Source organism: Pseudomonas sp. SR18 (assembly GCF_023701505.1).
GTDB lineage: Bacteria > Pseudomonadota > Gammaproteobacteria > Pseudomonadales > Pseudomonadaceae > Aquipseudomonas > Aquipseudomonas cyclaminis.
Genome location: NZ_JAMQAU010000008.1, coordinates 1 through 57,119, shown reverse-complemented (window position 1 = coordinate 57,119; position 57,119 = coordinate 1). Strand labels below are relative to the sequence as shown.

Genomic DNA, 57,119 nt, shown 5'->3' with positions numbered 1-57,119 from the left:
TTGAGCAAGCGCTGGCGTTCGATGGCTGTTTTATCTACCTCGACGCCCAGGACACTTTGGTGATCTGGCACGCGCTGCCTGCAACAACCCGCGCTGCGGACAGGGTCCTCAGCCGGATGCTGACACTGGCCAGCCTGCAAGCCCTGGACACGGGCTCAACCCGCTGATCAACGTTGCTCAAGCTCTGGCAACTCCAGGGTTTCACGCTTGGCCTCATCATCGAGCTCGCGCAAGGTCCGGTAGATCAACGCGACGGCTTGCAAGGTTTCGCGCGGAATGTTCTCGCCCAGTTTCTTCGTATAAAGCGTGCGAGCGAGCCAAACACACTGGATCACTGGCACGTCGGCCGCCTTGGCGCGGTGGATCAGTTTGCGAGCGTTGGCGTCAGTACCCTTGTCCACCAGCAAGGGCAACGGTGTTTTGCCGGGGCGGTAGTAAAGCGCTACGGCAAAGTGCGTCGGGTTGACCACCAGCATATCGGCCTCCTCCAGCTTGGGCAGCTTGACCTTCGGTTCCTCTTGGGCCAATTGGTACGCCAACGAGCGGCGCTGCCCTTTCACATGGGGGTCGCCCTCCATATCCTTATACTCTTTGACGACCTCGACCTGAGTCATGCGCATGCGCTTGGCAAAAAAGTGCTTCTGCAATATCAGGTCGATCAGAGCCAGCACCAGCAGCAACCCCAGGCACGCGTGCAGCAGGTGACGGAACAGTGCAATCAGCGCCAGAAGGTAACTTTGCAGATCGCTATTGGCCAGGTTGATCAACGTTCCCAACGAAGGCCAGACCACCACGTACACAATCAATCCCAGGAGAAACGCTTTGGCGATGCTCATCAATAGGTTCATCAGCGACTGGGCTGAGAACATCTGCTTGATTTGGCTGAGGGGGTTCAGGCGGTTGAAATCGAGCTTCAGGGTCTGCGGAGCAAACAGTATCCCGAACTGCATCCAACTGCTGATCAGCTTCACGATGATCGCAACACCGGCCATCAGCAGGGCGAACGAGAAAAACACCACCAGGCCTTCGGCCAACACTTCCTCCAGCGCTCGCACGAAAGGCTGATTCAGGCGGGACATCGGTAACATCATCAGTTGCTGGAACCGTTGCAAACTGGTCTGGGCGGTGAACAACGCGATTTCGCTGATGGCGGTGAGCACCAGCAACTTGCCCACATCCTGGCTTTGAGCAACCTGGCCTTTCTTGCGTTGGTCACGCAGCTTCTTGGCAGATGCCGGGTGTTTTTTCTCGCCGGAATCACTCATGGTATCGCCGCCTTGAACAGCAGGCCCAGCGAGTGCTTGAGGTCGCCCAACTGGCTCATGCGCCCGACGATCAAGTCCTGTAGCAGCGCAAAGTACAACAGCAGGATTCCGATACCCGCCAGGCTCTTGACCGGTGGCGCCAGCGAACTCACCTGCAACTGCTGACTGTAGACCCCCAGCAACGCGATGCCGAATTCCAGCAACAGCAGCACTGCAATGAACGGTGCGGCATAGAGCATCATGTGCGTGAAGGTATCCGCGAGCAGGTCGACAAATACGCTCATGCCATTCGCCGCCGGCAGCGGAAACCACACCGTGGGGGGCCAGATCAGGTAAGTGTCCCAGATCACCTGAGTCAGGGAGCCCAACCCCAGGCTGACGATCAACAGAAAAATCGCCAACTGCTTGAACAAATGCCCGATGGGCGTCGCATCCGGCCCCAGCGAAGGGTTGAGCTGGCCGCCGGCCAAGGCGCCGCGCTGGTTATCGAGCAGTGCGCCTACCGACTCGAACATCCAGAACGGCATAGAAAGCAAAACGCCCAACAAAAACCCCAGGGCCACTTCCTTGAGCACCAGGCCACCGAGCATGAGCCCTGAGTAGTCGTGGCCCTCCAATGCCGCATGAATACCCGGTGCAGGCATCAGCGCCATGACCATCACGATGGTGTGCCGTGGCATGCCACGGATATGCTGAAAACAGAACGCGACCACCAGAAAGGCGCAGGGGTAAATACGCGCCATGCCAATGATCAGGCTGGGCAGGAACTCCAGATACAGCAGCACAGGCAAAACCTCAATTCAGGGCCGAGCGACCGATCATCTCGAACGTCAGGTTGATCAGTTGAATCAACTCCACACCAATCCAGCGGCCGGTCATGATCAACGTGATACCCACGGCCACCAGCTTGATACCAAAGGGCAGCGTCTGGTCCTGTATCTGCATCAGCGCCTGCACCAGCGACGTCAGCACGCCCACCACCACCGCCACAATCAGCGGCGGTGCCGACAGCACCACCACCAGCAACATGCCTTGCTTGAACAGTACGATCGGTTCCATACGCCCCTCAGAGATAGGAAAGGAACAGGCTGTCGAGCAACCGCGACCAGCCAGACACCAACACGAACAAGAGCAACTTGAGCGGCAGGGAGATGGTCATGGGCGAGACCATCTGCATCCCCAGCGCCAGCAGCAGGTTGGAGACGATCAGGTCGATCACGATGAAGGGGATATAGATGAGAAAGCCGATCTCGAACCCCGCCTGCAGTTGCGACAGCACGAAGGCCGGTATCAACAGGATCAGGTCCTCGCGCTGCACCTCTTGCGCCATCTGCGCAGGCCACAGGCGCGCGGTATTTTCCAGCAAATGGGTCAGTACGTCCGGGTCGACGTTGCGCAGCATGAATGCACGCAGCGGTTTGATTGCCTCATTCCCGGTCTGCAGAAACGTCTGTACGTTAGTCATGTCCAGGGGCGAAGCCTTGACGCTCTCGGCGATCTCGTACCCCACCGGGGCCATGATAAACAGCGTGGCCGCCAACGCGATCCCGTTGATGGCCATGCTTGGCGGCACCTGCTGCACACCGATGGCGTTGCGGGTAATCATCAGCACAATGACAATCTTCAAGAACGATGTGCAGATGATCAACAGCATGGGCATCAACGACAATGCCCCAAGGAACATCGCTAGAATGAGGGGATCTATCCCCTGCAGTGTCATCGACCGACCATCACGCGAGACAACTGCAAGCCCAGGCGCCCGTCGACTTCCACCAACTGACCCTGGCCAATAGGGCGATCCCCATAGTAAAGGCCGGCCATTCCTGGGGCATATCCGGCAATCCCCAGCACCGCGCCGGGGGCGAGGTTACGCAACTCACCCAGAGTAAGGTTCAACGTCCCGCAGCGTACGTTCAGCCCGATGCTCAACTCATCGAACGGCTCGTTGCCGAACACATCCACTATGGGCTCATCCTCCTCATGCCCTGAGAAGGGGGGTATTGAAAATTCCTCGTCCACAGACGTGTCCTCGATAGAAGTAAGGGTCAGACGCAGCTGCCCGGTGTCGTCATCAATGCAGCCATGCAGCCGCTGTCTGCCAACCTGTAAATGGCCATTGCCGTGGGCTTGAAACAAGCACTGCTCAAAGATCAGCACGTCGCCAGACCGCAGGCTGCGTGCCTGCGCAATGGGTAATTGCAAACGTCCCAGGATCACGGCAATTGGCAGTTGAAAAGCTCCAGGCATCGGAGCGCCCATGGCGCGCCAAGGCCCCGCATCACACAACGCCAGGAAACTTTCAGCCGACAACCACATATAGCCCGTGACACGCGACGCCCCCAGGGTCACGCTGAGCCGGCAACCAAACCCGGTGGGGCGCTCTGTCTCCAGCAAGCGCACATAGCCCAGCAGGGCCAGCACCTGAGGGCTGAGATGATGTTGAAACAGCGCCCAGAACCAGGACTCTGCATCGTTGCCAGCCTCGGCCAGCGTCACCGGGCACTCACCCAGCAAGCTCAATAACGGCCCCGCCTCAGCGAGCGCCAGCACCCCGCATACGGTTTCCAGGCACACGGCTTTGACCCCGGCAGGCGCGCGCCCTGGTTCGAGACACAACTCACCGCCCTGCCCCGCCACGTGGAACGGCAGGCGCAAGCCGCGCCCCAATCGACGGCGTGCGGCAACCGTATCGCCGTTGACCAAAGGCAATATCAACTGCGGCATCATCATGCCGACCCGGCGTTGGGTATAAACAGGCTGACCGGCTGCCCCAGCGCGGCGGCAAATCGACCTTCGCACTGTTGGCGCGTGCCCCTGAGCCAACGCGCTGTGGCGTCATCTTCCGCTTCCAGATCAATGCTCCAGGCGTTCTGCTCACGGCGTACGCTGGCGTTGATCCGTCCCAGCCGCGGCAAATACAACACCGCCTGAAGCGGCCACTGCGCGCTGCCCATCACGCGAGGTGCCAGTTGCTCCGCAAGCGCCTCAATCATGGAAGTCGTCATCGACTCTTTCATGCCCGACAAGCCACCCCGCGTCCCGGTACCTTCATCGTTATCGCCGAACAACTGGGCAAACAGCCGCCCTTGCTCCCACGGCACCACGACGCCAGCACCAGGCTCATGTCCCTCTCTAGGCTCGCGCTGTCGTGGGCGTTCGGTGGGTTTGGTTGAAACCTGGGTCATGTCGACTCCTGGAGCAGTAAAAGAGATAACTCCTGCAGTTTTTCCACCTGACGCAGACACTCGGTAACCTGTTTCTGAGTACTGTCGACGCGGGCTTCCTTTTCTTCCTGCTGCCCCCGTAGCGTTTCCAGCTGACCTTGGTCGCGCCGAGTCGTGGCAGACAATGAGCGCTCCTGCGCCCCCCAGGATTTGAGCGCCTGCAGGGTCAATACCTGGCCTTGATGCTGACTGAGCAATTGGGCGCTTTGCCGGGCCTCTTCCTCCCGGGTTTGCTCAAGGGCGGCCTGGGCCTGCTGGATATGTGCGAGCAAGGCTTTCTGAGCCCGCTTCGCTTCACGCAGCGCGCGCTCGGCCCGGTCCGCCCGATGCCGGCGCAGGCGTCGCAAGGTCTCGACTTCATCCAGCAGCACATTCGAATAGGTTGATTCAGAAAGGGACATAGGCAGTCAGCTCCTTGAGCTGGTCCAGCGTAGCCGCGAGTGGCGCCGGCTCACGCAAGTCTTGGCGCAGGAAATCGTCCACGGCCTGACGACTGTCCACGGCCAGGTCGGTCAGGGCATCGCTGCCGGGCTGGTACTCACCCAGCTTGAGCATCAACTCGATCTGCTGGTACGCCGACAACAGGCGCCGCAACGCCGTCCCGGCACGGATGTCGTCGGGCTCGGCGACATTGCTCAAAATCCGCGACAGACTCGCGAGGACATCGACCGCCGGGTAGTGCCCGCGCTCGGCCAGCTTGCGGGACAGCACGATATGCCCATCGAGCAGCGAACGAACCTCATCGGCCACGGGGTCGTTCATGGAGTCCTGTTCGATCAGCACCGTGTAGATAGCGGTGATCACGCCTTCACGGGTCAGGCCGGCGCGCTCGACCAGCCGTGGCAACAGGCTGTACACCGACGGAGGTAAACCACCGCGCCCCAAGGGTTCGCCGGCGGCCAGGCCGATTTCGCGCTGAGCCCGGGCGAAACGCGTCAGGGAATCGATCAGCAGCAACACCCGCTTTCCCTTGCGTCGAAAACCTTCCGCCAATGCGGTTGCCGTAAAGGCCGCACGGGCGCGCTCCATGCTGGAGCGATCGGACGTGGCACACACCAGTACCGCTTTGGAGCGCAGCTGCTCATCCAGTTCGTGGTCGAGAAACTCACGCAGCTCCCGGCCCCGCTCGCCGATCAGGCCGAATACAATCACATCGCACTCGACATTACGGGCGATCTCGGCCAACAAGGTGGTCTTGCCGCAACCGGCCCCCGCGAACAACCCCACACGCTGGCCTTCGCCGAGCGTCAGCAGGCCGTCGATCGAGCGCACACCCGTGGCCAGCGCGCGGTTGATCCTCGGCCGGTCGGTGGGCAAGGGCGCTTCACATAACACCGGGCTTGCATCAGGCGCATCAGCCTCGGCAAATGCACTGGGGCCATCCCCCGTAATCGGCCGTCCAAAACCATCCAGCACCTGGCCCAGCAGCGCGTCACTGACCTGCACGCAATGCGGCACACCCAGGCGCTCCACGCCGGCGCCCACGCGCACACCTTCCAGGTTGCCCAGGGCACTGAGCACCGCATCCTGCTGATCAAAACCGATGATCTCGGCCAGCATGTATTCGCCTGGCTTTTTTTCTACCTGGCACAAGTCACCGATACGCGCCTGAGGCAACCGGCATTGCAGCAGCATGCCGTTGACGCGCTGGATACGACCGCGCATCTTCACCGGCGAAAACCTCACCAGCGATTGTGTCTGGCGCTGCTGCCATGCATCGAGGCGCGCTTGCAGGTCCGTACTCACCAGCGCACCTCATAGCGCTGTGCGCCATCGAAAATCACTTTGCTGTTATCGATCAAGACCAGGCGCAAGCCATCCAATTCGTCCCCCACAAACAGCCGACCGCCGTCTTCAAGCACCACATGACCGTTCGGCCCGCCAACGATCTGCACAATCCTGAACGGCGGTGCGCTGTCGCGTACCCGGACACGGCTGATCACCGGAACGTCACTGTCAAACTGCTCGCCAAAGCGGCTGAGCATGCGCGCCACCAAGTCCACATCCTCTTGGGAAACATCCCCATTGAGGGCAACCTGGCCATTGATCACCTGCAAGCTGACGCGATGATCCAACTCGCGCTCGTTGAGCATCTTCAGCAACTGCTGGCACACTTCGAACGGCGAACCCAGCTCGCTTTTCTTGACCTCAGGAGGCATCAGCGAAGCCTGGGCCTCGCGCTCCCCCGTAGAGGCCATGCCCACCGCCATGATGATGATCGTCACCACCAACACCAGGCTGAGCAGGCGCTTTTGCTGGGAGTGAGAGATGGACGACAACGTGAGTGTTCGCACAGGGTCGACGCTCGGGCGCGATGATGTCGGTACTGCCGCCGGAGCTGGCGCTGGTGCCTGGGGCCAGGGATGATCAGCCAGGGCGACACACAGCCGAACCGTGCCCACCAGAAACGGTACGCCGACTTCCAGCCTCGCAATCTGGGCCAGCACCTGTCCATCAGCGCCGCGCAGCAGACCGGCTTCGGCTTGTACCGACCAGTTCGAGTCGATAAACCGCAACCGCGCATGCTGCTCGGCGATCCCAGAATCATTGAGCACCAAATCTGCATCTGAATGGGCACCAATACTCCATTCGTCGCCAAACAACGGCAACGCAGCGCCTTGGTGTAAACCGTCCAGCACACGTAGCTCAAACATCATCGAGCCCTACCTGACACTGACCATGGATGGGCACTCACGCCACGGCACCCCGCATCAGTTCGTCCTGGCCGAAGTCGAAACGTCCGAGTACTTTCACCTTCGAGGTGCTTCCCAGTTCAGCAAAGGACAGCACCGGAACATGGTTGAACTCCTCCAGCAGCAGGGTACGTAGAGGGCTGCGCAAGTCTTGCGCTACCAACATCACGCTTTTGGTTTTTGGACGTAAGGTAAAAGCCTGGTTGAGCAGGCTGACCAGCGCTGCACTGCTCTCATCGTCAAGCGCAAAAAACACCCCGGTCTGAGTCTGGCGCAGTGCCTCGCGCAAGGTGTTTTCGCTCTGCGGTGACAACAACCACACGTGCAGGCCATCAGCTTCACTGTACTGGTGAAATATCTGGGACTTGAGGGCAATACGGGCATAGCCGGCCAATGCCTCCGGCTCACGTTCATGCTGGCCATATTCGATCAGCGACTCGACGATCAGCCGCACTGCGCGCAGCGGCACGCCTTCACCGGCCAGTCGTTGCAATACCGCTGAAAACCGCGAAAGCGGCATGATGCGTTGTAACTCTTGCACCAGTTCGGGCTGGTTGTGCTCCAGCCAACTGAGGATCGACTTGCTCTCCTGAATACCCAGGAACTGCGGTCCACTGAGCATCATCGCTTGCTTCATGCGTTCAATAATCAAGGTCGTTGCACTGAAGCGCTCCAACTGCGGATCATCCAGCACCGGATCATCAGGCCTCACCCAGACCCATTCCTGCTCATCACGCTCGGCCAGCCCTTGCAGGGCGTCTTCCAGCTCAACAGTCAGCGCCTTGCGCTCTACCGCCACGCGGCTGACGACAGAGGCTTTGATCATCGGCACTTCATGCACGCAAAACCGCATTTCATCGTCGGCCAGCGAATCATCCAGCTCGACCTCGAATGGCGGCAACGTGAGCCCGATGTTAGCGACAAGCGCATTGCGTGCCTGGCGGATGCCGTGAATCAAGTCCGTCACTTGCGGCGTCCCTCGCAGTGCAGGGGGGAACTTCAACAAGTAAGGCCGCGACGGATCAAAGCCACGCAGGTCTTCACTGCCGTTCTCTTCAGGGCGTACCGCTTCGGCTGCCTGGGCTTCGGGCTGCGCTTGTTGCTGCCGCTTGCGCGCGAGGTAATAACCCAGAGCCCCGGTCATAATCGAGATAAAGATAAACACCAGTGTGGGCATGCCCGGCACTATCGCGAACGCCAGCATTCCGACCGAAGCAATCATCCAGCTCTTGGGCTCGCTGGTCATTTGCCGGGCAATTTCGGCGCCCATATTGCTGACGCCCTTGCGGCCGTCCGGTGCGACGCGAGTAATGATCATGCCCGCCGTCAGCGAGATCAGCAGCGCAGGAATCTGCGCAATCAGGCCATCACCGATGGTCAGTACGGAATACAGCGAGATCGACTCGGCAGCGCTCAAGCCGTGCTGGAACATTCCCGTGGAGAAGCCGCCCAGCAGATTGACCAGCACAATGATCAAACCGGCGATGGCGTCGCCCTTGACGAACTTCATCGCCCCGTCCATGGCTCCGAACAATTGGCTTTCACGGGACAACTGCTCGCGCTTGTCCCGCGCTTGCCCGCCGTCAATCAGCCCGGCGCGCAGGTCACTGTCGATAGACATTTGCTTACCGGGCATCGCATCCAGGCTGAACCGCGCCGCGACTTCGGCGACCCGTTCCGAGCCTTTGGTGATGACCAGAAAATTGACCAGTGTCAGGATCAGGAAGATCACCATCCCCACCGCCAGATTGCCCCCGACCACAAAGTTGCCGAAGGCCTCGACGATCTCACCGGCGTCCTGTTCCAGCAGGATCAAGCGGGTGGTAGCGATCGACAGCGCCAGACGAAACATCGTGGTCAACAGCAAAATCGACGGGAACGACGAGAACGCCAACGGCCCCGGCAAATACAGCGCCAGCACGATCAACAGGCACGAGATACAAATATTCAGTGCAATAAGGATATCCACCAGCCAGGTGGGCAAAGGCACGATAAAAATAAACACGATGGCCATGACCACCACGGCGCCCAGCACCTCCGCACGCCGTGCCACCTTGAGCAGCACGTTATTGATGACCGCCAGTGCGGTCACGCCCGGTCCCTCGAAAAGCCAGCCACGTAGGCAGAGCCCCGTTCGATACGAGCAAACTCATCCATCACCAGCAAAAAGTTGTGCAGGGCCTCCTGACGCCCACGCTGATCACTCCACAACGCGATAGGGAACTGTTGGAACAACGGGTACAGCGCATTGAGCAACGCTAGAGAAACCGATGGCTTGTCACCGGCCAACTCCTGCACCAGGCTCTGGATCTCCGCAGGGGCGATGCCGCTGCCGGCATAACCCAGCAGGCGCTGCAGCAGGCTGACCGAGTCCTGCTCGATACTCATGCGCTGAATCAGCATCTGGCATGCCCCGAGCACCGCACTCAACTGCCCGCAGCTTTGCAGGCCCAGTAACAACGTACGCAACTGCGCCGTGGGTACCGACGGCGTGTGTGCCGCAATATCGTCCGCCAAGGCCTTGCGCATCACCATGAGCCCTGCGGCGAAACGGTCGCCACCGTACACGCCCAGCAAGGCCTGCATCATGCGAGCCAGGGACTGGCGCTGCACCACACTCGCGTAGTAGAGCGCCCGCACCGCCTGACACTCCTGCGGATCACCACTGGCCGCATGCAGCGTCATGGCGATGTTGAGCCCGGCCTGGATCTCGCCCTTGTAGCGAACCTCCAACTTGGCCAGCGCGTCTCGGGCCAGCCCGGCTTCGGTCTCGCGCAATTCACCTTCGGCCTGGGTCAGGACATGCTTGAGCACCACGTACGTGCAAGCAGGATCACGGCCAGTCAGCTCCACTATTGTGTCAACGCTGGGCCGTTGCAGCAGTTGCATCCTGATCCGACGCGCAACAGCGGAAAGGCTTGCGTCAGCGGGCAGGCTTAGCAGGCTGTAGAGCCGCTTGAACTGCTCGATGGGCGGCACGCGCACCTCAAACGTACGCTCGCCCAACGGTTGGTTGTTACGCATTGCTTCCTGGCTGAACACGTTGGCCAGTTCATCGATGCCCGTCGTAGCCGACAGCGTCTGGGGTGCGATCCCAGTGCTGGGACCCAACTGATCCGGATACTGGCTCTTTTGCACTTCAGGGGTGATTTCGACGTTCATGGGCGTGCCGACATAAGAAGAGTGTGTGCTTGTGTGGCAAGAAACCCCGAGACGGTTCCACTTTTATTCACACCCTGAACTTTTGAAAAAACCGGCACAAAACACCCATGGCTTTTTGCAAAAAACTGCGCAACCAGCATCAGATAAAATATTTTTATTCATATATTTCATCTACTTACATAGATCTTCCGTTTGGCACAGCCAGTGCTACAGGGCTTTGCGTCGAAAGCATTTCGACCCGTTCACCCTGAGGAAAAAACCATGAATCTTCCCATTGAAGCTTTAGCTCACCTCGTTGGCAGCTCGCCTCAATTCATGCATCACCTGACAGACGAACAGCAGAAAAAACTCCGACGCTTCATTCACAAACGCGTACTCAACCCGGAAGATGCGGATGACCTTCTGCAACTGACTTACCTGGAAGCATGGCGCAACCGCGAGCGCTTCTGCGGTAACGCATCGCTCAGCACCTGGATGTGTGGCATCGCACAGAACCTGATCCGCAATCATTTCAGGCGCATGTATGCCAAACCTGTGCATTGCGAATTTGATGAGTCGTTGTGGCATGGCCAGGCAGAAAACAACAACCTGGATTGGGAATTTGAGGTCAACCGCCGCCTGGAGAACACCCTGAGCGCCATCGACCATCTGCCAACGGAAATGCGCAAGACGCTATATGCATCGCTGGAAACCGACGGCAGCTACCAGGACACCGCCGACGTATTGGACATTCCTATCGGAACAGTCCGCTCACGCTTGTCGCGCGCGCGCGAACAGCTCAAGCGCGCCACCCAAAACCCGTTTCAACCGTAAGACTGGCTGACAGGCCAAACGTTGGGCGGCAGGGATATCTGCCCAACCGGACTCCACCTGTTTCCAGCCGGCGCCCCCAATGTTGCCAGGCCCCCACCACTGTCCAGACATCACGAAAGCAGAGGCTGGCAGTCACGCAACACCCTCAGTTTCGTTAAACAATTGAAAGCGTAGAAAAAATCTTCACAAAAATGCTTGACGCATTTGCGTTCTACGCGAATAATGCGCGCCACTTGGCTACGTAGCTCAGTTGGTTAGAGCATAGCATTCATAATGCTGGGGTCCGGGGTTCAAGTCCCTGCGTAGCCACCAAGTACCGATTCATAGATGTCTACAGCAGTCTGTGAATCACCTCAAGAAGCCCGCCTAGTGCGGGCTTTCTTGTGTCTGGAGTTTCATCCAGATCCGCCTCTCACATTACGCATGCTCTCTGAAAGCCTCGATTAAGCACGCGGCAAACGGGTGATTAACCCGTTGCGCGTAAGGCCTGCGAAAGAAGCAGTTGAATCAACTGACGGCGTTGATACGGCCGATCAGGGAGCCGGCTTCAAAGTAATCACCCGCCTGTTTGGCAATCTGAAGTTCACCCGCACAGGGGGCCAGAATCGATGTTTCCATCTTCATCGCTTCGACCACCGCGATCACTTGCCCGGCACTGACCGATTCGCCATCGTCGACGACCCAGGTGTGCAGGTTGCCTGCTACCGGCGTCAGTACCGCGTGCGGATCAACCGCCTCGCGTGTGATTGTGCTTTCGCTGGCGGGACCGGCGGCATTGAGGCTGACACCGCGCAACAGGGCCGCAGGCAGGCCTAGCTCATGGCGCTTGCCGTCGATCTCGACAAAGGTACGCAGCACGTCAGGGTCGGCTGACATGGCGTTGCGCGGCGCGATAGTGATCTGTTCGGCGAAGTCGGTTTCGATCCAGCGGGTGTGCACGGCGAAGCGATCGGCACCGGTGAAGTCGGCATGATCCATCACGGCCCGGTGGAAAGGCAGTACCGATGCGATGCCCTCGATGTTGAATTCAGCCAGTGCCCGGCGTGCACGGGCGATAGCCTGTTCGCGGGTGGCGCCGCTGACGATCAGTTTGGCCATCATCGAATCGAAGGTGCTGGGCACGCGTGAACCGCTGGTCACGCCGCTGTCCAGGCGCACGCCCGGGCCCGAGGGCGGCAGGAACTCGGAAATTTGCCCCGGTGTCGGCAAGAAGCCCTTGCCCGCATCTTCGGCGTTGATACGAAACTCAAAGCTATGGCCACGTGGGGTTGGCGTCTCGCTGAACGACAAAGGGAAACCGTCGGCGATGCGCAGTTGCTCGATCACCAGATCGACGCCGGTGGTTTCTTCGGTCACCGGGTGCTCGACTTGCAAGCGCGTGTTGACCTCAAGAAACGACAAGGTGCCATCCTGACTGAGCAGGAACTCCACCGTGCCGGCGCCGACGTAGCCGGCCTTGGCGCAGATATCGTGGGCGGACTGATGAATGCGCTGGCGCTGCGCATCGCTGATAAAAGGCGCGGGCGCCTCTTCCACCAGCTTCTGGTTGCGTCGTTGCAGCGAGCAGTCACGCGTGCCGACGACCACCACCTTGCCGTGTTTGTCGCCCAGAATCTGCGCTTCGATGTGCCGAGGGCGGTCGAGGAACTGCTCGACGAAACACTCACCGCGACCAAAGGCGGCTTCGGCTTCTCGCACGGCCGAGGCAAACAGCTCGGCGACCTCATCCGGGCGCCACGCGACTTTCATGCCGCGCCCCCCGCCGCCGAAGGCCGCCTTGATGGCAATCGGCAGGCCATACTGCTCGGCAAAGGCCAGCACTTGGGCGGCGCTTTCAACAGGTCCGGGTGTACCCGCAACCAGAGGTGCGCCGACCTGCTGGGCCAGTTTCCGCGCTTCGACCTTGTCCCCCAGCACGTCGATGGTCTCTGGGTTGGGACCCACCCAGATCAAGCCAGCGGCGATCACTGCGCGAGCAAAGTCGGCGCGCTCCGACAAAAAACCATAACCCGGGTGCACGGCATCGGCGCCGCTGCGTTTGGCGATGGCCAGGAGTTTTTCGATATCCAGGTAGGTCTCTGCCGGGCGTTGGCCATTCAGCGAAAACGCTTCGTCCGCCTGGCGCACATGCAGGGCGTCGATGTCCGCGTCGGCATACACCGCGACAGACTGCACACCGTAGTCGCGACAGGCGCGGGCGATGCGGACGGCGATTTCACCACGGTTGGCGATCAATAATTTTTTCATGGAGTTGTCTTCGCATCGGCAGTTGAAGAAGAGGCGTCTGTGCTGGGTCGGATTTCGTGGAATCCGCCCAGGGGGTTGAAGCGAATCTGCGCGTTGATCGGTATCTGCCCCGCCAGGTCCAAGTGGTGTGTCGCCACTGCGGCGATCACCGGGTAGCCACCGGTCAACGGATGGTCGGCCAAAAACAGCACGGGCTGGCCGCTGGCTGGCACTTGGATAGCGCCGACGGAGGTGCCTTCGCTGGGCAGTTCCTGAGGGTTGCTGCGCGTCAGCGGCGCATCACCGGCCAGGCGAATGCCTACCCGGTTGGACTGTGAGGTCACGCGCCAGAGCTGGCTGCTCAAGCGCTGGATCGCGTCTTCGGTAAACCAATCGGTGCGCGGCCCCATGACCACATCAAGGGTAACGATATGGGTCGCCGTCGGCAGCTCAAAGGCCGGGGCTTCGGTCAGCGATACGCTGGTGCCCGTGGTCAGGGTGGTGAAGCCCAGACGATCACCAGCGGCAAGTGCCGCAGGGCCGACCTGGGCCAACGTGTCCGTGGACAAACTGCCGAGCACCGGCGTGACCTCAAAACCGCCACGAATGGCCAGGTAGCTGCGCAGGCCCGCCAGCGGTGCGCCCAGACTGACACGGTCACCCACGTCCAGTTCGATGGGTTGATAGTTGCTGGCCGGCCATTGCAGGCCACTGGCGTTGGTGATGGTGACCGGCGTGTGCGCACCGGTGATCGCTATCACCGCACGGCCATGGCTAACGAAGCTCAAGCCGCCAAGTACCGACTCTACGCAAGCCATGTCCGAGCGATTGCCCACCGCGCGGTTGGCGGCGCGCAGGGCGCCGAGGTCGAGCGCACCAGAGCGGGAGACGCCTTGACCGGTTTGGCCGGGCCGTCCCATATCCTGCAAGACGCTGTGTAACCCAGGATGGATGATTTCCAGATAAGCACCGCTGGGGGCGGCGGGACGCAGTGCCGCAGCGGGGGTTGGCAGGCCGTTGGCCGGGAGCGGGCCGGCGTCGGTAAAGCGCACTTTATAACCAGGGCGCAGCAGGGCCGGCTCCGTGCGGTTCAGGTCCCACATCTGCAGGGGCGTGACACCGATGATCTGCCAGCCGCCAGGACTGGCTTGCGGATAGACGCCACTGAAATCCCCAGCCAGCGCCACGGCACCCGCCGGTATGCGGGTGCGAGGGGTTTGTCGGCGCGGCACCTGGAAACCGGCGCCGCCCGTGAGGTAGGCAAACCCCGGCGCGAACCCACAAAAGGCCACGCTGTAGTCATGGGCGGTGTGGCGCTGTATCACTTCGTTACGGCTGATGCCGAGCAGCGTGGCGACCTCGCCGAGGTCTTCGCCGTTGTAATGCACGGGAATTTCCACGCGGCGCTGTTCGCCCTCGCGGCGCTGGCTCAGGTCCCGGCCGGCGATACGATCGACCAGCGCCTGACGCTCGATGGCGCTGGGGCGAAACTGGATCAGCAGCGTCCGCGCAGCAGGCACAATTTCTTCCACGCCCGCAATAGGCTCCGCCATCAGGGCGTCGAACAAAGCCAAGGTCTCGTCGAGATCGTTCAATTCGACGAGCAGGGTGTCCAGGTTGACCGGTAGAAAACGCACGGGAGACTCCTAGACGTGATAGGTGCTGTCAGGCACATCGGTAATGAACATGTGGCCAGGGGCGTGGGTGATCGCGAAGGGCACGCCCGACGCCGCCACCGCCGCCTGGGGCGTCACACCGCAGGCCCAGAACACCGGGACTTCGCCGGGCTCGATGCGCACGGCATCGCCGAAATCGGGTCGACTCAGGTCTTGGATGCCCAGCAGCGCGGGCTCTCCGATATGCACCGGAGCGCCGTGGACCGACGGATAACGCCCGGAGATGCCACTGGCCTCGGCCACACGATCGGCCGGGATCGGGCGCATGGACACAACCATTTCACCCTGCAAACGTCCCGCCGGACGGCAAGCGCGGTTGGTCCGGTACATCGGTACGTTGCAGCCATCGGCGATATGCCGCACTTCGATGCCGGCTTCTTGCAAGGCGGTTTCAAAGGTAAAGCTGCAGCCAATCAAAAACGCCACCATATCGTCGTGCTCGGCCCAAGCCTGGGTGGCATCGCTGACTTCCTCGACCAGCTTGCCGTCCCGCCAGATGCGATACAGGGGGATGTCGGTACGCAGGTCCGCGCCTTCAGCCAACAGTGTTCGCGGGCTGCCCGCGTCGCTGACGTCGAGAATCGGGCAGGCTTTCGGGTTGCGCTGGGCGTACAGCAGAAAGTCGTAGGCCCATTCGCGCGGCAAGGCGATCAGGTTGGCCTGGGTCATGCCCGGCGCGATGCCGGCCGTGGGGGTGACCAGCCCGCCACGGTAGGTTTGACGTGCGTCCTGGGCAGCGGCAATGGCCGCTCGGCGGGCGCGGGCGAGCGTATTCATGGACGACCTCCGGCAAACGGTTGCAGCGACAGGTTGGCCTGCTCCAGCACTCGGCGCAATTCGCGAGCCATCTCTACGGCGGCAGGGCTGTCGCCGTGGACACAGATCGAGTCGGCCTGGATACGGGTGAGCGTGCCGTCGATGGCTTCGAGGGTGCCGTCTTGCACCAGGCGCAACATGCGTTGAGCCACAAGCTGCGGATCGTGCAGCACGGCGCCCGGTTCGCGTCGCGAAACCAGGGTGCCTTGCGGCGTATAGGCACGGTCGGCGAAGGCCTCGGCGACACACTGCAAGCCCTCGTTACGTGCCCACTCAATCAGCTCGGAGCCAGCCAACGCCACCAGGATCAGCGTGGGATCAATGGCACGGATGGCGGCGATCACCGCCAGCGCCTGGCGACGGTCGTGGGCAATGGTGTTGTACAACGCGCCATGGGGTTTCACGTAACGCACCGAGGTGCCGGCAGCCTTGGCCAAGCCTTGCAGCGCACCGATCTGGTAGATCACGTCGGCGGTGAGTTCATCGCTGGCCAGGTCCATGTTCCGTCGACCGAAACCCACCTTGTCCGGGTAGGCAACGTGGGCGCCAATGGCGACATTTCTTGCGGCGGCGGCTTTGAGTGTCCGCAGGATTCCGGCAGGGTCGCCGGCGTGGAAACCACAGGCGACGTTAGCGCTGGTTACCACATCGAGCATGGCGTCGTCGTCGCCCATGCTCCAGGCGCCGAAGCTTTCGCCGAGGTCGCTGTTGATATCTATCGTTGGCATTCACGTAACTCCTTTTTCGTTATCCGGCTCAGGCGACGCTGAGGATGGCAAAGATCGGCACAACGGATTTGATCGCCATGTACCAGGTCAGCAGGCAGGTCAGAGCGCCCAGGACCAAGAGCCAGCGTGGGTAATGGTAACCGCCCATGAGGTCGGATCGGCGCCAGCCGACGTAGATAAAGATGCTCAGGCCGATGGGCAGTATCAGACCGTTGAACCCGCCGGCAAACAGCAGCAGTGCGGCAGGCGCGGTGCCCAACAGAACAAAGATCAGCAGCGATACGGCGATGAACACAGTGGTGGCACGGTTGCGACTCTGCTCGGTGATGTCCGGCTTGAATACGGTGATAAAGGAAATGGACGTGTACGCGGCGCCGATCACACTGGTGATGCTGGCGGCCCAGAGGATGAGGCCGAAGATCCGCAGGCCGATCTGTCCCGCGGCTGCCTGGAAGGCTTGTGCAGCCGGATTGGCGCCCTGCCCCGAGGTGTCGATGACGACACCGCTGGCAACAACGCCAAGGATGGCGAGAAACAGGATATAGCGCATAAGGCCGGTGACCAGGATGCCGCTCAGGGCCGCCTTGGTCACAGCCTGGAGGTTTTCGACGCCGGTAGCACCGCGATCCAGCAGTTTATGAGCCCCCGCATAGGTGATGTAGCCACCGACCGTGCCTCCAACAATGGTGGTAATGGTGGCAAAGTTGATCTGGTCCGGAAGGACGGTCTGGTAGAGGGCTTCACCCAGAGGCGGGTTGGAGGCGAAGGCCACGAACAGCGTCAAGCCAATCATCACCACGCCCAGCACGACGATCAGCCGATCGACGGCCAACCCGGCGCGGTGAGAGAGGAAGATGCCGATAGCCAGCAGGGCGCTCAGGCCACCGCCCCACTTTGCATCAAGCCCCATCAGCGCATTCAGACCCAGCCCGGCACCGGCGATGTTGCCGACGTTGAATACCAGCCCACCGAAAATCACCAGCACCGCCAGCAGGTAACCGCTGCCTGGAATCGCTTTGTTGGCCACGTCTGCGGCACGCATTCGAGTCAGTGAAACGATACGCCAGACGTTAAGTTGAACCACGAAGTCGATCAGAATCGACGCCAGGATACCGAACGCAAATGCCGCCCCCATCTTGGCCGTGAACGTGGCGGTCTGGGTGATGAATCCAGGGCCGATGGCAGACGTCGCCATCATGAAAATCGCGGCGATCAACGAAGCGCGCCGCGCTTTTGTGAACGCTTGAGGGGTCTGTGTCACGGCATCATTCCTACAGTGAGAGATAGTTTGACTGAGCAATGAGCATGCCAAGACCCAGGCAAACACCCTGAAATGTAGATGCATCAAGGCATTCTTGTTGAACAATTCACATCCTATAGTTGAGCGATTGGCACCAAATTGTTACCTCATACCGCGCATGTGCTACTTAATGACGCATACGACGCGCGTCATCCTTGTGCCACTCACCCGCTCTGATGGAATAATGGAGCGGTTTTCTCACCTAGGATTTTTTATGAACGACGCCTCTTCCGCCCTGCCAAGATCACTGGGAGAAACCATCACCCAGGAAATTCGCAGGATGCTGGTCGAAGGCGAGCTCGTGCCCGGCCAACGCCTTTCAGAAGCGGCACTGGCCGAGAACCTGGATATTTCGCGCAACACGTTGAGAGAGGCCTTCCGGGTCCTGACGCGTGAAGGGTTGCTCAAACACGAACCCAACCGCGGCGTCACGGTGGCGGAACCGGACATGGGGTCGATCATCGACATCTACCGGGTGCGCCGCTTCATCGAGTGCAAGGCGATCGCACAGGGTTACCCCCAGCATCCAGGCACGCTGCACATGCGCGAGGCGGTCGAATTGGGCGTGCGTGCGCGCGAAGCGAAAGACTGGGGCGCGGTCGGCACGGCCAACATGATGTTCCACACCGCTATCGTCGAACTGGCCGACAGCCCGCGCCTGCTGGTGTTCTACGGTCAGATCTCGGCTGAATTGCGGCTGGCGTTCGGGCTGCTCAACGACCCTCAGTTCTTGCATTTGCCGTTTCTCAATATGAACGCTTCGATACTGCAGTGCGTTGAGGAGGGCCGGCCAGACGAGGCGACTGTCATGCTGGATGCCTACCTTGTGCAATCGGAGCGAACGGTGTTGGCCGCCTACGAACGCAGCCTGAGGCGATAGTCACCCAGCGCCCTATCAAATGAGACAACTTCTCATTAGTATGCCTGCTATTCGCGCAACGCAGCAGTAAGGTATCGGGGCCATGGAGACAGGGACGCCAGGGGATCAGGAAAAACTCAGCGCCGTTTTTATCGGGCAGCGCAGTGCGTTAATCCGTATGCTGTCGCGCGTCGTCGGCTGTTCGAACCAGGCGGAGGACCTGGCCCAGGAAACCTACCTGAAGGTAGCCAAGGCGCTGTACGCCCGCCCCATCGAACACTTGAAGCCGTTTCTTTATCAAACCGCGCAGTACCTGGCCTTTGACCATTTGCGCAGTGTGCGCAGCAAAAGGCGCTATGAGTGCCATTTGGCCGAAAGCCTGGTGGTCGAAGTGCCCACGACGGCACCCGGGCCGGAGAGTCAGGCTCAGGGCCAGCAGCAACTGCGGCAGTTTCAACAGGTGCTCGCTACCTTGCCCAAACGCCAGCAACAAATCCTGGTTTTACATCGACTGCACGACCTGTCCCAAGGCGAGATCGCCCAGCGCCTGCAGGTATCGTTGAGCACGGTGGAAAAGGACCTGCGCCAAGCCCTCACCGCCTGCGTCAAGCAAACGACCTACCATGATTGATCGCCCCGACATTCCCGATGCCGTACGTGAGCAGGCAGCCGACTGGTTCGCGCTGCGCGATGAGACAGCGCGCAACCTCATCACCCGCCAGCGCTTTGAGCAGTGGCGCACGGCCGATCCCCGGCACGCCAGCGCGTATGCGGAACTGGATACGATGTGGGAAAACCGCGCCTTCGAACAGGCCTTGAAAGACCTCGCCGTCGGCCTCGAATTACCCCCGCCCCCGCTAATCGCCAAGCCTCCCAGGATGCCAACCGCCCCATGAGCATCGAGACCGCCGAGGCCAGCGTGACCGTGGTCGGCACGCAATTGAGCGTCAGCCAGCGCAACTCGGGGGTCACCGTCGCCGTGCGCCAGGGCCAAGTGCGCTTCGCCGACCGCAAGGGCGAACAGAGCCTGTTGCACGCGGGCAACTGGCAACAGTTGCGCGATGGACAGTTGCAACCGCTGTCACTGGAAGGCAGTGAACGGCAGATGGCCTGGATCAACGGGCGGCTGTCGTTCCAGAACGCGCCACTGGTGCAGGTACTCGAAGAGATCCGGCGCTATTACCCGGCGCCGATCCTGTTATTCAACGATGCCGCCGCCAGTGAGCGCGTCAGCGGGAATTACCAGTTGGATGACCCCGTGGCGATCGTAAAGGCATTGAGTAAAGTCACGTCCACCCAGGTCCAGCGCCTGCCCGGTGGCATCCTGGTTATCCGCTGACACAGAGCCCCGACACCGTCGAAAAAAGTTTTACGGCTTTCGAAGGTTCAACCCGTCAAGAACTTTGCCTTTGCAAATCATTCCTATTTCTAACGGGGCTCACATGCACTTTCCAGCATTCAATCCGACCCATGCCCGCAGCGTCCTGGCGCTCGCCATTTGCCTGGCGTGCAGCCACGCGGTTGCCGTGGAACCGGCGGGCCAGCTGGCCACTCGCGAAGCGGCGGACACCCGCAGTTTTGCCATCGCCGGCCAGTCGCTGGTCAATGCCCTGGATCAATTGAGTGTGCAGAGCGGGCTGCAAATTGCCTACACGGCTGACCTGGCCCAGGGCGTCGAATCGCCCGGTGTCAACGGCCGCATGACCGCCCTGGAGGCGCTGGCCCAACTGCTCGAAGGCACGCCGCTGAGCTTCGAGCGAAACGGTCCCAACGCGGTGATGCTAACCCGCACCGAACAGCCCGGCGCAGCCTTGCAACTGGGCACCACCACGGTGATCAGCAACCAACTGGGCACCGTCACCGAAGGGACCGGTTCCTACACACCTGGGACCATCGCCACGGCCACGCGCCTGGTGCTCACACCCCGTGAAACGCCGCAGTCCATCAGCGTCGTCACGCGCCAGCACATGGACGACTTCGCCCTCGACAGCGTCGACGACGTGATGCGCCACACGCCCGGCATTACCGTCTCGGCCTACGACACCGACCGCAGCAACTACTACTCGCGCGGTTTCTCGATCAACAATTTCCAATACGACGGCATCCCCTCGGCCGTGCGCAACGTGGCCTATTCGGCGGGCAACACCCTGAGCGACATGGCTATCTATGACCGCGTCGAAGTGCTCAAAGGCGCCTCCGGCCTGCTCAGCGGCGCCGGCTCCCTGGGCGGCACCATCAACCTGGTGCGCAAGAAGCCCACGGCGGAGTTTCTCGGCCACATCACCACGGCAGCCGGCACATGGGACAACTACCGCACGGAAGTGGACGTCAGCGGCCCGCTGACCGAAACCGGCAATGTGCGCGGGCGTGCCGTGGCGGCGTATCAGGACAGCAAGTCGTGGATCGACCGTTACTCGAACAAAAGCTCGGTGTTCTACGGCATCCTTGAATTCGACCTGTCGCCCGATACCCTGCTCACCGTCGGCGCGGACTATCAGGACAACAAACCCAAAGGCTCGACCTGGTCCGGCAGTTTCCCGCTGTTCAACTATTCGGGTGCGCTCAACGATGCCAAGCGGTCTTTCAGCAATGCCACCGACTGGAGCAGTTGGCAGCAATACACCCGCACGGTGTTCGCGAACCTGGAGCACGACCTCGGCGACGGCTGGGTGACCAAGCTGCAACTGGACCACAAGCTCAACGGCTACGATGCCCAGCTGGGCGCGATCCAGTTCTACCAGCCGGCAGCGGACGGTACTGCAGACATCAACGCGCAGCGCTACAAAGGCGAGACCACCAGCGATTCAGCCGACCTGTACCTCAGCGGCCCGTTCAACTTCCTCGGCCGCGAACATGACCTGGTGGTGGGCGGCTCGATCAGCACCGCCCATTGGAAGGGCAAGGGCTACTGGGATGAAACCTTCCCCACGGCCAACCTCGTCGACTACTTCAACTGGCACGGCAACCTGGCCAAGCCCGACTGGGGCGTGGCCTCGCAAGTCATCGACGACACCATCCGCCAGACCGGCATGTACGTCACCACCCGCTGGAACCTCACCGATGACCTGAAACTGTTGCTGGGCGGTCGCGTGGTCGACTACACCCTGACCGGCAGCACCGACACCTACCGTGAAACCGGTCGTTTCATTCCCTATGCCGGGGCCATTTATGACCTCACGGAAAACCTGTCAGCCTATGTCAGCTACACCGATGTGTTCATGCCCCAGGAAAGCTACAACCTCGACCGCGACCGCAAGCTGATCGACCCGGACGAAGGCGAGAACTACGAAGTGGGCCTCAAGGGCGAGTTCCTTGACGGTCGCATGAACGCCAGCCTGGCGTACTTCGAAGTCAAGGAAAGCAACCGCTCCCTCCCCGACGACGCTTACAACAACCAGACGCCAACCCCGTCCAACTTTGCCTTCAAGAGCACCGACGCGACGACCAAGGGCTATGAGTTGGAACTGTCCGGCGAAATCGCCCCCGGCTGGCAGTTGCAAGGTGGCTACACTCACAAAGTGGTGCGCGACGATGCCGGCAAAAAAATCTCGACCTTCGAACCCGAAGACCAGGTGAGCATGTACACGATCTACAAGCTCAAGGGCGAGTTGGACAAAGTCAGCGTCGGCGGTGGCCTGCGCTGGCAGAACACGGTGTGGCAGGACATCTACAACAGCCCCAAGGGCACTACCGATGAATTCTCCCAGGAGTCCTATTGGGTGGTGGATTTGATGACGCGCTACCAATTCACCAAAAACCTGTCGACCACGCTGAACCTGAACAACGTGTTCGATAAGCACTACTACACCAACGTGGGTTTCTATAACTCCGCCATCTACGGCGCGCCGCGTCACTTCATGCTGACCACACGCTGGGATTTCTGATGACCTGGCCACACGGCCTATTCCAAGGCAGGCCGCTTTTGACGCCCTGCTTTGCCACTGTTAGTGTCCAGCCTCCCACCACACGGAGTGCTTCACGGTGAAACTGGACATCTACCAAGTCGACGCCTTCAGCCAACATCCTTTCGGCGGCAACCCGGCAGCCGTGTGCCCGCTCACCGAGTGGCTACCTGACGATCAACTGCAAAGTATCGCCGCCGAAAACAACCTCTCCGAAACCGCCTACTTCGTGCCCCGTGATGGGTTCTACGAGTTGCGCTGGTTTACCCCCGAAGTCGAGGTGGACCTGTGTGGCCATGCCACGCTGGCGGCGGCGTGGGTGCTGATTAATCAGTTGCCCGATGCACCCGAAGTGCTGCGCTTTTCCACCCGCAGCGGCGAGCTGCGGGTGACACGCGATGGCGATGAGTTGGCGATGGATTTCCCGGCCAAGACGCCGCAGCTCTGTGAGCCGCCAGCCGGCATGTTGAGTGCCCTGGGGATCGAGCACGCCGAAGTATTCAGCACCGATGACTACATCGTGCTGGTGGCCAACGAAGCCCAGGTCGCTGCGCTGACGCCGGATTTCGCACGGCTCAAGGGCCTGCCTAAACGCGGGATCGCAGTAACCACCCAAGGCACGCAGTTCGATTTTATTTCGCGCTGGTTCGGGCCGAACGTGGGCGTCAATGAAGACCCGGTCACGGGTTCTGCGCACACCTCGCTCGCGCCGTTCTGGGCTGCACGCCTGGGGAAAACAACACTGACGGCGGAACAAGGCGGTAAACGCAAAGGCCAATTGCGCTGCGCGCTCAAAGGCGACCGAGTGATCATTTCCGGCAAGGCCGTGTTGTACATGCAAGGCACGATCTACCTGTAATCGGCAGCAACCAGGGACAACAGATCATTCTCAAAATGAACGGAGTTCAGCACGTGTTTTCGATTTCCCGCCGTCAGTTGTCGGTTATTGCCGCAGCCCTGGCCCTTGTGGCCTGCCACACCCCGGTCAACGAACAACCACCGGCACCGGAGCTGGGCTCGGGCTATCGCACCGACCTGAGCACGCAGCACGCGCAACGGCATATGGCCGCCGCCGCCAACCCGCTGGCCGCCGAAGCCGGCCGCGCGATGTTGCGCCAAGGCGGTTCGGCGATTGATGCCGCCATCGCCATGCAGGCGGTGTTGACCCTGGTGGAACCGCAATCCTCCGGCATCGGCGGCGGTGCGTTCATCATGCTGTGGGATGGGGAAAAGGTGCGCGCCTATGACGGCCGCGAAACGGCACCGGCCGGGGCGACGCAGCGGTTGTTCCTCAATGCCGACGGCACACCCATGGCCTTTACCGACGCGCAGATCGGCGGGCGCTCGGTGGGCACGCCCGGTGTGTTGCGGGCCTTGGAAATGGCCCATAAGAAGAGCGGCCACCTGCAATGGGCCAAGCTGTTTGAACCGGCGATCCGCTTGTCTGAGCAAGGCTTCGCGATTTCACCACGCTTGCACAGCCTGATCGCAGCAGACCGCTTTATTGCGCAATCGCCAGAGATGGCCGCCTACTTTCTGAATGCCGATGGCACGCCCAAAGCCGCGGGTACGCTGCTGAAAAACCCGGCGCTGGCCGCCGTGTTCAGGCGCATCGCCACAGAGGGTCCGGACGCGTTGTACCGCGGGCCGATTGCCTATGAGATCGCACGCAAAGTACAGGGCAATCGCAACCCGGGCAGCCTGTCCCAGACCGACCTCAAGGCTTACGCGGCCAAGGAGCGTGAACCGCTGTGCACCGATTACAAACGCTGGAAAATCTGTGGCATGCCGCCGCCGTCGTCAGGTGGGATTGCGGTCGCGCAGATCCTCGGAACGTTGCAGGCCCTGGAAGCCCGCGATCCGCGTCTGGCTATTGCACCGATGACACCGATCAAGAGCGCCTCGCCTGCCGGGCTTGAGCCAATGCCCGAGGCCGTGCACCTGATCGCCGAAGCCGGCCGCCTGGCCTTCGCCGACCGCGCGCTGTATGTGGCTGATGCGGACTTTACGCCGGTGCCGGTGGCTGGCCTGGTCGCGCCGAACTACCTGGCCCAACGCGCCACGTTGATCAGTGAACGCAGCATGGGCATCGCCAAACCGGGCCAGCCTGCGGGCATTCAAGTGGCTTACGCGCCGGACCGTTCGCCGCTGCGCATCTCCACCTCGCAAGTGGTGGCTGTGGATGACTGGGGCGGCGCCGTGTCGATGACCACCACCGTGGAAGCCGCGTTTGGCGCACATGTAATGGTTCAGGGCTTTTTGCTCAACAACCAGATGACCGACTTCTCGTTCATCCCCGAAGAAAACGGCCAGCCCGTCGCCAACCGCGTGCAACCCGGCAAACGCCCGCGTTCGGCCATGGCGCCGACGCTGGTATTCGACCGCAAGAGCGGTGAGCTGCTGGCCACGGTAGGTTCACCGGGCGGCTCACAAATCATCGAATACGTGAGCAAATCCCTGGTGGCCATGCTCGACTGGAACCTCGATCCACAGGCCGCCATCAGCCTGCCCAACTTCGGCAGCCGCAACGGCGCTACCGAGTTGGAGGCCGGTTTGTTCAGCCCTGGCGTGAAGCAGACGCTGAAGGACAAAGGCCATGCGCTGAGCGAGATCGAGATGACCAGCGGCGTGCAGGCGATTGTTCGCACGCGGGATGCTCAGGGCAAGGTGTCGCTGAGCGGCGGCGCGGATCCTCGGCGTGAAGGCGAAGCCCTGGGGGATTGATGAACACACAGCCTCCCCTGTGGCGAGGCGTGGTAAGTCAGCGGCTGATCTTCAGCCCCTTGCGCCCCGCATGCCGTTCCAGCGCCAGCTCAATCAAGCGGCTTACCAACTCGCTGTAGCTCATGCCCGCCGCCTGCCACAGCTTGGGGTACATGCTGATGCGGGTGAAGCCGGGCAGTGAGTTGATTTCGTTGATCAGCACTTCGCCGTCTGCCGTAAGAAACACGTCAACGCGCGCCAGGCCTGAGCAGCCCAACACCTCAAACGCTTCAATGGCCAGTTGACGGATCCGCTCGCTGGCCTCGGGGCTGATCGCCGCCGGCACCACCACCTGGGCCGCCTGGTCGTCGATGTATTTGCTGTCGTAGGAATAGAAACCGCTGCTCACCACAATCTCGCCGCAACCGCTGGCGATGGGGTGCTCATTGCCGAGCACGGCACATTCGATTTCACGGCCTTGCACGGCCGATTCGACCAGCACTTTTTCATCGAAACCCAAGGCCAGGTCAACCGCCGCGTGGTACTCGGCTTCATTCGCCACTTTGCTCACGCCCACCGACGAACCCTGGTTGGCCGGTTTGACGAACATCGGCAGGCCGAGTTTATTCAGCGCAGTGTCGAAGGAAGTACGCGCAGCGTTGCTGCGGGTCAGGGTAATGAACGGCGTCACCGCAATGCCGGCGTCGCGCAGCAGGCGCTTGCTGATGTCCTTGTCCATGCACACCGCCGAACCGAGCACGTCGGAGCCGACGAAAGGCAGGTCAGCCATGCGCAGCAGGCCTTGCAGGCAGCCATCCTCGCCGAGGGTGCCGTGGACGATGGGGAAGATCACATCAATGTGTGCCAACAGGCCGCTGCCAGAGGTTTCCACCACTTGCTGGCTGGCTTTGCCGGGCACCACCGCCAGTTCGCGGTTGGATTGGTTGAGGGCGATGAGCGCCGGGTTTTCCTGGTTGATCAGGAAGTTCGAGGTGTCGTTGAGGTGCCAATGGCCAGCCTTGTCGATGCCGATCAGGACGGGCTCGAAGCGCGAACGGTCCAGCGCGTCAACGATATTGCGCGCCGACTGCAATGACACTTCGTGTTCAGCCGAACGGCCCCCAAAAATAATACCGACCCGCAGCTTGCTCATGACCCGACCTCACAAATAAACGTCAGGCTTCTTACCACGGGCCGTCAGCGATTTGCTACAAGATCTGCGCCGAACAACACGTAGCAACCGCCGGCAAAACGATCGAGCCAGTTGCGTGAGCGACTGTAGAGACTGGCCATATGCGCACTGGAAAACACCAGCGCCACGCAGGAATACCAACTGAACGACAGGGTAGCCATGAGGGTCACCAGCATAGGCCGCCCCCACCGCCCGCACAATCGTACAAGACCCCGGCAGACAGGCGATGCAGACTGGGTTAACGTAATTCCCTCTCTTTTTGTGACAAGCCACCATGGGCAAACCGACCCCCACCTTCGACTGGCTGCACCGCGCCCCGCACGCCAGCGGCCTGGACCGTATCGAGGCGTACTTTGCGGGCTTCGCGTTCGATCCCCATCGCCATGACACCTACGCCATCGGGCGTACCTTGTCTGGGGTGCAGAGCTTTCACTATCGCGGCGACATGATCCACAGCCTGCCCGGCACGACCATGGTGCTCCATCCCGATGAGACCCACGACGGCCACGCCGGCAGCGACGAGGGCTTCAAGTACCGGATGATTTACGTGGAGCCGTCGCTGATCCAGCAGATTCTCGGCGGCAAGCCGCTGCCGTTTATCCCCAGTGGTTTATCCACTGACCCCAGGCTGTTCCGCGCCAGCGAAGTGCTGCTGCAGAACCTCGATCACCCGATTGATCCACTGCAGGAACAGGACGCGATGTTCGACCTGGCCCACGCGCTCAGCACTGCCGCCGGGGCCATCATCAGCCGCAAGACCTTCGATTACGTGGCCGCCGAACGCGCCCGGGAATTTATCCACAGCGCCCTGGGCCGCAGCATCACCCTGGATGAAATGGCCGAGCACGCCGGCCGTGACCGCTGGGCGTTGTCGCGGGATTTTCGTGTGCTGTTCGGCACCAGCCCCTATCGCTACCTGACCATGCGCCGCCTGGATCTGGTGCGCAGCCTGCTGGCCCAAGGGCGTTCATTGGTCGATGCAGCCTTGACCGCCGGATTCACCGACCAGAGTCACATGACCCGGCAGTTTCGCAGCACCTACGGCATGCCGCCGTCGCGCTGGGTGAAGATGCTGGGGCGCTGAGTCAGCGACTTGAGATCGGCTCTTCAAACGAAAAAACCTACGACACCTCAGCATCAGCCCTACGGGTCAGGTCGATAGCTGGTTTGCGAATTGCCCTACGGCGCTGACCACCTTCTGGGCGCCGTCCTGGATTTCCACGATCACCGTACCCGCCTCCGCTGCCAGGGCCAGGCCCTGCTCGGCTTGCAGGCGGCCGTCGGTCATCAGCGCCACCGCGTCGCGGGCCATGTCCTGGTTCTGACGCACCACGCCGACAATTTCTTCGGTGGCTTTGCTGGTACGTGACGCCAGTTGGCGCACCTCATCAGCCACCACCGCAAAACCGCGGCCCTGCTCGCCGGCACGCGCCGCCTCGATGGCCGCGTTGAGCGCCAGCAAGTTGGTCTGTTCGGCGATGCCACTGATGGTCTTGACGATGGTGCCGATGACTTGGGATTGCGCATTCAGCGCCTCGATACCTTCGCCCGCCTGTTGCATGTGCGTGGCCAGGTCGCGCATCACCTCGACCGCCTGAGTCACCACCGTGGTGCCGCGCTGGGCGCTGCTGTCGGTTTGCAGCGAGGTGCTGTAAGCGATGTTCGCGGCATCGGCCACCGTCTGTTCACGGTTGACCTGATCGGTGATCACCGTGGCGAACTTGACCACTTTGTACAACCGCTCGTTGGCGTCCAGCACGGGGTTGTAGGTGGCTTCCAACCACACCACCTGGCCACGGCTGTCCACACGTTTGAAACGCGATGCGACAAACTCACCGTTGTTCAGTCGCTTCCAGAAGGCCTGGTACTCGTCGCTGTTGTATTCCTGCGGCTCACAGAACATACGGTGATGTTTGCCCTGGATCTGCGCCAGGCTGTACCCCATGCCGGCAAGGAAGCGATCGTTCGCGGTGAGCACATGGCCGCCCAGGTCGAACTCGATCACGGCGGTGGAGCGTACCAGCGCGGTGATCAGGTTTTCATGCTCACGCGACGCTTCGATGGTGCGCGTGAGGTCGCTGGAAAAAATCGAGAAATGCTTGATGCGTCCATCGGAACTGCGCACCGGCTGCACGATGGAGCGAAGCCAGGCTTCCTGGCCATTGCCACGCATCAGCCGCACGGTGCCAGCGAAGTGTTCGCCACGGCGCAGGGCATTGTTGAAGCGCTGCTGGAATTCATCCCGGCGCACATGGGCCGGCACCAAGTCTTCAATAGGGCGCCCTACAATGTTGCTCGACTGGTAGGCCAGTTCCTGCAGGAAATTGGCATTCGCCCATTCCACCCGGCCATCGGCGTCCAGCGTCAGGCACAACATTTCGCTTTCCAGGCTCTCCTTGACCTGCTGCAAGCTGGACAATTCTTCGCGAAGAGCCGACAGCTCCTGCTTCAAACGGGTGTTGAACATTAGGCACCGATGGTCAATTGGAGAGAGTGATCTGACCTGCATCGGCCCTGAGGGGCTTTTCTGAAGCGAACTTCAGTGCCACACCTGACTCTTTTTTTTGACGCTATTAACCGCCGTTATTTCGACACACGCCCATGACTTGATACTCCAGTGTATTGAGGGCGCCGCTGGAGTCTTCATAGGTCATGCGCGACGGCACCGGGTTACAGGCACGGATCGGCGGCGTGACACTAACCACCTTGGCAATGTCCAGATCCATGCCATAGCGATACACCTGTACTTGAGGCGCCGGCTTGCCCTGCTTTTCGGCATAGGCGGCCATGGCCTTTTCATTGCGCTCCATCATCAGGGCAAAGGTGCGATCACCGCCGTTTTCGGCCAGCGCCCCCAATGACAACGTTGCGATCAATACACCCAAGCCAACGCGATAAAAGTTCATGGTTGATTCCTCGACTGAAAGTTCAGTGCCGAGACTAACCAGCGCACCCTGTCATGAGGTTCACCAGAACATTACTTATTTGTTAGATGCCGATGAGTTTCCAGAATTGTAATGTTCAAGCCACCTGATCGTTATCCACGGTTTGCAACTATCAGCCCGGGCCAGATCAATAAGAACGCCCACCTCCATAAGAAGCTGATCACTGCCAATACCGAGGAGCGAAACATGCACATCCGTTATTACAGCCTTCCCCTTTCACTGTGCGCCGCGCTGCCCTTGGCCGCTGTGGCCGTGGAGGACAAGGCCGAAGGGTTTATCGAAGGCAGCAGCATCAATGTGCTCGCACGCAATTTTTACTTCAATCGGGACGACCGCAAGGGCCAGTCCAGCCCAACCGGCAACGGCTATTCCGAGGCCTGGGCCCAGGGGTTGATCGGTAAATTCGAGTCCGGCTTTACCCAAGGCACCGTGGGGTTTGGCCTGGACGCGTTTGCCATGATCGGCGTGAAGCTCGACTCGGGCACCGGTCGCAGCGGCGGCAAAGGCTCGTTCGGGGTCATGCCCGTGGACAGCAACAACCATCCCGAAGACAGCTACAGCAAAGTCGGCGGCGCGGCGAAACTGCGCGTGCTGGACACGGTGGTCAAGGCCGGCGACGTGTTCCCGCTCACACCGGTAGTGGCCTACGGCGATTCGCGCGTATTGCCGGAAAGTTTTCGCGGCGTGACCTTGCAGAACACCAGCCTGGACGGCCTGACCTTGCAGGGCGGGCGCCTGGACGGCATGAGCCAACCCACCCAAAGCGGCATGAACAAAGGCTTCGCAACGTTTTACGCAGGCCCCGTCGACTCGCCCTGGATCGCCTATGGCGGCGGCGATTACCAGCTCAACAAACACCTCAGCCTGAGCCTGTACGGCAGCCGCCTCAAGGACGCGTGGAACCAGTATTACGCAGGCAGCGCCGCCAGTTACCCGCTGAGCGACGACGTCTCGTTGTTCGGCGACATCAACGTCTACAAGGCGGTGGACGAAGGTAAAAAACTGCTCGGTGAATTCGATAACACCATCTGGAGTGCCCGGCTCGGCGCGAAGGTCGGCGCTCACAGCCTCGCCGTGTCCCATCAACGCAACAACGGCGATGACGACTTCGACTACCTGCGCAACTCGGACTCGATCTTCCTCAACAACTCGATCCAGTACAGCGACTTCAACTCGCCCAAGGAACGCTCGTGGATGGTCCGCTATGACCTGGACATGCACGCCTTCGGCATCCCCGGCCTGTCGTTCATGACCCGCTACGCCAAAGGCACCGGCGCCGATTACAGCAACGCCAACGCGGTGTACATGCGCCGCGACGGGGCCGGCGACCCGCTTACCAATCAACGCCGCTGGGAGCGGGATATCGAAGCCAAATACGTGGTGCAAAGTGGCAATTTGAAAGATCTATCCCTCAGGCTGCGCCAGGCCACCGTGCGCTCAAGTGCATTCGAATCAGATCTGGAAGAAGTTCGCGTGATTGTCGAGTATCCGTTGGCCGCGCTTTAGGTGGTCCACTTACATTCACTTGCCAATGCCGTACATCTCTTAACAAGTTGAAGTCTGTCAGAACTGTAATATCGGCCTCACCTTCTCGTTAAGTTGCACTTTTTATACTGCACATCGAACACACTTCATCTCTGCAGCTTTTGTGTAGCTCCTTTGGAACAGAGATGATTTTTTACGCCCCGTTTGGGGCGTTTTTTTTGTGCGCGCATCCAGCGACGAATCGTCGCAGCGGCCTGACCTGCCTTGACCCTAAAGCTACTTCAGGCTTCAGAGTTTTCCTACAGATCCCTCAGCGCCTCTATGAGGCCATCTCCTTTCGTTTCCTTGAAGGTAAATCCCCATGCGTATCCTTGTGGTTGAGGACGAGCAGAAAACCGCCGATTACTTGCAGCAAGGCCTGACCGAAAGCGGTTACGTCGTCGACTGCGCCGCCAGCGGCATCGACGGTCTGCACCTGGCCAGGCAGAACACTTATGAACTGGTGATCCTCGACGTCAACCTGCCCAACACCGATGGCTGGGACGTGCTGGAGCAACTGCGCCGCGAGGGCAACCAGCGCGTGATGATGCTGACCGCGCGCGGACGCCTGGCCGACAAGATCAAGGGCCTGGACATGGGCGCCGACGACTACCTGGTCAAACCCTTCGAATTTCCCGAGTTGCTCGCCCGCGTGCGCACCTTGCTGCGGCGCAGTGAACATATCCCGCTGCCGGACGTGCTGCGCGTCTCGGACCTGGAGTTGGACCCGCGTCGGCATCGTGCCTATCGCGGCAACCGACGCATCGACCTGACCACCAAGGAGTTCGCCCTGTTGCATGTGTTGATGCGCCAGACCGGCGAAGTGATGACGCGCACGCAGATCATTTCCCTGGTGTGGGACATGAACTTCGATTGCGACACCAACGTGGTGGAAGTCTCCATCAGCCGCCTGCGCGGCAAGGTCGATGACCAGAGCGAGGTCAAGCTGATCCACACCATTCGCGGCGTGGGTTATGTGCTGGAAGCGCGCCAATGAAGACCAGCAGCCTGTCGATGCGCCTGGGCCTGACGGTCAGCCTGATGGGCGCAGGGCTGGTGGTGCTGCTCGCGACCCTCGCCTACCTGGCCCTGACCCACGAGCTGGAAAACCTCGCGCGCAAGGGCCTGGAAAACAAAATGGAGCAGTTGGAACACAGCCTGCGCCAGGACCTCAAACCCCACGACATCGCCGCCCGCCCCCATTCGTTGCTGGACCTGGTGATGGGCCACGACAATATTTACCTGACCATCACCGGCACCCAGCCTGACGCGCCGGTGCTGCTCAGCGTGGGGGCCAAACCCCAGCAGCCGTTGTTGCTCGACGCACCCGCCGGCAAAAACCTGGCCTACGTGAATTGGGTGGACGGCCGCGACAATCGCATCCTCACTGCCACCCACGTGATGCCCCTGCGCGGTGGCGACTATGTGCGTGTATTGCTGTCGCTGGACCGCTCCGACGATGAAGCGTTGCTCAGCGCCTACCTGCGCTCCACCGTGATCGCCGTGCCGTTGCTGTTGATCCTGATCGGCATGGGCGCCTGGTGGCTGGTGCAGCGCGGCTTGGCACCGTTGAAGCAGTTCAGCCATGTGGCCGCCCAGGTCACCACTCAGGACCTGACCCATCGCTTGTCCGTGGATAACCTGCCCAAGGAACTGGGCGAGTTGGCCCAGGGTTTCAACGTGATGCTCAATCGCCTGGATGCCGGCGTACAGCAGCTGTCGCAATTCTCCGACGACCTGGCCCACGAACTGCGTGCGCCGTTGACCAACCTGATGGGCAAGGCCCAGGTGACGCTGTCTCGCGAGCGGCCTTCGGCAGACTACAAGGCCGGGCTGGAGTCCTGCACCGAGGAAATGGAACGCCTGTCGCGCATCGTTTCCGACATGCTGTTTCTGGCCCAGGTCAGCCACCCGGCGGCACGCGCCGAGTTTGGGGCAGTATCGCTGGGTGACGAAGCGCAGCGGGTGATTGAACTGTTCGCCCTGAGTGCCGAGGACAAGCAAGTCACCCTGAGCCTGCGCGGCGACGCCTGGGTGACCGGGGATCGCCTGATGATCCAGCGCGCCATCTCCAACCTGCTGTCCAACGCGATTCGGCATACACCGAGCGGCGCCAGTGTGTTGCTGCTGGTGGAAACCTACGACCAGAGCGTCGCGCTGTCGGTGGGCAACCCCGGTCGCGGCATCGAAGCGCACCATTTGCCGCACCTGTTCGAACGCTTCTACCGCGCCGACAGCAGCCGCACCCGCGCCGAAGGCGGCACGGGCCTGGGGCTGGCCATCGTGCAATCGATCATGCATTTGCATCAGGGCCACGCCGACGTCAGCAGCCAGCCCGGCGTTTTTACACGGTTCAGCCTGGTGTTTCCGCTTCCCTGACAGTTGTGGTGAGCCCGCTCACCACAAAAAAATACACCCTAAGCGCCTTAAGCACCTTGAGCACCTTAAGCCGTGCCCTCTTCCTTGCGATGCGCCCACTGGTACAACGCCGGCAACACCAGCAAGGTCAGCAACGTCGAGGAGATAATCCCGCCGATCACCACGGTTGCCAGCGGCCTTTGCACCTCAGCCCCAGTGCCGGTGGCCAACGCCATGGGGATAAACCCGAGGGACGCTACCAACGCGGTCATCAACACGGGGCGCAGTCGGGTCAGCGCACCCTCGGTGGTCGCCACCGACAACGAACGCCCTTCCTCGCGCAGGTTGCGGATGAAGGCAATCATCACCAGACCGTTGAGCACCGCCACACCGGACAACGCGATAAAGCCCACTCCCGCCGAGATCGACAGCGGAATATCCCTGAGCCACAAGGCCATGATCCCACCGGTCAACGCGAACGGAATCCCGGTAAACACCAACAGCCCATCCTTGAGGTTGTTGAACATCATGAACAGCAAGCCGAACACCAGCAGCAGCGCCACCGGCACCACGATGCGCAAGCGCTCGGAGGCTTCCTTGAGCTGTTCGAACTGGCCGCCCCAGGACGTCCAGTAGCCCGCCGGTACTTTCACTTGGCCGGTGATCGCTGCTTCGGCCTCTGCCACGAACGAGCCAATATCGCGCCCGCGCACGTTGGCGCTGACGATCACCAGGCGCTTGCCGTTCTCGCGGCTGATCTGGTTCGGGCCGAGCGCCAGGTCCAGGCTGGCAACCTGGGACAAGGCAATAAAACCCAATTGCCCGGAGGCCTGCGCCGGCACCGGAATCAGCAACCGTGACAGGCCGTCGATATCGGTGCGCAGCGCGTCGGACAAACGCACGACCATGTCGAAACGGCGGTCGCCTTCATACAACGTACCGGCCTGGCGCCCACCGACGGCCACCGCGAGGGTGTCCTGCACATCGCCGACATTCAGGCCAAAACGCGCCGCCTTGTCGCGGTCGATATTGATGGTCAGCACCGGCAAACCGGCGGTCTGTTCCACCTTCACTTCTGAGGCGCCATCGAGCTTCTGCAAGGTCTCGGCGATTTCCCCGGCAGTCCTGTTCAGCACCGCCATGTCATCGCCAAACACCTTCACCGCCACGTCACTGCGTACCCCGGAAATCAGCTCGTTGAAGCGCAGTTGGATCGGCTGCGACAGCTCATACGCACTGCCTGGCACGATCGCACTGGCGCGTTGGATATCGGCGATCAGCGCCTCGCGGGATTTTTTCGGATCGGGCCATTGGTCCTTCGGCTTGAGCATCACGTAGCTGTCGGAAATATTCGGCGGCATCGGGTCGGAGGCAATTTCTGCGGTGCCGGTGCGGGCAAATACTCGCTCGATTTCCGGCACCTGGGCCATCAACACCTTCTCAAGCTGCTGCTGCATCTGCACCGATTGCGTGAGGCTGGTGCCAGGCACGCGCAGGGCCTGTTGGGCGAAGTCGCCTTCGCTGAGGCTGGGGATGAATTCACTGCCCATGCGGCTGGCCACCGCACCCGAAGCGACGATGCTCAACAGTGCCAGACCGAACACCAGCGCACGTCGCGTCATCACCCAGTCCAGCACCGGCGCGTACACCCGGCGTGCGCTGCGCATCACCAGGTTCTCCTCTTCCTTGACCTTGCCGGTAACAAACAGCGCAATCGCCGCCGGTACGAAGGTCACCGACAGAATCATCGCGCCGAGCAAGGCGATCACCACGGTGAAGGCCATGGGGTGGAACATCTTCCCGGCCACACCGGTGAGGGCGAAGATCGGCAGGTAGACGACCATGATGATCAACTGCCCGAAGATCAGCGCACGCCGCGCTTCCTTGGCGGCGGCAAACACTTCGTGCAGGCGCTCGCTGCGGGTCAACAGACGGCCATGGCGCTGTTGCGCATGGGCCAGGCGGCGGATGGCGTTCTCGACGATCACCACCGCGCCGTCGACGATGATGCCGAAATCCAGCGCGCCGAGGCTCATCAGGTTGGCGCTGACTTTGTGGGTGAACATGCCGGTGAAGGTGAACAGCATCGCCAGGGGAATCACCATTGCGGTGATCAACGCCGCGCGGATATTGCCCAGGAACAGAAACAGCACCGCGACCACCAACAGCGCGCCTTCAAAAAGGTTTTTCTTGACGGTGGCGATGGCTTTTTCGACCAGGTTGGTGCGGTCGTAAACGGTGACGGCCACCACGCCTTCGGGCAGCGAACGGTTGATCTCTTCAAGTTTTTTCGCCACGGCCTGGGACACGCTGCGGCTGTTTTCACCGATCAACATGAACACGGTGCCCAGTACCACTTCACGGCCGTTTTCCGTAGCGGCGCCGGTGCGCAGCTCGCGTCCGATGTCGACCTGGGCCACGTTGCGCACACGAATTGGCGTGCCGTCCGCAGAGGTGATGACGATGTTGGCGATGTCATCGATGGACGCCAATTGCCCCGGTGCGCGGATCAGCAATTGCTCGCCACTGCGCTCGATATAACCGGCGCCGACGTTGGCGTTGTTGCGTTCCAGCGCGGTGACCAGATCGCTCAAGGTCAGGTTGTAGGCCGCCAGGCGCTTGGGATCAGGGGCAATCTGGTATTCCTTGGCAAAGCCGCCAATGGTGTTGATCTCGGCCACGCCCGGCACGTTGCGCAGTTGCGGCTTGATGATCCAGTCCTGAATCACGCGCAAGTCTGTCGGCGTGTAAGGCGTGCCGTCATCCTTGAGCGCACCGTCGTTGGCTTCCACGGTCCACAGGAAAATTTCCCCGAGCCCGGTGGAGATCGGCCCCATCGCCGTTTCGATGCCGCTGGGCAATTGCTCGCGGGCCACTTGCAGGCGCTCATTGACCAGTTGTCGGGCAAAGAACAGGTCGGTGCCGTCCTTGAAAATCACCGTGACCTGGGACAACCCGGAGCGCGACAGCGAACGCGTCTGCTGCAAGCCCGGCAACCCGGCCATGGCCGTTTCAATGGGAAAGGTGATGCGTTGTTCGGTTTCCAACGGCGAAAACCCGGCCGCTGCGGAGTTGATCTGCACCTGTACGTTGGTGATGTCGGGCACCGCGTCGATGGGCAATTTCTGATAGCTGGCGATGCCGACACCGGCCATCAACAGCACCGCCAGCAGCACGATGATGCGCTGCTCGATGGCGAATTGGATAAGGCGCTCAAACATGGGGAATCACTCGCAGGATCAATGGGCGTGCTCGGCCGAGCCTTTGCCCAGTTCGGACTTGAGGATGAAGCTGCCGACCGTGGCCACTTGCTCGCCGGCGGCCAGCCCCTGGCGCACTTCGACGTAGCCGTTCTCACTGACGCCCAGCTCAAGGTGACGGGTGATAAAACCGTCTGGCGTGCGCACGAATACCGAGGGCTTGTCCTCGACCGTCTGGATCGCTTCCTGAGGGATGGTGACCTTGGCCTGGGCGGTGTCCGTGGCCAGTTGCACGGTGACAAACAACCCTGGGCGCCAGGCGTCGTCCGGGTTGGGCACGCTCACGCGCACGGTGGCGGTGCGCGTCTGTTCGCCGAGCAGGCTGCCGACGTAGGCCACGGTGCCGCGCACGTCGGTGCCCAGTTCCGTGGAGCTGACGGTCACCGGTTTGCCGATGCGTACCTTGTTCAAGTCCTTGGGGAATACGCCGAAGGTGACCCACACCTGGGACAGGTCCGAGAGGGTAAAGGCGTTACTGGTTTCGCTGACGACCTCGCCAACCCCCAGGTGCTTTTCCACCACGACACCGGCGAATGGCGCACGCAGTTCGTAGCGATTGCCGCCGACCAATACGGCACTGCCACTCAGGGCGGTCATCTTCTGGCGGGCATTGTCGAGGGCGATTTCGGCCTCTTGCAGGGCCTGGCGCGCCAGCAGGTAATCCTGCTCGGCGGAGATCTTGTCCTGCCATAACTGGCGTTCGCGCTGGAAGGTGGTGCGCGCCAGTTCGACCCGGCGCTCGCTGGCGGCCAACTCGCTGCGCTGATCGGAAATCTGCTGGCTGGCGATCACCGCCAGCAGTTCGCCCTTCTTCACCGACTGACCGAGATTGACCTTCACCGACTCAACCACCCCGGCGGCACGCGGGACGATGTGGGAGGTGCGATCTTCGTCAAAACGTACCTCTCCCGGCAGCGTCAGCAAGGTGCTGATGGGCCGTGGTCGGGCCTGGGCGAGTTGAATGCCGGCGGCCTCGATTTGCTGCACGGTGAGTTCGAGCGCACCTTCTTCTTCCTCGGCATTGGCCAGGCTGGACAGCATCAGGCCCAAGGCGACGGCAAGCGCCACGCCGTGTTTTCTATTCATAGGGGACTCCAGGAAAAATCAGAAGCGGGCGAGGTCGCCGTAAATCCGTTCGATGCGCAGCCAGGCGTCGGTGGCCTGGGCCGTGGCCGTGAGGTATTGGGTGCGCGCCGCGATCAGGGTGCGCTGGGCGTCGAGCACGTCGAGGAAGTTGAACTTGCCCATCTCGAAGCCACGGGTGGCGGCATCCACCGCACTTTGAGCGGCGGGCAGGATCTGCTGGTTGAGCGCGCGCACCTCCGTATTAGCGGCTTGCCACAGGTCAAGGGCCTGGCGGGTTTCGGTGCGCAGGCGCAGCTCAGCGGCATTGCGCAGGTCACGGGCCTGGTCGGCACGGCGGGTGGCGGCGAGCACGTTGCCCTGGTTGCGGTTGAACAGCGGGAGCGGCATCGACACGCCCACCAGGTTCACGCGCTCGCGCACACTGGCGTCGTATTGGCTGCCGATGGACACGTCGAGGTCGGGAATGCGCTGGGTTTTTTCCAGGCTCACACTGGCCTCGCTTTGCTGAATGTGCAGTTCGGCCAGACGCAGCTCAGCGGTCTGCTCAAGGCGTGCCAGCAACTGTGCGGCTGGCGGCAGGGCCGGTGTGGATTGGCTTGGCGTGGCGACAGCGTCAAAGTCGGCGGCGGCGTTACCAGTGCTGGCGGCCAGCCGGCGATACGCGTCAGTGAGGCCGATCTGTGCGCGGTTGAGTTCCAGGCGGATTTGCGACAACTGCACCTGGGCACGGGTGGCTTCCACCGGTGATGTCTTGCCGGCGCTGACGCGGCCGTTGGCGACCACCAGACCGCGTTCGGCCAGGGCCAGTGAACGTTGCGCCAAGTCGAGGCGTTCCTGGGCGCGAAGGGCCGCGTAATAGCTGTCGATCACCTCGGTGCGCAGGGTGTTGCGGCGCTGTTCCAGGGTCAGCGCGGCGGCGTCCTGGGCGCGGCTGGCGACATCGATGCGCGCCCCACGCTTACCGCCCAGCTCCAGGGCTTGGCTGAGTTTGACGGTGGTGGTGCGAGAGTCGCGGCGAGTGTCTTCGGCGTCCCAGGACACGACCGGATTGGGGATCAACCCAGCCTGTTGGCGACCGCCCGCAGCGATGTCGATTTCCCATTGCGCGGCGGCCAGGTCCGGGTTGTTGGCGAAGGCGGTTTGCAGGGCGGAATCGAGGGTCAGGGGTTGCGCCAGGGCGGCGTTGGCGGCCGCCCACAGCAGCGTCGCCCCGACCAGTTTTTTAACGGAAATTGCCATAACAAGAGTTCCACGGCCATGAGGTCCAAGCGCAGGCAATGTAGCGCTCGCGACTTATCAGGGCGGTGGAGCAAAGATTACAAAATCGACAGCAAGGGCTCTGGCACTTCCGAGCGGGCCCTCAGGCAGCCAATGTGTGGCGCTTGCCAAACAGCGCCACACTCGTCACGCCCACCGCCCCCATCACCACGCAATACCCCACGCAGATCCACGGGCTGGTAGGCATCAGCGCGATCAGCATCAACGGCGTGGTGCTCGCCCACAGCGCGTAGGCAATGTTGTAGGTAAAGGAAATCCCCGACACCCGCACCTGGGCCGGAAACAGCCCGACCATCACCGACGGCACTGCGCCCACCACGCCGCAGCTCAAGCCCGCCACGGCGTACGCCGCGCCCAGCCACACGCCGCCATTGATCAGGCAGGCGTACAGCAACGCGATGCCCATGGGCAGCAACAGGCTGTAGACCAGCACCGCGCGCCAGGCGCCGATGCGGTCCACCAGCAGGCCGGCGAGGACGCAGCCGATGTTCAGGAACACGATGCCCAATGCGCTCAGGGCGAAGGTGTGACTGGGGCTCATGCCGAAGGTTTTTTGCATCATGGTCGGGGTGATGACCACCAGGACCACCACGGCGGAGGTGAGCACGCAGGTGAGGATCATCGCCGGCAACAAGACGGCGCGGTGGTCACGCAGTACGGTACGCAGCGGCAGTTCAGCGGCGGCCTGGCGGCGGGCCTGCATTTCGAGGAACACCGGGGTTTCGCTGAGCCAGCGACGCAGCCATACGCCGATCACGCCGAACACACCGCCGAGCAGAAACGGAAAACGCCAGGCGTAATCCAGGATTTCGGCCGGGGTGAAAACTTGCGCCAGCAGCGTGGCGGTCAAGGCGCCGAGCAGGTAGCCGAAGGTCAGGCCGGCCTGCAGAAAGCCCAGCGCGTAGCCACGGTGATTGCGCGGCGCGTGCTCGGCGACGAAGGTCCAGGCGCTCGGCACTTCGCCGCCCACCGCCGCACCTTGCAGCACGCGCAGCGCGAGCAGGATCAGCGGGGCGAAATAACCGATTTGCGCATAGGTCGGCATGATCCCGATCAGCAGGCACGGCAACGCCATCATCAGGATGCTGAGGCTGAACACACGCTTGCGCCCCAGGTGGTCGGCAAAGTGCGCCATCAGGATCCCGCCCAGCGGGCGCGCCAGATAGCCGGTGACAAAGATGCCGAAGCTTTGCAGCAGGCGCAGCCACTCGGGCATTTCCGGGGGGAAAAACAGTTGGCTGAGGGTCAGCGCAAAAAACACGAAAATAATGAAATCGTAGATTTCCAGGGCACCGCCCAGGGCGGCCAGGCCCAGGGTTTTGTAGTCGGAGCGGGAAAAACGCTGCGCCTGTGAAGAAAAGGTGGCAGTCATGTTGAGGCTCGGCAGACAAACAAAATGGCGTGCAGGTTATGAGCTGAGCCGGTTGATGGCAATCGCCGCAGATATATTTGTTTTCCTCATGGATCGATGAAGATAACTGCATTCCCATATCAATGGCCGTGGAGGAACATGCGCGAAAACTGCCGCCCATAATAAATACAAGAGGTACGACCCGTGGCCGATGCTATCGAAGAAAGCCGCTATGCCCGATTTGCCCTGCGTTGCTCCAACTTCGCCGAACGCTGGTTCCCTGACTCGTGGGTGTTCGCCGCGCTCGCGGTGATCATCGTCGCCGTGGCGACCCTGGGCATGGGCGCAGCGCCCACCGAGGCCGCCAAGGCCTTCGGCGATGGGTTCTGGAGCCTGATCCCGTTCACCATGCAAATGGCGTTTGTGGTCATCGGCGGTTACGTCGTCGCCAGTTCGCCGCCGGCGGTCAAGCTGATTGACCGCCTGGCACGCATCCCGAAAAACGGCCGTTCAGCCGTGGCCTGGGTGGCGTTGATTTCCATGGTCGCCTCGCTGCTCAACTGGGGCCTGTCCCTGGTATTCGGCGGCTTGCTGGTACGGGCGCTGGCCCGGCGTACGGATTTGCGCATGGACTACCGCGCCGCCGGTGCTGCGGCCTACCTGGGCCTCGGTGCGGTGTGGGCGCTGGGGTTGTCGTCGTCGGCCGCGCAGTTGCAGGCCAACCCGGCCAGCCTGCCGCCGTCGATTCTGGCGATCACCGGGATGATCCCGTTTACCGAGACCATCTTCCTGTGGCAATCCGGCGTGTTGTTACTGGCGCTGATCGTGGTGTCGCTGATCATCGCCTACGCCACCGCGCCCGGCCCGAACAGCGCCCGTGACGCCAAGGCCTGCGGCGTCGACCCGGCCTTCAACCTGCCCAAGCCGCAAGCCCCGACGCGCCCCGGCGAATGGCTGGAACACAGTCCGCTGCTGACCATCCTGCTGGCACTGCTGGCGGCCGGTTGGCTGTTCCACGAGTTCTCGACCAAACCGGCGATCAGCGCCATCTCGGGGCTCAACACTTACAACTTCCTGTTCATCATGGTCGGTGCGCTGTTGCATTGGCGCCCGCGCAGCTTTCTGGATGCGGTGGCGCGGGCGGTGCCGACCACCACTGGCGTGCTGATCCAATTCCCGCTGTACGGCTCGATTGCGGCGCTGATGACGGTGGTGAAAGGCGCTGACGGCCAGACGCTGGCACACCATATCTCGACCTTCTTCACCTCCATCGCCTCCCACGACACCTACGCGCTGTTGATGGGCGTGTACTCGGCGGTGCTGGGCTTCTTTATCCCGTCGGGCGGCGGCAAGTGGATCATCGAAGCGCCGTACGTGATGCAAGTGGCCAATGACCTGCAATACCACCTGGGCTGGTCGGTGCAGATCTACAACGCGGCTGAAGCGCTGCCCAATCTGATCAACCCTTTCTACATGCTGCCGTTGCTCGGGGTGTTGGGGCTCAAAGCGCGGGATCTGATCGGGTTTTCGTTTGTGCAGTTGCTGGTGCACACGCCACTGGTGCTGTTTTTGTTGTGGGCGTTGGGGACGACGTTGACGTATCTGCCGCCGGTGATGCCATAGGGCACGGCGGTTGCTCTAATGCCTGTCTTCGTTCCGTCACATTGCATTGCTACCGTCCTGCGAAATATCTTGCAACAACTCGCCAGCAAGGACTCCCCGCAATGAGTGACGAGCACGAAGACCGCCCTGCCCCAGGTTCCACATCCAATCCGCCGGTAGACAGCAGCCGGCGGCGCTTCCTGGGAGGCGCGGCTGTGTTGGGGGTGGGGGCGACCTTGAGTGCCTGCGGCCACACCAGTGACGCGCCGGGAAAACCTGCAGCACGGCCACTCACGCCCCAGGAATTGGACAAGGCCTTGCAGGACCAGGTGAAAACCGTGGTGGTGATCTATGCCGAGAACCGCAGCTTCAACAATCTGTTTGCGGATTTCCCAGGTGTTGAGAAACCGCTTTCCGCGCTGTCCGCAACCGACACCCAGCAACGCGACCGCGATGGCAGCTTATTGAGCACGCTGCCACCGGCCTGGGGCGGCGTACTGCAAGTCGGCCCGCAAACCGTCGACGGGGTGACGTACCCCAGTGAAGTGCAATTCCAGGAAAACCTGCCCAACGCCCCTTTCGACCTCAAGGGTCCGAGTGGCGAAGACCTGCCGCTGAGCCTGGTCACCCGCGATTTGTGGCACGTGTTTTACCAGAACCAGATGCAGATCAACGGCGGCAAGAACGATGGCTTCGTCGCCTGGGCGGATTCCGGCGGGCTGGTGATGGGCCGTTACGCTCAAAGCCGTTATTCCCTGCGTCTGTGGGACGTGGCCAAGGAGTTTGTGCTCTGCGATAACTTCTTCCAGGGTGCGTTCGGCGGTTCGTTCCTTAATCATCAGTACCTGATCAGCGCCACGGCGCCGGTTTATCCGAATGCGGCAGCGTCGGTGGCCAAGGCGCAGATCGCCACGCTGCAAAGCGATGACCCGACCGACACACGCCTCAAACCGCTCGAAAAATCCCCGGCCAGCGCCATGACTGGCCCGCCGCAGTTCGGCCCCAGCGCGCTGACCCCGGACGGTTTCGCTGTGAATACCCTGGCCCCGCCCTACTGGCCGACGTGGATTCGCGACCCGCAGAACCCGGATTACTCCAAACCCGACCTGCCCAACGTGCTGGTGCCGCAGACCCACGAACACATCGGCGACAAGCTGTCGAAAAAGAACGTTGACTGGGCCTGGTATGCCGGGGCCTGGCAGGCGACGTTGGATCAGTTCAAGGATTCGGGGGGCATTCCGAAAATCCCGAACTTCCAGTACCACCACCAGCCGTTCAACTATTTCAAAAAACAGGGTCCCGAGAACCGTGCAGAACGCGACAAGCGCCTGCGCGATGGCGGTTTGGGCGATGAGTCCAGCACCAATAAGTTTTTCGCCGATGCCCAGGCTGGCAAGCTGCCGGCCGTGAGTTTCTACAAACCCCAGGGCAACCTGAACATGCATGCCGGTTACGCCGACGTGGCCTCGGGCGACCGCCATATCGCCCGCGCGTTGAAGGTGCTGCAGGACAGCCCGCAGTGGAAAAACATGGTGGTGATCGTCACCGTCGATGAAAACGGCGGCTGGTGGGACCACGTCGCACCGCCCAAAGGCGACCGCTGGGGCCCTGGCACGCGGGTTCCGGCGCTGGTGGTGTCGCCGTTCGCACGTAAAGGCACGGTGGACCATACGGTGTACGATACCGCGTCGATCCTGCGCTTGATCACCCGGGTCTTCCAACTGGAGACCCTCGACGGCCTCAAGCAGCGCGATGACGCGATGATCGCCCGCGGCCAGAAACCCATGGGCGATTTGAGCAACGCCTTGCAGTTCAACCTGTAGGTTTCTTATCCAATAGCGACACGCCCAGCGATTTAGCACGCGGTTTTCCTGGTCAACCGCTACTGTGAGGAGGTGGGCTTTCACCCCGCGCAGACGGGCTTTCGCTGACAAGGAATCAACTATGTTCAAACCGACCGGGCTTTCCCTCGTCCTGGCCGCACTGATGTGCAGTGCAGTCGTACACGCCGATGTCGAGGTACCACTGGGTAGCACGCAACGGGTTACCCAGCTGTTCGCGTTCCCCAACAACTGCAATGTGATCTGCTTTCGTCCCTGGACGCTGGAGCAGACCGCCGAGCACTATCTGAACCAAAGCCTGGTGCGCGACGGTTACAGCCGCGCCAAGGTCAGCGTCAAGAGCCATGACGGCCAAGTCGTGGCAACCTTCAGCGGCGTTCCCGACAGCTATGGCCAACCCCTGACGACGTTGCTCAACACTGCAGACCTGGCTTACCAAGGCGCCAGCAAGCTCAACAGCGACGGCAAGTGGGCCTACAGCTGGTACCTGTTCCTGCCATTGGGCATGGCCCTGGAAAACCGTAAAAGTATTGAGCTGCTGCACTTCCCGCCGGACTATTCATTGACTCAGGCGCAGGATTACCTGGAGTCGAAAACCACGGATCGCTGGGCCGACTTGCTCACCAGCAACGGCGTGCCGGCCACCGAAACCCCGGCTTACCAGACCATCATCGATATCGCCCCCATCGCCGCCCCCTCCAACGCCGGCAAAGACTTGGAAGGCATCTACAGCTACTTCACCGACTACCAAACGCGCATGGTCAAGGAACTGAGCCTGCTGCCCGACGGCTCGCTGCCAATGGTGGCGTTCGGCGCGCCGGTGCGTAACTGGATCAAGCAGCAGTACGGGCAAACCGTGGGCGTACTGGGTTTGGCGCAAATAAACCCGATCGAGGGCAAATCCGTATCGGTACTGGGCGCCAACCACCCAAGCTATATCTGGTACGCCGCCGACCCCGAGACCTACGACGGCAACGAACAAAAGGCCGACGAGGCGGGTTTGAAAGTAATGGGCCAGGATCTCAGCGCCGCCTGCTGGCAGGCCGGGATGGTCCAGAAACCGGCCAGCGACCCGAATGTGCTGCTCAAGGCCTGCATGAATACCTGGCAGGTGACGCGCAAAGAGCAGACCTGTGAGTTGTTCTACACCTCAGTGCGCGAACTGAGCCCGGAGCAGGCCAACGCCAAGTGCGCCACATCAGCGATCAAAACTCAGTTGAAACAGCTGAAAAACGCCGTTCCTCCTCCCCTGATCACGGAGCCTGCGTTGTAAAGCGCAGAAAAAAAACCCGTTTCTACTGTCATATTTGACAGTAGAAATCGGATCCAACTTAAGCGAGTCTTGAGCCGCGCCCATCCGCTGCAAGACTGGCCGTCAGACACCACCCGCAGGTCGATGCAGCCTAACCAAGGAGAGTTATGAAAACTCAAGCCATGGATAAGGCTAGAACTGCTGCAAGTGAATGTTTATACCCGTTCAAGACGCTGCGAATTGAACAGGGCTACCCTTCGTCCGAGCAGTTCAAGGTCGTACGCACCGCAAATGACGCGGGAGGTGGCATCAAGGCGCGCACAGCCTTGGACGGCCGCACGCGCATTGCCATTGTCTCCGGCTACGCAGTGGGCGAACGACGCCTGCACACGCTGCAGTTGTCCCCGCGCATCCACTTGTACGACTGTTGGTTCTGCGGCCTCTTACAGCATTCGTGCAACCCGAATGTGTTCTTCGACACCACGTACCTGGAGCTCTGGACCGTGCAACCCATCGCCGCCGGCGCCTGGCTGAACCTGGACTACGCCAGCACTGAAGATGTGCTGTTCCGGCAGTTCGCTTGCCAATGCGGCGAGCTGAACTGCCGGGGCTGGATCACCGGCAGCCAGGAGCCATTGAATGCCGAAGGCCAGGCCTTCATGGCCCAGTGGCGGATGCGTAAACGGCCTTAGGCTTCGCCCAGTGGACGCAGGCGGTATTGCGGCGGCAGTTGCTCGAAGCCACTGATGGTGGTGTTCAAGCTCTTCCAGCGGCCATCCTTGATGCCGTAGATGCAGCCATGGATGGACAGGCTCTGCCCACGGTGCCAGGCGTTTTGCACAATGCTGGTGTGGCCGACGTTGGCCACCTGCTGAATCACGTTCAGCTCGCACATGCGGTCCACGCGTTCTTCTTCGGTCGGCAACTGGGACAGCACGTCGCGGTTTTCGTAGTACAGGTCGCGAATGGTGCGCAGCCAGCCGTCGATCAGGCCGAACTGGCGATCCTGCATCGACGCCCGCACACCGCCGCAGCCATAGTGACCGGTGACGAGGATGTGTTTGACCTTCAGCACGTCGACTGCGTACTGGATCACCGACAGGCAGTTGAGGTCGGTGTGCAGCACCACGTTGGCCACGTTGCGGTGCACGAACAGATCACCCGGCAGCATGCCGACGATCTCGTTGGCCGGCACACGGGCGTCGGAGCAGCCGATCCACAGGTATTCCGGGGTTTGCTGGCGGGCGAGCTTGGCGAAGAATTCGGGATCTTCCTGTTTGATCGCATCCGCCCAGCGTTCGTTGTTATCAAGCAGGTCTTGTAGTTCGTTCATCAGGGAAAGCCTCAGGAATGATGCGCAGTTTTGTGACTGACAACCCATCGTCCAGGTCACGCGATGCGCAAATTAGCTTGAATCTTTGGCGCGCCGTGCCTGTCCACACACTATAAGCCCCACAGTATGAGGATTGGCCATGACTGAATCACGACGTCCCTACGGCGCTACCCAGCCCGAACCGATTGACGATAACGAAGATCGCATGGGGTCGATGCGCGAGTTGGATTTTGACGAAGATGAACCGACGGCAGAGATCGGCGATGAGATCCCACGTCGTGAACGCGAGCACCTGATGCCCGCCGAACGGGTGCGTGAAGCCGGTCTGACAGGGGCTTCGACGGATGATCACGAGCCTACCGATGACGATATGAGCCCGGAAACCCTGATCCATGAGGATGGTGCGCGGGATGTCCGGGAGGAAGGTGAGGATAATCCTGCGGACTACGACCTGAGTATCGTGGATGAAGATGCGATTGGCGGCGGGAATGGGTTGGATGAGGCGGAGTTGGCCGATCTCGACCCGGTAGACGGCAACCGCTGAAGAAATGCGGTTCAACAAAATGTGGGAGGGGCTTGCCCCCTCCCACATGGGTTTCAACGTTTAGTCGACGAGGGTGCAGGCCATGACGACCGCATCTTCGCGACCACCGACAGCCGGGTAGTAATCCCGACGACGGCCAATCTCGTTAAAGCCATAGCGCTCGTACAAGCGAAAAGCGCCGGTATTGCTGTCGCGCACTTCCAGGAAACACTCCCGCGCCTTGGCCTCATAGGCCCGAGACATCAAGTGTACGAGCAAGCTCAAGCCCAAACCACGGCCCTGGTTTTCCGGCTTGACGGTGATGTTGAGCAAATGCGCCTCATCGAGGATGATCTGCACGACGCCATGACCCACCTGCTGCTCACCTTCAAACATCAGCCAGATCTGGTACTTGCCCAGCCCGTCCATAAAGATGCCGCGGGTCCAGGGATGGCTGAACGCCGCGTATTCGATTTTCAGCACGGCGTCGAGGTCAGCCTCGGTCATCGGGCGGAAGGATAAAGCCTCACTCATCGGTTGTTTTCCAGCGCGCCATCAGCCGGCGCATGGCTTGCCAGACATCAGCCTTACGCTGTGGCTCTTCCATTAATAATTCGAGGCCCGGCAGGGCCCATACCGAACCCAGGCCTTCGACCTGCAGTTCGCGGTACCAGGACTCGGCATTGGCCTCACCGGCAAACCGCACGGCGGGCAGGCCGATCAGCCACAGGCACACACAGGGTTCGTCTTCCAGGCGCGCCGAGACAAAGCTCTGCACAAAATCCCGCGCCGCTTCCGGGCCCTGGTCCATGGTGCCGCGCACCAACAGCGGCCAGCGCACCGGATCACCGACGATTTGCGGGCTGTCGGGCAAACCGGCGGCGCGCAGCATGTCTTTGAGCAACATATAAGCGGGATCGCGAGTCTGGAAACGCTCGCCGGTGGGCAATTCCACCAGTAGCAGGCAGCGCCCGGCGCGCAGCAATTGCAGGGCAAAGCGTGGCGGCGGCACTGCCGGGGTCTTGACCACCGGGGCCTCCGCCTCGGCGACCACGGGCTTGGCTATCGGCGACGGGCGTGGCACTTCGATCTTGGTGCGCTCGACCGCCGGGCGCGCCTGCGGCTGCGGCTTGACCACCGCCACCGGTGCGGCGGCCTCCTCGCCCGAGGTCTGGAACGCCTCATCGGGCTCAAGCGCCTGCAGCAGCTCGGGCCGCGACGGCGCGGCAAACGGCAGTTCGGTGCGGGGCAGCCAGTTGACGACCTGCATGGCGGTCAAGTAAGCGCGACGTCGGGACTCGATAAGCACAGCTCGGCCACTTGTGGATAAGTAAAGAGCGGGGATTCTACCGCTGTTCGGTAACAATCGCCCACTGCGCACTGACCGGCTGTGGATAAATCCCCCGCTTGATGCAGTACAATCGCGACTTTTAATCGCCAACCAGCCGGCCATTCCCATGATCGAACCCAAGCGCGTCCTGCGCGCCCTCGCCGAACACTGGGCCTTACTTGAGCCACTGTGCGAACACTTCGACCAGGGCACCCTGAGCCTGAGCGAGCTGCGCGCACAACTGGCCGCCCAACAACTGGACAGCACGCCCCAGGACATCACCAGCCTGCTGGACGTGTGGATTCGCCTGGATATCCTGGTGCCTGTCGCCAAGAGCCCGAACCGTTTCGAGCTCAACGCGCAGATCCACGATTTCCTGGCTTATCTTCGCAAGGAGCACCGGCTTGGCCTGTGCCTGGAAATCGAAGCCTACCTGCGCCACCTTGAGCGCCTGGCCGGTTATATCCAGGACGCCTTCGACATCCGTGACGGCCACGACCTGGCCCGCCAGCTGCGCCTGCTGGATATGCGCGTGCGGGATGTGCTGAAAAAACTCGCCAACGACGAACAAGCCCTCGCGGCCGTGGCAGACCGTGCCAAGACCAGCGACCGGCAGATCCCGTTGCGCCAGCGTTACGCTGAAGTGCTGGCGACCTGGGACGAATACGTCGAACCCATGATCCAACTGGTGAACGCCGACGGCGCCTTCGAGCAAGGCGTGCGCAAGGTCGAGAATGTGCTGCTGCGCATGCTCACCGAGCAACAGCGTCTTGGCCACCTGGTGGACGACGACATGCTGCTGCGCACCCACGCGCGCATCCTCGAAATGCAGACCAGCGCCCAGTTGACCTTGCGTCATGCCCGCGAGCTGCTGTTGCCGCTGCGTGAAGAAGCGCGCCGGCACAACGCCGTGACCCGTGGCGCGGCACTGGCGCTGTCGGCCATCCGCCGCAAAGGCCTGGATGCGGTACCCCAGGCCGCCATGCCCATGTTCACCCGGCCGCAAAGTACCTTCCTTGGTAGCGCGAGTCAGGTGGAAGCCTATGTATATGCCCTGGCGAATTTCGAGCCGAAACCGGCACGGTTCCCCAAGGCGCACAAATCCTACAAGGGCGAAGCCCAGCGTGCGCCACGTACGGTCAAGGAAATGCTGGAGCGTTGCGAAGACGCCCTGCCGATGCCGGACCTGATGAGCTGGCTGCTGGAGCAGGAACCGGACGGCGCCACCGACGAATTGCTGTACTGGTTCTCGCGACTGTCCCGTGAGAAGCGCTTCAAGCGCGAACGCCTGGAACGTCGCGATTACCACACACACGAGCACCAGGTCAGCCTGCGCTCATTCGCCCTGCTCCCGGCCGGCACCGACGCCGCCGAGCATCCTGCGAGTACACCTTATGCATCTTGATCTATCCGAACTGTCCCAGCTGGCGCCGATCTTTCGCGAGCTGTTCAAGGGTTACCACGTCAGCCGCCGCGACCCGGAGCTGTACGCACAACTGTCGAACTTCCAGGACCAGTACCGCACGCTGTTCAAGGCCCTGGGCTTTGAGCTGGTATGCGACACCCGTGGTTTTTATTACTTCGTGCCGGACTCCGCCATCGCCAGCGCGCAGGTGAACAAGACCGCCCAGCGCCTGGCGCTGTTCACCTTCATCATCGTCGAGCACCTCGCCGATCAGGGCCGCGACCCGATCGCCGTGCTCGACGGTGGCAGCCTGGGCCGCGACGAGCTGCCGTCCCTGCTGGAAAAATACCGCGACCTGTTTATCCAGGCCGAAGTGCAGACCCAGGAAGAACTCGAAGAAAAAATCATGCGCCGCATGACCCAGCTGGGTTTTGCCAGCGAAGACAACGGCATTTATCGTTTCCTGCCGCCGATGCACCGCTTCCTCGACGTCTGCCTGTCGGTGCAGCAGGACCGCGACCTGGCGGCCAGCGTGCACAGCGTGTTGCCACTGCCGGTGCCGGTGATCATCGACGAAGACAGCGATGAAAAACTGCTGAAGACCGATGACCCGCTGGACCTCAGCGACTTCGCGGACGAAAGCGAAGAAGACGCACTGGCCCGCGCCATTGCCGAAGAACAGGAGACCGACGCATGAGCAAGGAACGCTACGGCATCCGCCGCTTCGCCCTATTGAACACTGCCGGCTACAGCTTGGGGTTGTTCCCGCTGGAAGAACCGCTGTCGGTGTATGGCGCAAACAACCTGGGTAAATCCGCGTCGATCAACGCCTTGCAGTTCCCGATCCTGGCACGCATGTCGGACATGAGCTTCGGCAAGTACACCCTCGAACAATCGCGGCGCTTCTACTTTGCTACCGACACCAGCTACATCCTGGTGGAAGTCTCCCTGCCCCACGGCCCGCACGTGATCGGCGTGGTCGGGCGCGGCCCGGGCGGTGGTTTCGGTCACCAGTTCTTCGCCTATGCGGGCAAGCTGGACCTGGCGCACTACCAAAAGAACGACACGTGCCTGCGTCAGAAAGAGCTGTTCACCAACCTTGAGCGCGAAGGCCTCAAAGCCTACGAACTCAAGCCGGATGAACTGCGGCGTTTGCTGGTGGGTGGGCACACCTCGATCCCGCTGGACCTGACGCTGATCCCGCTGCGCTCCACCAGCGAGCAGAGCCTGAAGACCTTCCGTGCGTTGTTTATCAACCTGCTGCACATGCGCGAAATCACCGCAGCCAAGCTCAAGCAATTGTTCCTCGATGCCTTCGAACACAGCCTGCGTTCCGGTAGCGTGGATTACATCGCAGCGTGCGAAGAAGCCTTTCGCGATGTGCGACGCATGGAGCAGGACTACAACTCGCTGGTCGCCGCGGGTCCGCTGGTCGAAGCGTTGGCCAATGGCGTTCGCCAGCGCGACAGCTTGCGCGGCAAACTGCATCGCCTGTCGCCGCTGCTGGACTCGCTGCTGGGCACCTGGTCCGATTACGCCAGTGCACGCAAGGAAGAGCTGACCATCCAGGCCGAGCACTACCGCAACGAGCAGGACGCGCTGCAGAACGATCAGCGCGGTGGCACCCAGGAGTTGATGCGCCTGGAGCGTGAGATCAGCGGCATCCAGCGCTGGTTGGGCGAGCTGTCGGTGCTCAAGCATCGCTTTGCCCTGGTGGATGACGTGAAGGTGCTGGAACAGCAACTGCTGGCGGCCAAGGATGCCCACGATGAGCTGGCGGGCGCTTTGGCGCAGTCACGTCAGTTCAGCGCCGAAGACTTGGACGAGCGTCTGCGCGACTTGGAAAAACGCTTGAAGTCGGTCAGACAGCAGCTTGATCACGCCGACAACAACAGCTACGCCAAACTGCGGGAAGAATTCTCACAGCAGGATGTCGAGCGTCTGATGCGTCTGTTCAACAGCTCGTTGTTCAGCCTGCCGTTGGGTGAGCATGGCATCACGCTGGACGAGGACGGCCAGTGGGTCAAATCCCTGGAGCAGATCCTCGATGGCTTCAAGGGCGAGCGCTTTGAAGTGCCGGGGCTGTCCATCGACATCTCCCACATCGAGCCGCCGGCGTTGCAGGCCCTGGCAGATCGCGCCGCATTGCGCGACCAGAAGGAACGCCTGGAAAAAGAGCTCAAGCAACTCAAGACGCAGCAGGCTGTAGCGTCCGACCGCGCCGCGAGCAAGACCCAGACCGAGGCGCTGTACCAGCAGGTGCTTGACGCGCAAAAGGCCCTGGAAGACTTCCGCCGTGCGCAAACCCTGAGCGCCGAAGAAGGCGAGAAGCTGGAAAACCTGGCGCAGATGGAAGCCGCCCAGGACGAGTTGAAGCGCTCCAGCGATGCGTTTACCGAACGTGTCCAACAACTGTCGGCGAAGCTGCAACTGGTCGGCCGGCAGATTGGCGACATGGAAGCCAAGCAACGTACGCTGGACGACGCCTTGCGCCGTCGTCAGTTGCTGCCAGCGGATTTGCCGTTCGGCACGCCGTTCATGGACCCGGTCGACGACTCCATGGACAACCTGCTGCCGTTGCTCAATGACTATCAGGACAGCTGGCAAGGTCTGCTGCGCGCCGATGGCCAGATCGAGGCGCTGTATGCGCAGGTGCGCCTCAAGGGCGTGGCCAAGTTCGACAGCGAGGATGATGTTGAGCGCCGTCTGCAACTGCTGATCAATGCCTACGCCCACCGCACTGATGAAGCGCTGACGCTGGGCAAGGCGCGCCGCGCGGCGGTCACCGATATCGCTCGGACCCTGCGCAATATCCGCAGCGACTACGACAGCCTTGAGCACCAGTTGGCGTTGTTCAACCGCGAGATCAACAAGCGTCAGGTGTCCAACCTGCAAAGCTTCCGCATCGTGCTGGCGCCGAACAAAGAAGCTCTCAAGCATATCGACCAGATCATCCACAGTGCGGGTCAGTACGAGGAAGGCGAAACGCTATCGGTGTTCGACCTCAGCCAGAGCGCCGAGCAAGACAACAAGAACGAAGAGGCCAAGGAGTATCTAGCGCGTCTGGTGGCGGCCAACCACAACCAGTTGGGCCTCAAGGACTTGTTCGAGCTGGCGTTTGAGATCACCAAGGTAAATGGTCAGCCGGTCATTCACACCGACATTGATGGTGCGGCGTCCAACGGCACCACCATGACCATCAAGGCGCTGACCAACATGTACTTGTTGCTGCACCTGATGGACCGCGATCAGGCTGGGCGTGTGCGCTTGCCGTACTACCTGGATGAAGCGGCGGACATCGACGAGAAGAACCAGGCCGCGTTGCTGGAAACCAGCCTGCAACTGGGCTTCGTGCCGATTCTGGCGAGTGTGAAGCCGCAAGTGTCTGCCCAGGTGGCGATTGACCTGGAAGGTGGCAGCGGCCCGAACGGGATCTACATCGATGAGGCGGATTGGAAGTACATCCGTCGTCACGATGTGGTGAAGGCGACGGTGAATGTGCAGGCGGATGAACCGGAGTTGGATGAGGTCTGATTTTTTGGGCTGAAATGCAAAGGCCCCTGGGTTCTCCCCAGGGGCCTTTTTTGTGTCTGGGGCGGCCTCACGGGGGCAAGCCCCCGATAGCCGCGCCTGGGTCTACTTGCCGAGCGGAATTTTAGGCGCCCAGGTCAGCCATTCATCTTCAAACTTATCAAACAACGGGAAGGTCTGCTGTGGCCGCGCAGCGTTACCCATCCGCTCGCCGTCTGGCGTGGCGAAGGCGATGCCGCCGGCAACCAGCGTCTCCAAGGACTCAGTCCGTACGGTGGCGCCTTTGAAGAGGCCGAAGTCGAGACCGAAGCCACTGGTATTCCAGAAACGACTGCCACCGCGCACCAGCGATGCGTACTTGGGTTCGATCAGGATGTGGATCAGCACGCGGTCAGCGGTTTGGCCCAACTCGTAGCCCGTAACTTTGCCCACGGTAACCTCACGGTAAGTCACAGGCACACCTTCCTTCAACGAGCCACGGCGTGCGGCGCTGAGCGTGAGGCTCAGACCTTCCTCTTGGTGTACTACCTCAGGCGGCTGGTCCAGGGCGACGAAACTCTTTTGCGGCCCCGAGCTTTTTACTGCGGGTTGCACTTCGATGTATTGGCCGGTGACCAGGGTTTCCAGGTTGGAGGTTTTCATCAGGCCGAGCTCCGGCTTGACCACCCAGAACTGGCTACCGGCACGTGCGATCCGGTCCGCCACCTGGGTGATGCGGGCGCTGAGCAGCACCGACTGCATATCGGCACTCAGGTCGACACTCTCGATCTTGCCGACATCCAGGCCTTTGAAACGTACCGCAGTGCCTGGGCGCAGGCCATCGGCGCGGTCAACCTTGATGGTCACCAGAGTGCCGTGCTGGTTGGCGGCTTCACGGTCGGCGAACAAGCGGAAACGCGGAATGCGCTTTTTCAGGGGTACGTTCGGCTGTGGCGTTTCGAAGGCGATGCCGCCGGCCATCAGGCTGGCGAGGGATTCACTCTTCACCTGGATGCCGCCGGTGAGGCCACCGGTCAGGGTGACGCCACTGGCATTCCAGAAACGCGTGGAACCGTTGACCAGGTTTTCGTATTCCTTCTCGATGTGAACGCCAATCACCAGTTGCTTGTTCTTGCGCGAGAACTGGTAGCTCTGTACCGAACCGACTCTGACCTGCTTGTAAAGGATCGGGCTGCCGACATCCAGGGAGCCAAGGTTATCGGTGAATAGCACCATGTGCAGGCCCGGAGAGCGCAGGTCCAGCGGTGGTGCTTTGGCGCGGGCGACGTATTCACGCTGAGGAGCGCTGCCCTTATCGCCAGGACGGACGGCGATGTAGTTACCTTTTACCAAAGCTTCCAGACCGGTGATGCCTGCCAGGGAAATGGACGGTTTGACTACCCAGAATTGGGTGTCCTGCACCAGGTAGTCTTCGGCCAATGGGTCGAGGGTCAACTCGGCGTTAGCGCTGGACAGATCGGGGTCGATCTTCAGGGTTTTAAGGCTGCCGACCTGGATGCCTTTGTACATCACCGGGGTACGCCCAGCTTGCAGGCCTTCGAAGTCAGTGAGCTTGACCTTGACCCTGATGCCAGCCGCGGCGGCGTCGAAGTCTTCGTATAACCGGAACGGTAGGCTTGGGTCGGTGGGTGGGCTGTCTTTTCGATTTTCCGGAGTGGCGAACGCTATACCGCCGGCGACGATGCTGGAGAGCGACTCGCTGCGCACTTTCACACCGGAAAGGTTGGCGTCGATGCTGATGCCGCTGGCATTCCAGAAACGCGTGTGTTTGCGCACCAGGTTGGCGTAAGTCGGTTCGATGTAGACCTTGATCTCGACGGTGCTCTGATCCTCGGACAGCAGGTAGCTTTTGACCTGACCGACCTGGATCTGCTTGTAGAAGACAGGGCTGCCACGGTTCAGCGAGCCTAGACGATCAGCCTTGATGGTCAGATGCAGGCCGGGCTTGGCGTCGGATAATGGCGGCTCTTCAGAGAGCGCCTTGAATTTACGTGTGGGTTCGCCATCGCCAGGGCTGGCGGCGATGTAGTTACCTGAGACCAGGGTTTCCAAGCCAGTGATACCGGCGAGGCTGACGCTGGGTTTGACCAGCCAGAAGCGCGTGTTGGTCTTGAGGTATTGATCGACGTCTTTGTTCATCTCGATGGTGGCAATCACCCCGCGATTATTGCCCTCGTCATCCAAGGCCAAGGCTTTGACCTTACCCACTGGCATGCCTTTGTAGACAACTTCAGTCTTGTTGACCTGGATGCCTTCGCCGCTTTCAAAGCGCACTTGGATCTCAATGCCCTGCTGGGAATAGGCACGCCATCCCAACCAGCCGCCGATGATCAGGGCAATCAGGGGTAACACCCAAATGGCCGACCAGTTGGAAGCTGGACGGGTTTTAGCTTTAGGCAAATCACTCATGGTCGTCGTCCGACTCCGTGTTATCCCAAATCAGTCGGGGATCAAAAGTTACAGCAGCAAGCATCGTCAAGATCACCACACTGGCGAACGCCGCAGCACCGAGGTTGGCCTCGACGCTGGCAAGCCGTCCAAAGTTTACGACCGCCACAAGGATGGCGATCACGAAGATATCCAACATGGACCAGCGCCCAATGAATTCGATAAAGCGGTACATCACAATGCGTTGCTGTGCAGAAAGCGGCTGGTGACGCTGCACCGAGAACAGTAGCAGGCCAATGCCAACCAGTTTGAATGTGGGCACCAGGATACTGGCGATAAATACCACGGCTGCGATGGGAAACATACCGTGCTGCACCAGTTGAATCACACCTGCCATGATGGTGCTGGGGTCACCCTGACCCAATGAGTTGATCGTCATGATCGGCAACAGGTTGGCGGGGATGTACAAAATCGCGGCGGTGATCAGCAAAGACCAGGTGCGCGCGAGGCTGTTGGGGCGACGGGCATGGATCAGCGCACCGCAACGGGAGCAGATTTGCTCATCGGTATCTGCTTCCTGCTTGTTCAACTCGTGGCATTCGGTACAAATCAGAATGCCCGCATCAATCGCCCGCATGATCATCCTCTCCCGACAGGGCTTGCCAGATCTGGTGCGGCGACATCACCACCTCAAGCAGAACCTGAACCATTAATAGACTGACGAAGCAGACCAAACCGAGGCCAATCGTGATGGCGGCCATGTCGGCAAGTTTCACAATTGCCACCAGCACGCCCATCAAGTAGACCTCCAACATTCCCCAATCTTTCATGTGGTGGTAGATGCGGTACAACAATAAGCCGTAACTGCGGCCGACTTTCCAACGAATACTGAGCAACACCGCCAATTGGCAAAGCAACTTGAGCAAGGGAATGCCCATGCTGCATAGAAACACCACGGCAGCAACGCCTTGCATGCCAGTATCAAATAGGCCGACTACGCCACTCCACACGGTGTCCTCAGAGGACTGCCCGAGTAGATTGAGCTGCATGATGGGGAGAAAGTTTGCGGGGATGTACAGCAACAGCGCGGCGAGTACCAGGGCAAGACTACGCTCAACGACATTGTGGCGATGAGCGTACAGCTCGTAACCGCAACGCGGGCATTGGGCTTTTTCGCCGAGGGCGAGCACGGGTTTGCGCATCAGTAAGTCGCACTCATGGCATGCCACCAGGTCGTCCAGTGGTAAATCCGACACCTCAAGGGCATCAACCGGATCGGGCATAAATAGGGCTCTGGCTCTAAAAAAGGTTAGGTACCTATTCTAGTGGTCTGGTTCAGAAATAACTGTGCAAATTTGTCGTGGGTCTAACCGCGCTTTCCGACTGCCCAAAACAAAACCCCATCTGCTTTCGCAAATGGGGTTCTGGAATTTAATCTTGACGATGACCTACTCTCACATGGGGAAACCCCACACTACCATCGGCGATGCATCGTTTCACTACTGAGTTCGGGATGGGATCAGGTGGTTCCAATGCTCTATGGTCGTCAAGAA

At 61.1% G+C, this 57,119-nt stretch carries 49 protein-coding genes, 1 tRNA gene, 1 rRNA gene and 3 pseudogenes (1 of these 54 running past the window's edge); 22 read left to right on the top strand and 32 right to left on the bottom strand.

The window, feature by feature from the left end; translation table 11 throughout:
- Nucleotides 1–167, top strand: the 3' portion of a protein-coding gene (locus NDJ82_RS13725; RefSeq protein ID WP_099583938.1) for a transcriptional regulator. The gene continues 202 nt to the left of window position 1, outside the view; 167 of the gene's 369 nt are visible here — the last part of the coding sequence; its start codon lies beyond the left edge, outside the window; the stop codon is at nt 165–167.
- On the opposite strand, the gene sctU is transcribed toward NDJ82_RS13725, so the two are convergent.
- Genes sctU through sctW form a run of 11 tightly spaced genes read right to left on the bottom strand, consistent with a single transcriptional unit; the run spans nt 168 to nt 10,344 of the window.
- Nucleotides 168–1,265, bottom strand: coding sequence for a type III secretion system export apparatus subunit SctU (sctU, locus tag NDJ82_RS13720; RefSeq protein WP_112193340.1), 1,098 nt, complete (start codon nt 1,263–1,265; stop codon nt 168–170).
- The gene (sctT, locus tag NDJ82_RS13715) at nt 1,262–2,050 is read right to left on the bottom strand and encodes a type III secretion system export apparatus subunit SctT (RefSeq protein ID WP_250925700.1); all 789 of its coding nucleotides are present in this window, start codon (nt 2,048–2,050) and stop codon (nt 1,262–1,264) included. Before sctT ends, sctU begins: the two co-directional genes overlap by 4 nt.
- 10 nt (nt 2,051–2,060) lie before the next feature.
- The gene (gene sctS, locus NDJ82_RS13710; RefSeq protein WP_065938437.1) at nt 2,061–2,324 is read right to left on the bottom strand and encodes a type III secretion system export apparatus subunit SctS; all 264 of its coding nucleotides are present in this window, start codon (nt 2,322–2,324) and stop codon (nt 2,061–2,063) included.
- 7 nt (nt 2,325–2,331) lie between these two features.
- Complete coding sequence (gene sctR, locus NDJ82_RS13705) at nt 2,332–2,985, bottom strand: type III secretion system export apparatus subunit SctR (RefSeq protein WP_099583935.1); 654 nt, start codon at nt 2,983–2,985, stop codon at nt 2,332–2,334.
- Nucleotides 2,982–3,995 (bottom strand): FliM/FliN family flagellar motor switch protein, encoded by a 1,014-nt coding sequence (locus NDJ82_RS13700; protein ID WP_191947988.1) that lies wholly within the window; start codon nt 3,993–3,995, stop codon nt 2,982–2,984. Before NDJ82_RS13700 ends, sctR begins: the two co-directional genes overlap by 4 nt.
- Nucleotides 3,992–4,450: a type III secretion system HrpP C-terminal domain-containing protein gene (locus tag NDJ82_RS13695; RefSeq protein ID WP_250925699.1), complete on the bottom strand. Its 459-nt coding sequence runs from the start codon at nt 4,448–4,450 to the stop codon at nt 3,992–3,994. The genes NDJ82_RS13700 and NDJ82_RS13695 overlap by 4 nt, the downstream gene beginning before the upstream one ends.
- Nucleotides 4,447–4,890, bottom strand: coding sequence for a type III secretion system stalk subunit SctO (gene sctO, locus NDJ82_RS13690; RefSeq protein WP_250925698.1), 444 nt, complete (start codon nt 4,888–4,890; stop codon nt 4,447–4,449). The genes NDJ82_RS13695 and sctO overlap by 4 nt, the downstream gene beginning before the upstream one ends.
- Nucleotides 4,877–6,235 carry a FliI/YscN family ATPase gene (locus tag NDJ82_RS13685; protein WP_099583931.1) on the bottom strand — a complete coding sequence of 453 codons (1,359 nt, stop codon included), beginning with the start codon at nt 6,233–6,235 and terminating at the stop codon, nt 4,877–4,879. The genes sctO and NDJ82_RS13685 overlap by 14 nt, the downstream gene beginning before the upstream one ends.
- Nucleotides 6,232–7,143, bottom strand: coding sequence for an FHA domain-containing protein (locus NDJ82_RS13680; RefSeq protein WP_250925756.1), 912 nt, complete (start codon nt 7,141–7,143; stop codon nt 6,232–6,234). The genes NDJ82_RS13685 and NDJ82_RS13680 overlap by 4 nt, the downstream gene beginning before the upstream one ends.
- A gap of 37 nt (nt 7,144–7,180) precedes the next feature.
- Entirely contained in the window at nt 7,181–9,274 is a 2,094-nt protein-coding gene (gene sctV / locus NDJ82_RS13675; protein ID WP_191959569.1) for a type III secretion system export apparatus subunit SctV, read from the bottom strand.
- Entirely contained in the window at nt 9,271–10,344 is a 1,074-nt protein-coding gene (gene sctW, locus NDJ82_RS13670) for a type III secretion system gatekeeper subunit SctW (RefSeq protein ID WP_250925697.1), read from the bottom strand. The genes sctV and sctW overlap by 4 nt, the downstream gene beginning before the upstream one ends.
- A gap of 261 nt (nt 10,345–10,605) precedes the next feature.
- Between sctW and NDJ82_RS13665 the strand changes: the two genes are divergently transcribed.
- Entirely contained in the window at nt 10,606–11,157 is a 552-nt protein-coding gene (locus tag NDJ82_RS13665) for an RNA polymerase sigma factor (RefSeq protein WP_099583929.1), read from the top strand.
- Nucleotides 11,158–11,392: 235 nt separating this feature from the next.
- A tRNA-Met gene (locus tag NDJ82_RS13660) sits at nt 11,393–11,469 on the top strand.
- 195 nt (nt 11,470–11,664) lie between these two features.
- Here NDJ82_RS13660 and NDJ82_RS13655 read toward each other — a convergent pair.
- From NDJ82_RS13655 to NDJ82_RS13635, 5 genes are read right to left on the bottom strand one after another with little or no spacing between them, the layout of a single operon-like run.
- The gene (locus NDJ82_RS13655; protein ID WP_250925696.1) at nt 11,665–13,404 is read right to left on the bottom strand and encodes an acetyl/propionyl/methylcrotonyl-CoA carboxylase subunit alpha; all 1,740 of its coding nucleotides are present in this window, start codon (nt 13,402–13,404) and stop codon (nt 11,665–11,667) included.
- Nucleotides 13,401–15,020, bottom strand: a complete 1,620-nt coding sequence (locus tag NDJ82_RS13650) for a 5-oxoprolinase subunit B/C family protein (RefSeq protein ID WP_250925695.1) — start codon at nt 15,018–15,020, stop codon at nt 13,401–13,403. Before NDJ82_RS13650 ends, NDJ82_RS13655 begins: the two co-directional genes overlap by 4 nt.
- Nucleotides 15,021–15,029: 9 nt before the next feature.
- The gene (locus NDJ82_RS13645; RefSeq protein WP_191948008.1) at nt 15,030–15,836 is read right to left on the bottom strand and encodes a putative hydro-lyase; all 807 of its coding nucleotides are present in this window, start codon (nt 15,834–15,836) and stop codon (nt 15,030–15,032) included.
- The gene (locus tag NDJ82_RS13640) at nt 15,833–16,603 is read right to left on the bottom strand and encodes a LamB/YcsF family protein (protein WP_250925694.1); all 771 of its coding nucleotides are present in this window, start codon (nt 16,601–16,603) and stop codon (nt 15,833–15,835) included. The genes NDJ82_RS13645 and NDJ82_RS13640 overlap by 4 nt, the downstream gene beginning before the upstream one ends.
- A gap of 28 nt (nt 16,604–16,631) precedes the next feature.
- The gene (locus NDJ82_RS13635) at nt 16,632–17,864 is read right to left on the bottom strand and encodes an NRAMP family divalent metal transporter (protein ID WP_099583924.1); all 1,233 of its coding nucleotides are present in this window, start codon (nt 17,862–17,864) and stop codon (nt 16,632–16,634) included.
- Between the two features lie 253 nt (nt 17,865–18,117).
- Here NDJ82_RS13635 and NDJ82_RS13630 point away from each other — a divergent pair, with 253 nt between their 5' ends.
- The 7 genes from NDJ82_RS13630 to ggt all read left to right on the top strand — a co-directional run bounded on the left by NDJ82_RS13630 (nt 18,118) and on the right by ggt (nt 25,388).
- Complete coding sequence (locus NDJ82_RS13630) at nt 18,118–18,783, top strand: GntR family transcriptional regulator (RefSeq protein WP_099583923.1); 666 nt, start codon at nt 18,118–18,120, stop codon at nt 18,781–18,783.
- A gap of 82 nt (nt 18,784–18,865) precedes the next feature.
- Complete coding sequence (locus tag NDJ82_RS13625; RefSeq protein ID WP_099583922.1) at nt 18,866–19,393, top strand: RNA polymerase sigma factor; 528 nt, start codon at nt 18,866–18,868, stop codon at nt 19,391–19,393.
- Nucleotides 19,386–19,658, top strand: coding sequence for a FecR/PupR family sigma factor regulator (locus NDJ82_RS13620; RefSeq protein WP_250925693.1), 273 nt, complete (start codon nt 19,386–19,388; stop codon nt 19,656–19,658). Before NDJ82_RS13625 ends, NDJ82_RS13620 begins: the two co-directional genes overlap by 8 nt.
- A complete protein-coding gene (locus NDJ82_RS13615) occupies nt 19,655–20,101 on the top strand; it encodes a FecR family protein (protein ID WP_250925692.1) in 447 nt (148 codons plus the stop codon). Before NDJ82_RS13620 ends, NDJ82_RS13615 begins: the two co-directional genes overlap by 4 nt.
- Nucleotides 20,102–20,204: 103 nt before the next feature.
- Entirely contained in the window at nt 20,205–22,646 is a 2,442-nt protein-coding gene (locus NDJ82_RS13610; RefSeq protein ID WP_250925691.1) for a TonB-dependent siderophore receptor, read from the top strand.
- A gap of 97 nt (nt 22,647–22,743) precedes the next feature.
- Nucleotides 22,744–23,523, top strand: a complete 780-nt coding sequence (locus tag NDJ82_RS13605) for a PhzF family phenazine biosynthesis protein (protein WP_250925690.1) — start codon at nt 22,744–22,746, stop codon at nt 23,521–23,523.
- A 35-nt stretch (nt 23,524–23,558) separates the two neighbouring features.
- Complete coding sequence (gene ggt, locus NDJ82_RS13600; RefSeq protein WP_250925689.1) at nt 23,559–25,388, top strand: gamma-glutamyltransferase; 1,830 nt, start codon at nt 23,559–23,561, stop codon at nt 25,386–25,388.
- A gap of 37 nt (nt 25,389–25,425) precedes the next feature.
- Here ggt and ddlA read toward each other — a convergent pair whose 3' ends face one another.
- A complete protein-coding gene (gene ddlA / locus NDJ82_RS13595; protein WP_250925688.1) occupies nt 25,426–26,520 on the bottom strand; it encodes a D-alanine--D-alanine ligase in 1,095 nt (364 codons plus the stop codon).
- A 44-nt stretch (nt 26,521–26,564) separates the two neighbouring features.
- Nucleotides 26,565–26,738, bottom strand: a pseudogene (locus tag NDJ82_RS13590) (lysine transporter LysE); the annotation flags it as partial.
- Nucleotides 26,739–26,833: 95 nt separating this feature from the next.
- Here NDJ82_RS13590 and NDJ82_RS13585 point away from each other — a divergent pair.
- Nucleotides 26,834–27,643: an AraC family transcriptional regulator gene (locus NDJ82_RS13585; RefSeq protein WP_112193313.1), complete on the top strand. Its 810-nt coding sequence runs from the start codon at nt 26,834–26,836 to the stop codon at nt 27,641–27,643.
- 66 nt (nt 27,644–27,709) lie between these two features.
- Here NDJ82_RS13585 and NDJ82_RS27685 read toward each other — a convergent pair.
- The 3 genes and pseudogenes from NDJ82_RS27685 to NDJ82_RS13575 form a co-directional block, all read right to left on the bottom strand.
- Nucleotides 27,710–28,141: pseudogene (locus NDJ82_RS27685) on the bottom strand (methyl-accepting chemotaxis protein); the annotation flags it as partial.
- A 111-nt stretch (nt 28,142–28,252) separates the two neighbouring features.
- Nucleotides 28,253–28,936, bottom strand: a pseudogene (locus NDJ82_RS27680) (PAS domain-containing protein); the annotation flags it as partial.
- 196 nt (nt 28,937–29,132) lie between these two features.
- On the bottom strand, nt 29,133–29,465 hold the full coding sequence (locus NDJ82_RS13575; protein ID WP_099583914.1) for a DUF2790 domain-containing protein: 333 nt from the start codon (nt 29,463–29,465) through the stop codon (nt 29,133–29,135).
- 225 nt (nt 29,466–29,690) lie between these two features.
- Between NDJ82_RS13575 and NDJ82_RS13570 the strand changes: the two genes are divergently transcribed.
- From NDJ82_RS13570 to NDJ82_RS13560, 3 genes are all read left to right on the top strand, one after another.
- Nucleotides 29,691–31,010, top strand: a complete 1,320-nt coding sequence (locus NDJ82_RS13570) for an OprD family porin (protein WP_250925686.1) — start codon at nt 29,691–29,693, stop codon at nt 31,008–31,010.
- Between the two features lie 340 nt (nt 31,011–31,350).
- Nucleotides 31,351–32,025 carry a heavy metal response regulator transcription factor gene (locus NDJ82_RS13565; protein ID WP_099583913.1) on the top strand — a complete coding sequence of 225 codons (675 nt, stop codon included), beginning with the start codon at nt 31,351–31,353 and terminating at the stop codon, nt 32,023–32,025.
- Entirely contained in the window at nt 32,022–33,407 is a 1,386-nt protein-coding gene (locus tag NDJ82_RS13560) for a heavy metal sensor histidine kinase (RefSeq protein ID WP_099583912.1), read from the top strand. Before NDJ82_RS13565 ends, NDJ82_RS13560 begins: the two co-directional genes overlap by 4 nt.
- 65 nt (nt 33,408–33,472) lie before the next feature.
- Here NDJ82_RS13560 and NDJ82_RS13555 read toward each other — a convergent pair whose 3' ends face one another.
- The 4 genes from NDJ82_RS13555 to NDJ82_RS13540 all read right to left on the bottom strand — a co-directional run bounded on the left by NDJ82_RS13555 (nt 33,473) and on the right by NDJ82_RS13540 (nt 40,382).
- Nucleotides 33,473–36,607: a CusA/CzcA family heavy metal efflux RND transporter gene (locus NDJ82_RS13555; protein ID WP_250925685.1), complete on the bottom strand. Its 3,135-nt coding sequence runs from the start codon at nt 36,605–36,607 to the stop codon at nt 33,473–33,475.
- Nucleotides 36,608–36,625: 18 nt separating this feature from the next.
- Nucleotides 36,626–37,732 (bottom strand): efflux RND transporter periplasmic adaptor subunit, encoded by a 1,107-nt coding sequence (locus NDJ82_RS13550; protein ID WP_250925684.1) that lies wholly within the window; start codon nt 37,730–37,732, stop codon nt 36,626–36,628.
- Nucleotides 37,733–37,750: 18 nt separating this feature from the next.
- Nucleotides 37,751–38,971 (bottom strand): TolC family protein, encoded by a 1,221-nt coding sequence (locus NDJ82_RS13545; RefSeq protein ID WP_112193303.1) that lies wholly within the window; start codon nt 38,969–38,971, stop codon nt 37,751–37,753.
- A gap of 121 nt (nt 38,972–39,092) precedes the next feature.
- A complete protein-coding gene (locus tag NDJ82_RS13540; protein ID WP_250925683.1) occupies nt 39,093–40,382 on the bottom strand; it encodes an MFS transporter in 1,290 nt (429 codons plus the stop codon).
- A 183-nt stretch (nt 40,383–40,565) separates the two neighbouring features.
- On the opposite strand from NDJ82_RS13540, the gene NDJ82_RS13535 reads away from it, so the two are divergent.
- The 4 genes from NDJ82_RS13535 (at nt 40,566) to NDJ82_RS13520 (ending at nt 45,748) form a co-directional block, all read left to right on the top strand.
- Complete coding sequence (locus NDJ82_RS13535) at nt 40,566–41,984, top strand: short-chain fatty acid transporter (RefSeq protein ID WP_099583907.1); 1,419 nt, start codon at nt 40,566–40,568, stop codon at nt 41,982–41,984.
- A 101-nt stretch (nt 41,985–42,085) separates the two neighbouring features.
- Entirely contained in the window at nt 42,086–43,786 is a 1,701-nt protein-coding gene (locus NDJ82_RS13530; protein WP_250925682.1) for an acid phosphatase, read from the top strand.
- A 121-nt stretch (nt 43,787–43,907) separates the two neighbouring features.
- Nucleotides 43,908–45,077: a hypothetical protein gene (locus NDJ82_RS13525; protein WP_250925681.1), complete on the top strand. Its 1,170-nt coding sequence runs from the start codon at nt 43,908–43,910 to the stop codon at nt 45,075–45,077.
- Between the two features lie 146 nt (nt 45,078–45,223).
- Nucleotides 45,224–45,748, top strand: coding sequence for an SET domain-containing protein-lysine N-methyltransferase (locus tag NDJ82_RS13520; RefSeq protein WP_250925680.1), 525 nt, complete (start codon nt 45,224–45,226; stop codon nt 45,746–45,748).
- Here NDJ82_RS13520 and can read toward each other — a convergent pair.
- Entirely contained in the window at nt 45,745–46,389 is a 645-nt protein-coding gene (gene can / locus NDJ82_RS13515) for a carbonate dehydratase (protein WP_099583903.1), read from the bottom strand. The two genes, NDJ82_RS13520 and can, sit on opposite strands and share 4 nt — an antisense overlap.
- A 139-nt stretch (nt 46,390–46,528) precedes the next feature.
- Here can and NDJ82_RS13510 point away from each other — a divergent pair, with 139 nt between their 5' ends.
- A complete protein-coding gene (locus NDJ82_RS13510) occupies nt 46,529–46,933 on the top strand; it encodes a serine kinase/phosphatase (RefSeq protein ID WP_250925679.1) in 405 nt (134 codons plus the stop codon).
- Between the two features lie 60 nt (nt 46,934–46,993).
- On the opposite strand, the gene rimI is transcribed toward NDJ82_RS13510, so the two are convergent.
- Complete coding sequence (rimI, locus tag NDJ82_RS13505) at nt 46,994–47,446, bottom strand: ribosomal protein S18-alanine N-acetyltransferase (RefSeq protein ID WP_250925678.1); 453 nt, start codon at nt 47,444–47,446, stop codon at nt 46,994–46,996.
- Nucleotides 47,439–48,182: an SPOR domain-containing protein gene (locus NDJ82_RS13500; RefSeq protein ID WP_250925755.1), complete on the bottom strand. Its 744-nt coding sequence runs from the start codon at nt 48,180–48,182 to the stop codon at nt 47,439–47,441. The genes rimI and NDJ82_RS13500 overlap by 8 nt, the downstream gene beginning before the upstream one ends.
- Nucleotides 48,183–48,369: 187 nt before the next feature.
- Between NDJ82_RS13500 and mksB the strand changes: the two genes are divergently transcribed.
- From mksB to mksF, 3 genes are read left to right on the top strand one after another with little or no spacing between them, the layout of a single operon-like run.
- Entirely contained in the window at nt 48,370–49,647 is a 1,278-nt protein-coding gene (mksB, locus tag NDJ82_RS13495; protein WP_250925677.1) for an Mks condensin complex protein MksB, read from the top strand.
- Nucleotides 49,637–50,344, top strand: coding sequence for an Mks condensin complex protein MksE (mksE, locus tag NDJ82_RS13490; protein WP_065923985.1), 708 nt, complete (start codon nt 49,637–49,639; stop codon nt 50,342–50,344). Before mksB ends, mksE begins: the two co-directional genes overlap by 11 nt.
- Nucleotides 50,341–53,181 (top strand): Mks condensin complex protein MksF, encoded by a 2,841-nt coding sequence (mksF, locus tag NDJ82_RS13485; protein ID WP_099583898.1) that lies wholly within the window; start codon nt 50,341–50,343, stop codon nt 53,179–53,181. The genes mksE and mksF overlap by 4 nt, the downstream gene beginning before the upstream one ends.
- 102 nt (nt 53,182–53,283) lie before the next feature.
- Here the strand turns inward: mksF and NDJ82_RS13480 are convergent, their stop codons facing one another.
- The 4 genes from NDJ82_RS13480 to rrf form a co-directional block, all read right to left on the bottom strand.
- Entirely contained in the window at nt 53,284–55,587 is a 2,304-nt protein-coding gene (locus NDJ82_RS13480; RefSeq protein WP_112193291.1) for a PqiB family protein, read from the bottom strand.
- The gene (locus NDJ82_RS13475) at nt 55,580–56,203 is read right to left on the bottom strand and encodes a paraquat-inducible protein A (protein ID WP_099583896.1); all 624 of its coding nucleotides are present in this window, start codon (nt 56,201–56,203) and stop codon (nt 55,580–55,582) included. Before NDJ82_RS13475 ends, NDJ82_RS13480 begins: the two co-directional genes overlap by 8 nt.
- On the bottom strand, nt 56,190–56,849 hold the full coding sequence (locus NDJ82_RS13470; protein ID WP_099583895.1) for a paraquat-inducible protein A: 660 nt from the start codon (nt 56,847–56,849) through the stop codon (nt 56,190–56,192). The genes NDJ82_RS13475 and NDJ82_RS13470 overlap by 14 nt, the downstream gene beginning before the upstream one ends.
- Before the next feature lie 152 nt (nt 56,850–57,001).
- Nucleotides 57,002–57,117, bottom strand: a 5S ribosomal RNA gene (rrf, locus tag NDJ82_RS13465).
- Nucleotides 57,118–57,119: the final 2 nt, after the last annotated feature.

Bases quoted from the DNA above. Each gene is read 5' to 3' on its own strand.
- sctU (WP_112193340.1), bottom strand. From the start codon at position 1,265: ATGAGTGATTCCGGCGAGAAAAAACACCCGGCATCTGCCAAGAAGCTG.
- sctS (WP_065938437.1), bottom strand. From the start codon at position 2,324: ATGGAACCGATCGTACTGTTCAAGCAAGGCATGTTGCTGGTGGTGGTG.
- sctR (WP_099583935.1), bottom strand. From the start codon at position 2,985: ATGACACTGCAGGGGATAGATCCCCTCATTCTAGCGATGTTCCTTGGG.
- NDJ82_RS13700 (WP_191947988.1), bottom strand. From the start codon at position 3,995: ATGATGATGCCGCAGTTGATATTGCCTTTGGTCAACGGCGATACGGTT.
- NDJ82_RS13695 (WP_250925699.1), bottom strand. From the start codon at position 4,450: ATGACCCAGGTTTCAACCAAACCCACCGAACGCCCACGACAGCGCGAG.
- sctO (WP_250925698.1), bottom strand. From the start codon at position 4,890: ATGTCCCTTTCTGAATCAACCTATTCGAATGTGCTGCTGGATGAAGTC.
- NDJ82_RS13680 (WP_250925756.1), bottom strand. From the start codon at position 7,143: ATGTTTGAGCTACGTGTGCTGGACGGTTTACACCAAGGCGCTGCGTTG.
- sctW (WP_250925697.1), bottom strand. From the start codon at position 10,344: ATGAACGTCGAAATCACCCCTGAAGTGCAAAAGAGCCAGTATCCGGAT.
- NDJ82_RS13665 (WP_099583929.1), top strand. From the start codon at position 10,606: ATGAATCTTCCCATTGAAGCTTTAGCTCACCTCGTTGGCAGCTCGCCT.
- NDJ82_RS13655 (WP_250925696.1), bottom strand. From the start codon at position 13,404: ATGAAAAAATTATTGATCGCCAACCGTGGTGAAATCGCCGTCCGCATC.
- NDJ82_RS13645 (WP_191948008.1), bottom strand. From the start codon at position 15,836: ATGAATACGCTCGCCCGCGCCCGCCGAGCGGCCATTGCCGCTGCCCAG.
- NDJ82_RS13640 (WP_250925694.1), bottom strand. From the start codon at position 16,603: ATGCCAACGATAGATATCAACAGCGACCTCGGCGAAAGCTTCGGCGCC.
- NDJ82_RS13630 (WP_099583923.1), top strand. From the start codon at position 18,118: ATGAACGACGCCTCTTCCGCCCTGCCAAGATCACTGGGAGAAACCATC.
- NDJ82_RS13625 (WP_099583922.1), top strand. From the start codon at position 18,866: ATGGAGACAGGGACGCCAGGGGATCAGGAAAAACTCAGCGCCGTTTTT.
- NDJ82_RS13620 (WP_250925693.1), top strand. From the start codon at position 19,386: ATGATTGATCGCCCCGACATTCCCGATGCCGTACGTGAGCAGGCAGCC.
- NDJ82_RS13615 (WP_250925692.1), top strand. From the start codon at position 19,655: ATGAGCATCGAGACCGCCGAGGCCAGCGTGACCGTGGTCGGCACGCAA.
- NDJ82_RS13610 (WP_250925691.1), top strand. From the start codon at position 20,205: ATGCACTTTCCAGCATTCAATCCGACCCATGCCCGCAGCGTCCTGGCG.
- ggt (WP_250925689.1), top strand. From the start codon at position 23,559: ATGAACGGAGTTCAGCACGTGTTTTCGATTTCCCGCCGTCAGTTGTCG.
- ddlA (WP_250925688.1), bottom strand. From the start codon at position 26,520: ATGAGCAAGCTGCGGGTCGGTATTATTTTTGGGGGCCGTTCGGCTGAA.
- NDJ82_RS13585 (WP_112193313.1), top strand. From the start codon at position 26,834: ATGGGCAAACCGACCCCCACCTTCGACTGGCTGCACCGCGCCCCGCAC.
- NDJ82_RS13575 (WP_099583914.1), bottom strand. From the start codon at position 29,465: ATGAACTTTTATCGCGTTGGCTTGGGTGTATTGATCGCAACGTTGTCA.
- NDJ82_RS13570 (WP_250925686.1), top strand. From the start codon at position 29,691: ATGCACATCCGTTATTACAGCCTTCCCCTTTCACTGTGCGCCGCGCTG.
- NDJ82_RS13565 (WP_099583913.1), top strand. From the start codon at position 31,351: ATGCGTATCCTTGTGGTTGAGGACGAGCAGAAAACCGCCGATTACTTG.
- NDJ82_RS13560 (WP_099583912.1), top strand. From the start codon at position 32,022: ATGAAGACCAGCAGCCTGTCGATGCGCCTGGGCCTGACGGTCAGCCTG.
- NDJ82_RS13555 (WP_250925685.1), bottom strand. From the start codon at position 36,607: ATGTTTGAGCGCCTTATCCAATTCGCCATCGAGCAGCGCATCATCGTG.
- NDJ82_RS13550 (WP_250925684.1), bottom strand. From the start codon at position 37,732: ATGAATAGAAAACACGGCGTGGCGCTTGCCGTCGCCTTGGGCCTGATG.
- NDJ82_RS13545 (WP_112193303.1), bottom strand. From the start codon at position 38,971: ATGGCAATTTCCGTTAAAAAACTGGTCGGGGCGACGCTGCTGTGGGCG.
- NDJ82_RS13540 (WP_250925683.1), bottom strand. From the start codon at position 40,382: ATGACTGCCACCTTTTCTTCACAGGCGCAGCGTTTTTCCCGCTCCGAC.
- NDJ82_RS13530 (WP_250925682.1), top strand. From the start codon at position 42,086: ATGAGTGACGAGCACGAAGACCGCCCTGCCCCAGGTTCCACATCCAAT.
- NDJ82_RS13525 (WP_250925681.1), top strand. From the start codon at position 43,908: ATGTTCAAACCGACCGGGCTTTCCCTCGTCCTGGCCGCACTGATGTGC.
- NDJ82_RS13520 (WP_250925680.1), top strand. From the start codon at position 45,224: ATGAAAACTCAAGCCATGGATAAGGCTAGAACTGCTGCAAGTGAATGT.
- can (WP_099583903.1), bottom strand. From the start codon at position 46,389: ATGAACGAACTACAAGACCTGCTTGATAACAACGAACGCTGGGCGGAT.
- NDJ82_RS13510 (WP_250925679.1), top strand. From the start codon at position 46,529: ATGACTGAATCACGACGTCCCTACGGCGCTACCCAGCCCGAACCGATT.
- rimI (WP_250925678.1), bottom strand. From the start codon at position 47,446: ATGAGTGAGGCTTTATCCTTCCGCCCGATGACCGAGGCTGACCTCGAC.
- NDJ82_RS13500 (WP_250925755.1), bottom strand. From the start codon at position 48,182: ATGCAGGTCGTCAACTGGCTGCCCCGCACCGAACTGCCGTTTGCCGCG.
- mksB (WP_250925677.1), top strand. From the start codon at position 48,370: ATGATCGAACCCAAGCGCGTCCTGCGCGCCCTCGCCGAACACTGGGCC.
- mksE (WP_065923985.1), top strand. From the start codon at position 49,637: ATGCATCTTGATCTATCCGAACTGTCCCAGCTGGCGCCGATCTTTCGC.
- mksF (WP_099583898.1), top strand. From the start codon at position 50,341: ATGAGCAAGGAACGCTACGGCATCCGCCGCTTCGCCCTATTGAACACT.
- NDJ82_RS13480 (WP_112193291.1), bottom strand. From the start codon at position 55,587: ATGAGTGATTTGCCTAAAGCTAAAACCCGTCCAGCTTCCAACTGGTCG.
- NDJ82_RS13475 (WP_099583896.1), bottom strand. From the start codon at position 56,203: ATGCGGGCGATTGATGCGGGCATTCTGATTTGTACCGAATGCCACGAG.
- NDJ82_RS13470 (WP_099583895.1), bottom strand. From the start codon at position 56,849: ATGCCCGATCCGGTTGATGCCCTTGAGGTGTCGGATTTACCACTGGAC.